The organism is Modestobacter sp. DSM 44400 (assembly GCF_900107175.1).
Taxonomy (GTDB): Bacteria; Actinomycetota; Actinomycetes; order Mycobacteriales; family Geodermatophilaceae; genus Modestobacter.
This window is the reverse complement of sequence record NZ_FNOZ01000011.1, coordinates 57,672-111,007: the sequence shown is the minus strand read 5'-3', so window position 1 is coordinate 111,007 and position 53,336 is coordinate 57,672. Positions and strand designations below refer to the sequence as shown.

54 protein-coding genes and 1 pseudogene (1 of these 55 only partly in view) are annotated in these 53,336 nt (G+C 71.0%); 29 read left to right on the top strand and 26 right to left on the bottom strand.

Annotated elements, in window-relative coordinates:
- Positions 1-90: 90 nt before the first annotated feature.
- The 18 genes from BLW04_RS26630 to BLW04_RS09745 all read right to left on the bottom strand — a co-directional run bounded on the left by BLW04_RS26630 (position 91) and on the right by BLW04_RS09745 (position 23,864).
- A complete protein-coding gene (locus BLW04_RS26630; RefSeq protein ID WP_175483976.1) occupies positions 91-264 on the bottom strand; it encodes a hypothetical protein in 174 nt (57 codons plus the stop codon).
- A gap of 25 nt (positions 265-289) precedes the next feature.
- The gene (locus BLW04_RS09825) at positions 290-1,561 is read right to left on the bottom strand and encodes a 3-deoxy-7-phosphoheptulonate synthase (RefSeq protein WP_091539413.1); all 1,272 of its coding nucleotides are present in this window, start codon (positions 1,559-1,561) and stop codon (positions 290-292) included.
- A gap of 518 nt (positions 1,562-2,079) precedes the next feature.
- On the bottom strand, positions 2,080-2,868 hold the full coding sequence (locus BLW04_RS09820) for an alpha/beta fold hydrolase (protein ID WP_254781227.1): 789 nt from the start codon (positions 2,866-2,868) through the stop codon (positions 2,080-2,082).
- 108 nt (positions 2,869-2,976) lie between these two features.
- The gene (locus BLW04_RS09815; protein ID WP_091539409.1) at positions 2,977-4,935 is read right to left on the bottom strand and encodes a 3-oxoacyl-ACP synthase III family protein; all 1,959 of its coding nucleotides are present in this window, start codon (positions 4,933-4,935) and stop codon (positions 2,977-2,979) included.
- Positions 4,932-10,484, bottom strand: a complete 5,553-nt coding sequence (locus BLW04_RS09810) for an ATP-binding protein (protein ID WP_091539484.1) — start codon at positions 10,482-10,484, stop codon at positions 4,932-4,934. The genes BLW04_RS09815 and BLW04_RS09810 overlap by 4 nt, the downstream gene beginning before the upstream one ends.
- Positions 10,485-10,557: 73 nt before the next feature.
- Positions 10,558-11,373 (bottom strand): 3-oxoacyl-ACP reductase family protein, encoded by an 816-nt coding sequence (locus BLW04_RS09805; RefSeq protein ID WP_091539406.1) that lies wholly within the window; start codon positions 11,371-11,373, stop codon positions 10,558-10,560.
- A gap of 281 nt (positions 11,374-11,654) precedes the next feature.
- On the bottom strand, positions 11,655-12,530 hold the full coding sequence (locus BLW04_RS09800) for an Rv3169 family protein (RefSeq protein WP_217630959.1): 876 nt from the start codon (positions 12,528-12,530) through the stop codon (positions 11,655-11,657).
- Between the two features lie 295 nt (positions 12,531-12,825).
- The gene (locus BLW04_RS09795; RefSeq protein ID WP_091539399.1) at positions 12,826-13,266 is read right to left on the bottom strand and encodes a hypothetical protein; all 441 of its coding nucleotides are present in this window, start codon (positions 13,264-13,266) and stop codon (positions 12,826-12,828) included.
- A 1-nt stretch (position 13,267) separates the two neighbouring features.
- Complete coding sequence (locus tag BLW04_RS09790) at positions 13,268-14,260, bottom strand: phosphotransferase family protein (protein WP_091539395.1); 993 nt, start codon at positions 14,258-14,260, stop codon at positions 13,268-13,270.
- Positions 14,250-15,485 carry an acetyl-CoA hydrolase/transferase family protein gene (locus BLW04_RS09785; protein WP_091539480.1) on the bottom strand — a complete coding sequence of 412 codons (1,236 nt, stop codon included), beginning with the start codon at positions 15,483-15,485 and terminating at the stop codon, positions 14,250-14,252. Before BLW04_RS09785 ends, BLW04_RS09790 begins: the two co-directional genes overlap by 11 nt.
- Positions 15,486-15,544: 59 nt before the next feature.
- Complete coding sequence (locus BLW04_RS09780) at positions 15,545-16,423, bottom strand: cyclase family protein (RefSeq protein ID WP_091539391.1); 879 nt, start codon at positions 16,421-16,423, stop codon at positions 15,545-15,547.
- Positions 16,424-16,434: 11 nt separating this feature from the next.
- Positions 16,435-18,036, bottom strand: a complete 1,602-nt coding sequence (locus tag BLW04_RS09775) for a class I adenylate-forming enzyme family protein (protein ID WP_091539386.1) — start codon at positions 18,034-18,036, stop codon at positions 16,435-16,437.
- A complete protein-coding gene (locus tag BLW04_RS09770; RefSeq protein ID WP_217630958.1) occupies positions 18,033-19,049 on the bottom strand; it encodes an alcohol dehydrogenase catalytic domain-containing protein in 1,017 nt (338 codons plus the stop codon). Before BLW04_RS09770 ends, BLW04_RS09775 begins: the two co-directional genes overlap by 4 nt.
- Positions 19,050-19,247: 198 nt before the next feature.
- On the bottom strand, positions 19,248-19,961 hold the full coding sequence (locus tag BLW04_RS09765) for an ABC transporter ATP-binding protein (RefSeq protein ID WP_091539383.1): 714 nt from the start codon (positions 19,959-19,961) through the stop codon (positions 19,248-19,250).
- Positions 19,948-20,691 (bottom strand): ABC transporter ATP-binding protein, encoded by a 744-nt coding sequence (locus BLW04_RS09760; RefSeq protein ID WP_217630963.1) that lies wholly within the window; start codon positions 20,689-20,691, stop codon positions 19,948-19,950. Before BLW04_RS09760 ends, BLW04_RS09765 begins: the two co-directional genes overlap by 14 nt.
- Positions 20,688-21,719, bottom strand: a complete 1,032-nt coding sequence (locus BLW04_RS09755; RefSeq protein ID WP_091539381.1) for a branched-chain amino acid ABC transporter permease — start codon at positions 21,717-21,719, stop codon at positions 20,688-20,690. Before BLW04_RS09755 ends, BLW04_RS09760 begins: the two co-directional genes overlap by 4 nt.
- Positions 21,716-22,588: a branched-chain amino acid ABC transporter permease gene (locus BLW04_RS09750; RefSeq protein ID WP_091539378.1), complete on the bottom strand. Its 873-nt coding sequence runs from the start codon at positions 22,586-22,588 to the stop codon at positions 21,716-21,718. The genes BLW04_RS09755 and BLW04_RS09750 overlap by 4 nt, the downstream gene beginning before the upstream one ends.
- A 22-nt stretch (positions 22,589-22,610) precedes the next feature.
- On the bottom strand, positions 22,611-23,864 hold the full coding sequence (locus BLW04_RS09745; RefSeq protein WP_091539374.1) for an ABC transporter substrate-binding protein: 1,254 nt from the start codon (positions 23,862-23,864) through the stop codon (positions 22,611-22,613).
- A gap of 607 nt (positions 23,865-24,471) precedes the next feature.
- Here BLW04_RS09745 and BLW04_RS29590 point away from each other — a divergent pair.
- Positions 24,472-24,666, top strand: a complete 195-nt coding sequence (locus tag BLW04_RS29590) for a hypothetical protein (protein ID WP_371327784.1) — start codon at positions 24,472-24,474, stop codon at positions 24,664-24,666.
- An 88-nt stretch (positions 24,667-24,754) separates the two neighbouring features.
- Here BLW04_RS29590 and BLW04_RS09740 read toward each other — a convergent pair whose 3' ends face one another.
- On the bottom strand, positions 24,755-25,432 hold the full coding sequence (locus tag BLW04_RS09740) for a TetR/AcrR family transcriptional regulator (RefSeq protein WP_091539370.1): 678 nt from the start codon (positions 25,430-25,432) through the stop codon (positions 24,755-24,757).
- Between the two features lie 293 nt (positions 25,433-25,725).
- Between BLW04_RS09740 and BLW04_RS09735 the strand changes: the two genes are divergently transcribed.
- The 4 genes from BLW04_RS09735 to BLW04_RS26625 all read left to right on the top strand — a co-directional run bounded on the left by BLW04_RS09735 (position 25,726) and on the right by BLW04_RS26625 (position 28,890).
- A complete protein-coding gene (locus BLW04_RS09735) occupies positions 25,726-26,877 on the top strand; it encodes a CaiB/BaiF CoA transferase family protein (RefSeq protein WP_091539366.1) in 1,152 nt (383 codons plus the stop codon).
- Between the two features lie 10 nt (positions 26,878-26,887).
- The gene (locus BLW04_RS28300) at positions 26,888-27,430 is read left to right on the top strand and encodes a PaaI family thioesterase (protein WP_254781223.1); all 543 of its coding nucleotides are present in this window, start codon (positions 26,888-26,890) and stop codon (positions 27,428-27,430) included.
- 678 nt (positions 27,431-28,108) lie between these two features.
- Positions 28,109-28,234, top strand: coding sequence for a hypothetical protein (locus tag BLW04_RS29150; RefSeq protein WP_256375475.1), 126 nt, complete (start codon positions 28,109-28,111; stop codon positions 28,232-28,234).
- A gap of 101 nt (positions 28,235-28,335) precedes the next feature.
- Positions 28,336-28,890: a DUF6158 family protein gene (locus BLW04_RS26625; protein WP_175483979.1), complete on the top strand. Its 555-nt coding sequence runs from the start codon at positions 28,336-28,338 to the stop codon at positions 28,888-28,890.
- Position 28,891: 1 nt separating this feature from the next.
- On the opposite strand, the gene BLW04_RS09715 is transcribed toward BLW04_RS26625, so the two are convergent.
- Positions 28,892-29,746, bottom strand: a complete 855-nt coding sequence (locus BLW04_RS09715; RefSeq protein WP_175483978.1) for a PaaX family transcriptional regulator — start codon at positions 29,744-29,746, stop codon at positions 28,892-28,894.
- A gap of 188 nt (positions 29,747-29,934) precedes the next feature.
- Between BLW04_RS09715 and BLW04_RS09710 the strand changes: the two genes are divergently transcribed.
- The 5 genes from BLW04_RS09710 to BLW04_RS09690 all read left to right on the top strand — a co-directional run bounded on the left by BLW04_RS09710 (position 29,935) and on the right by BLW04_RS09690 (position 34,666).
- On the top strand, positions 29,935-31,146 hold the full coding sequence (locus tag BLW04_RS09710) for an ABC transporter substrate-binding protein (RefSeq protein ID WP_091539358.1): 1,212 nt from the start codon (positions 29,935-29,937) through the stop codon (positions 31,144-31,146).
- A gap of 75 nt (positions 31,147-31,221) precedes the next feature.
- Positions 31,222-32,112 (top strand): branched-chain amino acid ABC transporter permease, encoded by an 891-nt coding sequence (locus BLW04_RS09705; RefSeq protein WP_091539355.1) that lies wholly within the window; start codon positions 31,222-31,224, stop codon positions 32,110-32,112.
- Complete coding sequence (locus BLW04_RS09700; RefSeq protein ID WP_091539351.1) at positions 32,109-33,152, top strand: branched-chain amino acid ABC transporter permease; 1,044 nt, start codon at positions 32,109-32,111, stop codon at positions 33,150-33,152. The genes BLW04_RS09705 and BLW04_RS09700 overlap by 4 nt, the downstream gene beginning before the upstream one ends.
- The gene (locus tag BLW04_RS09695; protein WP_091539348.1) at positions 33,149-33,964 is read left to right on the top strand and encodes an ABC transporter ATP-binding protein; all 816 of its coding nucleotides are present in this window, start codon (positions 33,149-33,151) and stop codon (positions 33,962-33,964) included. Before BLW04_RS09700 ends, BLW04_RS09695 begins: the two co-directional genes overlap by 4 nt.
- Positions 33,965-34,666, top strand: coding sequence for an ABC transporter ATP-binding protein (locus BLW04_RS09690; RefSeq protein WP_091539344.1), 702 nt, complete (start codon positions 33,965-33,967; stop codon positions 34,664-34,666).
- Between the two features lie 94 nt (positions 34,667-34,760).
- Here BLW04_RS09690 and BLW04_RS09685 read toward each other — a convergent pair whose 3' ends face one another.
- Complete coding sequence (locus BLW04_RS09685) at positions 34,761-35,411, bottom strand: GNAT family N-acetyltransferase (RefSeq protein WP_091539340.1); 651 nt, start codon at positions 35,409-35,411, stop codon at positions 34,761-34,763.
- Between the two features lie 183 nt (positions 35,412-35,594).
- Here BLW04_RS09685 and boxC point away from each other — a divergent pair, with 183 nt between their 5' ends.
- The 6 genes from boxC to BLW04_RS09655 all read left to right on the top strand — a co-directional run bounded on the left by boxC (position 35,595) and on the right by BLW04_RS09655 (position 42,594).
- On the top strand, positions 35,595-37,322 hold the full coding sequence (gene boxC, locus BLW04_RS09680; protein ID WP_091539336.1) for a 2,3-epoxybenzoyl-CoA dihydrolase: 1,728 nt from the start codon (positions 35,595-35,597) through the stop codon (positions 37,320-37,322).
- A gap of 3 nt (positions 37,323-37,325) precedes the next feature.
- Positions 37,326-38,807: a benzoyl-CoA 2,3-epoxidase subunit BoxB gene (gene boxB, locus BLW04_RS09675; RefSeq protein ID WP_217630957.1), complete on the top strand. Its 1,482-nt coding sequence runs from the start codon at positions 37,326-37,328 to the stop codon at positions 38,805-38,807.
- Between the two features lie 162 nt (positions 38,808-38,969).
- Complete coding sequence (locus BLW04_RS09670; protein ID WP_254781221.1) at positions 38,970-40,655, top strand: benzoate-CoA ligase family protein; 1,686 nt, start codon at positions 38,970-38,972, stop codon at positions 40,653-40,655.
- Positions 40,652-41,719, top strand: coding sequence for an NAD(P)/FAD-dependent oxidoreductase (locus tag BLW04_RS09665; protein ID WP_091539332.1), 1,068 nt, complete (start codon positions 40,652-40,654; stop codon positions 41,717-41,719). Before BLW04_RS09670 ends, BLW04_RS09665 begins: the two co-directional genes overlap by 4 nt.
- Positions 41,720-41,746: 27 nt before the next feature.
- Positions 41,747-42,076, top strand: coding sequence for a ferredoxin (gene fdxA, locus BLW04_RS09660; RefSeq protein WP_091539328.1), 330 nt, complete (start codon positions 41,747-41,749; stop codon positions 42,074-42,076).
- Positions 42,076-42,594, top strand: a complete 519-nt coding sequence (locus BLW04_RS09655) for a gamma carbonic anhydrase family protein (protein ID WP_091539325.1) — start codon at positions 42,076-42,078, stop codon at positions 42,592-42,594. Before fdxA ends, BLW04_RS09655 begins: the two co-directional genes overlap by 1 nt.
- 12 nt (positions 42,595-42,606) lie before the next feature.
- On the opposite strand, the gene BLW04_RS09650 is transcribed toward BLW04_RS09655, so the two are convergent.
- Positions 42,607-43,323 carry an SDR family NAD(P)-dependent oxidoreductase gene (locus tag BLW04_RS09650; protein WP_091539322.1) on the bottom strand — a complete coding sequence of 239 codons (717 nt, stop codon included), beginning with the start codon at positions 43,321-43,323 and terminating at the stop codon, positions 42,607-42,609.
- Between the two features lie 71 nt (positions 43,324-43,394).
- The gene (locus BLW04_RS09645) at positions 43,395-44,255 is read right to left on the bottom strand and encodes an amidohydrolase family protein (RefSeq protein ID WP_091539461.1); all 861 of its coding nucleotides are present in this window, start codon (positions 44,253-44,255) and stop codon (positions 43,395-43,397) included.
- Between the two features lie 265 nt (positions 44,256-44,520).
- On the opposite strand from BLW04_RS09645, the gene BLW04_RS29310 reads away from it, so the two are divergent.
- Both BLW04_RS29310 and BLW04_RS28290 read left to right on the top strand, forming a co-directional pair.
- Positions 44,521-44,874, top strand: coding sequence for a 3-hydroxyacyl-CoA dehydrogenase NAD-binding domain-containing protein (locus BLW04_RS29310; RefSeq protein ID WP_305777657.1), 354 nt, complete (start codon positions 44,521-44,523; stop codon positions 44,872-44,874).
- Between the two features lie 21 nt (positions 44,875-44,895).
- Complete coding sequence (locus BLW04_RS28290; protein WP_305777656.1) at positions 44,896-45,129, top strand: 3-hydroxyacyl-CoA dehydrogenase NAD-binding domain-containing protein; 234 nt, start codon at positions 44,896-44,898, stop codon at positions 45,127-45,129.
- Positions 45,130-45,143: 14 nt separating this feature from the next.
- Here BLW04_RS28290 and BLW04_RS28285 read toward each other — a convergent pair.
- Positions 45,144-45,221, bottom strand: a pseudogene (locus BLW04_RS28285) (hypothetical protein); the annotation flags it as partial.
- Between BLW04_RS28285 and BLW04_RS09635 the strand changes: the two are divergent.
- Positions 45,222-45,749 carry a hypothetical protein gene (locus tag BLW04_RS09635; protein WP_091539318.1) on the top strand — a complete coding sequence of 176 codons (528 nt, stop codon included), beginning with the start codon at positions 45,222-45,224 and terminating at the stop codon, positions 45,747-45,749.
- Here BLW04_RS09635 and BLW04_RS26620 read toward each other — a convergent pair.
- A complete protein-coding gene (locus BLW04_RS26620; protein WP_175483975.1) occupies positions 45,671-45,949 on the bottom strand; it encodes a hypothetical protein in 279 nt (92 codons plus the stop codon). The two genes, BLW04_RS09635 and BLW04_RS26620, sit on opposite strands and share 79 nt — an antisense overlap.
- Before the next feature lie 262 nt (positions 45,950-46,211).
- Between BLW04_RS26620 and BLW04_RS09630 the strand changes: the two genes are divergently transcribed.
- The 10 genes from BLW04_RS09630 (at position 46,212) to BLW04_RS09595 (ending at position 52,911) form a co-directional block, all read left to right on the top strand.
- Complete coding sequence (locus BLW04_RS09630) at positions 46,212-48,074, top strand: glycoside hydrolase family 15 protein (RefSeq protein ID WP_091539314.1); 1,863 nt, start codon at positions 46,212-46,214, stop codon at positions 48,072-48,074.
- Positions 48,075-48,150: 76 nt separating this feature from the next.
- Positions 48,151-48,693, top strand: a complete 543-nt coding sequence (locus BLW04_RS09625; RefSeq protein WP_091539310.1) for a carboxymuconolactone decarboxylase family protein — start codon at positions 48,151-48,153, stop codon at positions 48,691-48,693.
- 587 nt (positions 48,694-49,280) lie between these two features.
- On the top strand, positions 49,281-49,403 hold the full coding sequence (locus BLW04_RS29145; RefSeq protein ID WP_256375474.1) for a hypothetical protein: 123 nt from the start codon (positions 49,281-49,283) through the stop codon (positions 49,401-49,403).
- Between the two features lie 105 nt (positions 49,404-49,508).
- The gene (locus tag BLW04_RS29585) at positions 49,509-49,874 is read left to right on the top strand and encodes an alpha/beta fold hydrolase (protein ID WP_217630962.1); all 366 of its coding nucleotides are present in this window, start codon (positions 49,509-49,511) and stop codon (positions 49,872-49,874) included.
- The gene (locus tag BLW04_RS27500; RefSeq protein WP_217630956.1) at positions 49,781-50,269 is read left to right on the top strand and encodes an alpha/beta fold hydrolase; all 489 of its coding nucleotides are present in this window, start codon (positions 49,781-49,783) and stop codon (positions 50,267-50,269) included. Before BLW04_RS29585 ends, BLW04_RS27500 begins: the two co-directional genes overlap by 94 nt.
- Entirely contained in the window at positions 50,266-50,952 is a 687-nt protein-coding gene (locus BLW04_RS09615; protein WP_091539307.1) for a haloacid dehalogenase type II, read from the top strand. The genes BLW04_RS27500 and BLW04_RS09615 overlap by 4 nt, the downstream gene beginning before the upstream one ends.
- Positions 50,952-51,629 carry a glycine/sarcosine/betaine reductase selenoprotein B family protein gene (locus BLW04_RS09610; RefSeq protein ID WP_091539301.1) on the top strand — a complete coding sequence of 226 codons (678 nt, stop codon included), beginning with the start codon at positions 50,952-50,954 and terminating at the stop codon, positions 51,627-51,629. The genes BLW04_RS09615 and BLW04_RS09610 overlap by 1 nt, the downstream gene beginning before the upstream one ends.
- A gap of 69 nt (positions 51,630-51,698) precedes the next feature.
- Positions 51,699-51,884 carry a hypothetical protein gene (locus BLW04_RS09605; RefSeq protein ID WP_091539299.1) on the top strand — a complete coding sequence of 62 codons (186 nt, stop codon included), beginning with the start codon at positions 51,699-51,701 and terminating at the stop codon, positions 51,882-51,884.
- Between the two features lie 67 nt (positions 51,885-51,951).
- Complete coding sequence (locus BLW04_RS09600) at positions 51,952-52,584, top strand: hypothetical protein (protein ID WP_091539297.1); 633 nt, start codon at positions 51,952-51,954, stop codon at positions 52,582-52,584.
- Between the two features lie 27 nt (positions 52,585-52,611).
- Entirely contained in the window at positions 52,612-52,911 is a 300-nt protein-coding gene (locus BLW04_RS09595; protein ID WP_139306793.1) for a hypothetical protein, read from the top strand.
- A gap of 74 nt (positions 52,912-52,985) precedes the next feature.
- Here BLW04_RS09595 and BLW04_RS09590 read toward each other — a convergent pair whose 3' ends face one another.
- Positions 52,986-53,336, bottom strand: partial view of an SRPBCC family protein gene (locus BLW04_RS09590; protein WP_254781231.1) — the 3' portion only. Its footprint extends 42 nt past the window's final position; only the last 351 of its 393 coding nucleotides appear in the window; its start codon lies off the right edge, out of view; it ends in the stop codon at positions 52,986-52,988.

Genomic DNA, 53,336 nt, shown 5'->3' with positions numbered 1-53,336 from the left:
ATCAACTCCCACAACTCGTCCGGGATCTCGTCGGTACGCAACATTCGTCCAGCGTCGCCCACCAACCCGCCAATCTTTGGCAGACACGCTCTAGCCCCGGGGCCAGTTGCCCATGGTGCACCCGTTGATCCCCAGGTCGCGGGCGACCTCGGCGATGGGCTTACCGGCCTCGAGCACCATCTGCACGGCTTCGGCCCCTGCGGGCTGGACCTTCACCGCTGCTCTGGCGTGAAAAAATCCTCTCAGCAGCGAGTCACTGTCCAAGATCGTTTGGTACACCCCACTGCTCTCAGCCGGCGTGCAGAGCGACGGCTTCGTCCGCCACGGCCGCGCCGCGCCGTGCTCGGGCAGCGTCCGCCAGCTCGTCCAGCATCGCCGCGGTCATGTCGAGATCGACGCAGGCGTCGGTGACGCTCTTGCCGTACTCCAGCGCGCCGGGGTGCTGCTGATCCAGGTCCTGCCGCCCGGCGACGAGATTGCTCTCCAGCATCACGCCGCGGATCGCCGACTCGCCTCCAGCAATCTGGCCGGCCAGGTCGTGCACGACGTCGACCTGGCGCAGGTGATCTTTCTGACTGTTGCCGTGCGAGGCGTCAACCACGACGACTCCCGGCAGGCCGCGCTTTCGGAGTTCGGCCTTGGTGTCGGCGATATGGGCTGCGGAGTAGTTCGGGCCGCGCTTGTCGCCACGCAGGATCACGTGGCCGGTCTCGTTGCCGGTCGTCGACAGCTGGGCTGTCATCCCGTGGCGGTCGACGCCCAGGAAATGGTGCCCTGCCCGGGCAGCGATGACGGCCTGGATGGCTGCCTCGATGCTGCCTTCCGGTGAGTTCTTGAAGCCGATGACGGACGAGAAGCCGGACACCCGCTCGCGGGCGGTCTGGTCGGTGACATTGCGCGCACCGACGCCGTTGTAGGTCACCAGGCCATCGACGTACTGAGGCGTCAGGGCGTTCAGCGGCTCGGCCGCCACCGGTACGCCCATCGCCGTGATCCCGCACATGAGCATCCGGCTTGCGATCAGGCCGACGCTGATGTGGTTCGAACCATCGAGGTACGGGTCGTAGGCGAATCCTTTCCAGTCGACCTCGGTCCTCGGCTTCTCCGTGTACGTGCGCATGACGATTTCCAGATCGTCGCCGTGCCTGTCCCGCATGCGACGGATGAAGCCGGCGTACTCCAGCGTGGCGACCGGATCATGGATCGAGCACGGGCCGGCGATGACGGCCAGCCGACCCTCGGCACCCATGACGATGTCGGTCATGGCGCGGCGCCCGGCCCGCGTCGTGGTGGCGGACGCAGCCGAGAGCGGCAGGAGGGTCGCGACCGCTTCCGGGGTGACGACGCTGCTGAGGCCGGCAATCCTGGTGTTCACCAGGCCGGACAGGTCAACTGCTTCCGCGTGCTGATAGCCGAGTTGCCGCCGGACCTCCGGCAGCAGCTCTGACTGCGTGGCATCCATCTGCCTGTTGACCCGACGCTGCACGTCCAACAAGTGATCAGCGATGCGCCTCGACACACCCAGTATTCGGTCGGCTGACATGTCCTCGAGCTGTGCCATCGTGCGTACTCCTCACGAGCCTCGGCGAAGCCGCGATCCCGCTCCAGCAGCTCGCGGAGGAGGGGCGACCATCGTCTGATGTCGAGGTTGCAGGGCCGGTGAGCCGTCGGCCACCATCGGTCGTCACCCGTGGTCGACGGCGACTTTTTCCTAGCCTAATTCGCTCCCTCAGCCGTCCACACCCGGCCAACGGCTGAGGGCGGTGCCGCTACGGCCACGATCGGCGGGGCCACTGGCTCCGTCATTGTCGGCGAGGAAGTGCTCACCCTGCTCGCCGAGGCGCCCGACCCCGAGTCGCTGGCAAGGGTCCAGCATGTGCTCGGTAGCCCGACCGACCGAACGGGGAGTGCGCAGGCAGCAGGGACTCGCAGCCTCGGTCGAGCGGGCAGGGAGGTGCCGACGAGCGGAGGCGCTGCGACACCAAAGCCCGGCCCCCCGAGGCTCTCGGCACCGCCATCCACCCGCCCGACGAGCCGGGGCCCGGCTCCTGCTTCCGTCACCGTACCGGCAGCTGGAGCTCAGCCGCCGCGCGGCGAACGGCCGGAGAGCCGCCGCAGCTCCTCGGCCATCACCTCGGGGTACTGCAGCGGTAGGAAGTGGGTACCCGCCATCTCGCGGAGCCGGGCATCGGGCACCGACCGGGCCGCCGCCCGGACGTCGGCGACGTCGACCAGGGAGTCATGACGGCCCGCCACGAAGGTGACCGGGCAGCGCACCGGGGAGACGTCGAGGGGGGCGTGCTGGGCGACGGCGTCCGCGAGGTACCGGAACCAGGTCCAGTCGTTCCGGGAGAACTCGTGCAGCACCGTGTGCAGCAGGCCCGGGTGGGCCGCCTCCTGCGCGGGTCCGCGCATCGCCGCCGGGGACAACAGGTCCTGCCAGGGCGGCAGGCCGGCCGCCACCAGCGGCAGCAGCGGACCCACGACCGGCAGCAGCCGGCTGCCGAGCCGGCCCATCGGCGCCCGCAGCCGTCGGGGCACGCGGTAGGTGCCGAACAGCGCGGAGTAGCTGCCCCCGGGGACACCGGCGACGGCGAGCACGGCGCTCACCCGGGCCGGGTCCTCCAGCGCCAGCTCGAACGCCACGTTGACCCCCAGCGACCAGCCCACGACCATCGCCGACCGCATCCCGTAGGCGTCGAGCACGGCACGTGCGTCGTCGGCGTGGTCCTCGACCCGCACCCGGCTCCGGTCGGCCGGGCGCTCGGAGCCGCCGAGACCGCGCTGGTACCAGGTGGCCACCCGGTAGCCGCTGTCCGGGGCGATGAGCCGCGGCCAGGCGTAGGCGGGGCGCCCAGGCCGTTGCACAACAGCACCGGGATGCCCGTGCCGTCGTTGCACCAGGCGCGGAGGGCGGTCCCGTCCGCGCCGCGCACCTCGCGAGTACTCATGGAGGCGTACTCCCGGCGATGAGCATCAGCCGAAGGCCACCCGCATCTCTTCCGACGCCGGCGAGGGTCCGTCCGACGCGGGGAGGGCCGGCTCCGGCGAGCTGAGGTCCGGGACGGCCCCCTGTTGCACGGCGACGACCGCGGGGTCCAGCGTCAGGACGGTGTAGCCGGCCACGGCTCCCGCGCCGAAGCCGGGCGCGAAGATGCGCACCGGCGTGGTGATGACGCCGTCCCGCACCGCGTCGTGGATGGCCAGCGGGATGCTCGCGGACGAGGTGTTGCCGACCTCCTCGATGTTGAAGTACAGCTGCTCGGGACTGAGCCCGGCCTGCTTGGCCAACTGCAGGACCATGGTCTTGTTGGCCTGGTGCGGAACGATGAGGTCGATGCTGTCCAGCAGGGAGCCCACCTTGCCGTCGGGGTCGGGCAGGGCCGTGATCTCCTCGATCATCTGCGCGAGGTAGCGGCCCGCCAGCGCCTTCACGTGCGGGCCGAAGACGGTGATGTTGTTGTCGAAGACCGGGTTGGGCCAGATGATGGAGTTCACCTCGCTGGCCGGGCCGCTGGCGTAGGTCTGCAGGTAGTGGAAGTCGGGCGCTGCGCCATCCGGCGCCGGCCCCACGACCATCGCCGCCGCGCCGTCCCCGAAGATCATCCGGGAGGTGCGGACGTTGCCGATCTTGTCGGAGAACTTCTCGACGCACACCACGAGGACCGGCCGGTCCACCTCCTGCAGCAGCCGGGTGGCCTCGGCCAGTCCGTAGGGCATGCCCGCGCAGGCGGCGACGATGTCGTAGGCGGCGTGGGTCTGGTAGATCCCGAGCTGACCGCAGATGTAGGTGGCCAGCGACGGGATCAGCCGCGAGCTGGTGCAGGTGCAGACCAGGACACCGCCGATCTCCTCCGGCTCCCGCTGCGCCTTCGCCAGCGCGGCCAGCGCGGCCTGCAGGCCGAGTTCCTCCAGGCTCAGCGAGCTGTACCGGCGCCGTTCGATGCCGGTCTTGGCGCTGATCTCGGCCGCACCCATCGGCGACCAGTTGTAGGCGGAGTTGCGGATCAGGTCGTCGTTGCTGCACACCTGGTCGCCGTGCACGGCGGCCAGCGACTCCAGCCGGGGCAGGACGGCGAACTGTCGGCGCACGTCGATCTCCGGGAACGGCCGCACCGGGAGCCGGGTCTCCCGGGCGGCCGCCGCGGGCCGGCTCCGGACGCCGCCGGCCAGGCGCCGCAGGAAGGCCCGTACCTCCGCGTCGCGGGGATGGAAGGTGACCACGTAGTCGTCGTCGGCCAGCTGGCCGGCCTCGACCAGCTCCACCTGCGACCGGTCCCACGGGTACTGGTTGTGCAGCACCATCGCCCACCGGAGCAGCGCCTCGAGCTCGGGCACCTCCTCGTCGCAGTCGAGGATGTCGGGATAGTCGTAGACCGGGTAGTCGGGGTCGTAGTTCGGCAGCCGGAAGGTGAGGTTGCCCGGCGTCTCCAGGAACTGGGCGACCGTCGGCTTGATGGCCGGGAGCGTGGTCGCGTGGTTCCTGCGGTTGCCGAAGACGTCGAAGAGGATCCCGAAGATCCGGTCCTCGACGGCCCTGTCCCACTGGGCCGGCAGCGTCGGGTAGGCCGCCTGGACGGCGGCAATCTTCGTGTCGCCGTCCTCCCAGGGCTCCAGCACGGGCAGGAACACGTCGGTCCGGGTCCGGGGCACGTCGGCCCATCGCGTCGGGCGCTTGTCGTACATGGTCATCGCGAAGCGGTTGGCCCAGAACAGGTTCAGGGCGAGGTCGCGCATCAGGGTGTACCGGCTCTCGTAGCCGCCGATCCGGACCTTGTCCAGGATGTCGGTGCCGCTGGGGGCCTTGGTCTCGAAGTCCCGGCGGATGACGCTGTCGAGCTGTTCCAGGGACTCCATGGTGGAGAAGTCCAGCTGCGGGAAGATGTTCGAGGGCAGCACCAGGCGACCGTGCCGGTTGAGGACGAACGCGTTCATGTCGGTCCCTTCTGAAGAGCGTGCGGCTGGCTCTGGGTGGCGCGCTGCATCCCCCGCTCCACGGCGCCGATGAGGCGGGGGCGCAGCTCGGCGGCGGGGATGATGGCGTGCACCGAACCCACCTCGCGGGCCCGCTCGATGTTGTGCACCGCCTCGAACTCAGCGGCGACCTCACCCAGCTTCTCGGAGCGGACGGCGCTGCGCAGCGCGGCGAGCTCCACCCGGAGCCGGGCCTGCTCCACCCCGTCGGCCGCAGCCAGCGCTGCCTCCAGGTCGCGCACCCGGGGATCGGCGGCGGTGCGCTTGTCGACCTCGCCGGTGAAGACCACGGCGGCAGCAGGCGCCCCGCCGAGGACCGAGGCGTAGGAGCCTTCGACGGCCAGCACCTCCATGTTGTCGTTCAGGACGCCGGAGAACACCACGAAGGCACCGCCGTGGTACCGGGAGATGACGCAGAAGACGATCGGGCCGTCGAAGTTGACGATCGCCCGGCCGATCTCGGCTCCGATCTCCAGCTGCACGTTGCGCAGCGACTCCGGTGATCCGTCGAAGCCCGACAGGTTGGCCAGCACCACCAGCGGCCGATTGCCGCTGCACGCGTTGATCGCCCGCGCGGCCTTCTTCGACGACTTCGGGAACAGCGTCCCGGCGGTCCACTGGTCGGGCCCGTCCGCCGGAAAGCTGCCGCGTCGGGGGATGGGCCGGGACTCGATGCCCAGGATCGTGACGGGATGGCCCCCCAGGTGGGCGTCGTGGACGACGGTGGTGTCGGCGTCCGCCATGCCCGCCCAGCGCTCGAGCACCGGATGGTCCTGGTCGCTGACGGCCCGCATGACCGTCCGGATGTCGAAGGCCTTCTTCCGGTCGGGGTTGGCGTCGGCCGAGAAGATGTCGCCGACGGTGGTGAACTCACTCGACGGGTGCTGGTGCGGAAACGAGCGCACGTCGCGGTCCGCCGGGTCGTCGGTGTCGGCCGGCCGGGCCCAGCGTTCGCCGGGTGCGACGTAGGCGTGCTCGTAGTGCTCGAACAGCAGGTCGACCGCGGCGGTCAGGTTCGGCGCCCAGTACTGCGCCTGCCCGTTGGGCCCCATGACCCGGTCGTAGCCGCCGATCCCGAAGTTGTCCTCGGCCGACACGCCGCCGGAGTAGTCCAGGGAGTGCTTTCCGGTGAGCACCATCGCGCTGTCCGGGGTCATGACGAGGATGCCCTTGGTGTGCATCAGCATCGTGGCCTCGGCGTTCCAGTACGGCTGCGCGCCGACGTTGATGCCGGCGACGACGACGTTGACCTCGCCGCCCGCCTGGGTGAACGTGATCAGCCGGCGCAGCGCGCGGGCGACCCAGTCCATGTTCTCGGTGCCGCTGTCCATCGAGATGCGGGCACCGGAGGACAGCGCGAACCACTCGAGCGGGATGCCGCGCTCCTCGGCCAGGTCGAGCGCTGCCACGACGCGCGCACACTCGGGCTCGGCCACAGTGCCGAGCGCCTTCGTCGGGTCGCCGAACAGGACCACCCTCGACATGCCCTCGGGGTACCGCTTCGTGGGCGTGTCCACCACCCCGACGACCAGGCCGGCCCCATTGCGGCCGGGTGGGCGCTCGACCGGCACCAGCCGGCCGGCGTCGTCCAGGTCGTGCTCGACGAACGTACCGCCCTGACCGGCCAGCAGCGGCGCGAGCTCGTAGGGGTACACCGTGCCCCGGGCGCGCGAGCGCAGCACCTTCTGGGTGTAGTCGTCCAGCGGCCGCATCGGCTCGGTCGGCCGGTCGGTCACCCGCATGCTGACGCCGGTGCCGGGGGCGTAGGCGAAGCGCAGCGCCACCTCCCGGGGCGTCTCGGAGCCCTCCTCCTGCAACCGGGCCAGCAGGATGATCTCCTCCAGGCCCGCTCCGGCCGTCAGCGGCGCCGACGCCCGCGCGAGGCTCGCCAGTTCCGACAGCGGGACCTCGATGGACGGCCAGGCGTAGAGGAAGACCCGGTTGTGGTCCAGGGGGCGGCGGGACCTCCGCTGGGACTGCGCCCGGCGCAGGCCGTCGAGACAGGCCGTCAGCTGCCGCTCGACCGTCGGGTACGCCACGACCTCGCCCGCGTCGTCCCGGACGGGGGTCAGGTCGCGGACCTCCGCCATCGCGATGAACCGTTCGTCGTTCGGGTTCTCCTTCGCGACGATGGAGAACAGGTAGGTGTCCTCCGCCGACGGCAGGCGCACACCGTCGAAGTTCTTCAGGCGCCACAGGTTGAGCCGCTGAGCGGTCAGCGGGTGCAGACCGCGGATGATCCGGTCCTCGACGAGCCCACCCGCGTCCCTGTCGTCTGCTCCCCTGCCGTCCGGCGCCGGCCGGAAGGTCACGGCCTCGACGTCGCCCTCGGGAGTGGAGACCGTCACCGTCACCCGGCGGGCCGTCCGCAGCGGCGCGACCGCGTCCAGCAGGTCGCGCAGTTCCGCCGCCATCGTGTCGGCGTCCGTCGGGCGGTCCGGCCAGGACAGGTAGAGGTCGACCAGCAGGTGCGGCGGGTCGGCGACGTCCTCGGCCGCCCCCGCGAGCGCGGAGAGGGCGGCGGGCAGGGCGTTCCGCTCCGCCATCAGGGCGACCAGGTGCAGCCGGGTCCCGTTCAGCTCGTAGTCCGCCGAGACGCACGAGTGACCGCCGAGCAGGGAGGACCGCACGTGCTGCAGGTCGCGGCTGCGGTAGTAGCGGCGGGTGAGGACCTCCAGGACGGGGTCGGGCTCCGTCGTCGGCCGCCCGGCACGCTGACCCAGCAGCCGGATCAACGGCTCGGGGCTCGCGACCAGCGTCTCGATCCTCGCCATGCTCGCGCCGGTGTCGCCGCGCGCGCCGGCCTCGTCGAGCTCGGTCAGCAGCCGGTCGGCCTCGTCCAGCACCTCCTGGCGGGCCCGCTGCAGCACCGGCTCCTCGAACCAGCGGAAGCGGACGGCGCGGGCCAGGTCGCCCACCGTCGGGTAGCGCAACTGGGTCGCGGTGACCAGCCGGTCGAGCACCTCCCCCACCTCCGACCGGGGCGGCCCGGGAGGAGGGCTGCCGGCGCCGAGCCAGTGGTCCAGCAGCGCGAGGACCGCCGGCAGCTGATCGGGAACGCGTTGCTGGGCCAGGAAGATGCGGTACACGGCCTCCTCGAGGGCCGGGCCGGGTTCGAGCTCGCCGACGTCGTAGTGCAGCAGGGCCCGGCAGAGCCGCCCGCGGAAGCTCTCCGGCAGTGCCTCCCGCTCCACGTCGAGGGAGTGCAGATAGGCGTGGAAGTACTCCCGCGGGCTGTGCACCTGCTGGTCGGCCTCCTCCTCCTCGCTGGCCGGACGGTTGCGCGCCAGCTCGCAGAGATCGGCGAAGGTGGTGAGGACGGTGAGCTCGCTGTGCAGCAGCTCCGGATCGTCCACCGGCAGCTCGCCGCGGGCCGTGCCGTACGCCGCCACCAGCGCCCGCGCGTGGCCGGCGTCGAGGTCGTAACCGGTGATCAGCGCCTGCAGCTCCGCCAGCAGCAGCAGCGCCGCGTCGCGCGGGTCGGGCTGCTGCGCGTCAGCGACGCTCGGGAACGCGATCCGCTCGCCCGAAGCCTCCTCGACGTCCCCACCGGTCCGCTCCAGGTCCAGCAGCGCGGCGCCGGCATCGACCTGGGCGTTCGCCGCGACCAGCACCTCGCGGACCCGGCCGGCGAACGGCGCCCGGACCGCGGTCTCCATCTTCATGCTCTCCAGCACGGCGACCGCCTGGCCGGCCTCAACCTCCTGCCCGGCCTGCACGCGCAGGGCGACGACGACCGACGGGGCGGGCGCGCGCACCAGGCCGCCCGCGTCGCGCGTGACCCGGTGGGACGCGCCGTCGACCTCGACCAGGTGCGAGCCGGCGGCCGTCACGGCGACGACGGGGAACCGTCGACCGTCGACGGTGAGCCAGCTCTCCAGGGGGCTGAGCCGGTCGACGTCCACGTCGACGGACCGGCCGTCCAGCACCACGCGGTACCGGTTGCGGCTGACCTTCGCGGCGGTCAGGCGGTAGACCTGTCCGCGGTGGCCGAGCTCCACCGTGCGTCCCACCTCGTGCGGGGCGCGCGGTCGTCCGCCCCGCGCGGACGCCAGGAAAGCCGCGCGCTCCCGGGCCTCCTCGGCGTCGGAGACGCCGATGGCCACCTGGAGGAGGGCCACGAAGCCGTTGGGCGCGGACTCCGCCTCCCCGCTGCCCGTGCGATCCAGCCAGCCGGTGTCCGCCGTGCCCGCCACGACCTCCGGCCGGTCGAGCAGGCCGAGCAGGAAGGACTTCGTGGTGGTGCCCCCGTGCAGTACCACGGTGGTCTCGCGCAGCGCACAGCGCAGGCGTGCGAGGGATTCGGGACGGTCCCGCCCCCAGGCGATGACCTTGGCCACCATCGAGTCGTAGGCCGGGGGGATGACATCGCCGACGGTCATGCCGGTGTCCACGCGGACACCCGGCCCGCTCGGCAGGCGCATGAGCGCGACCCGCCCGGGCGCGGGGGCGAACCCCTGCTCGGCGTCCTCGGCGTTGAGCCGTGCCTCCACGGCGTGGCCGTATTCCGGAGGCGGGTCCCCGACGAGCCGGCCGCCGTCGGCGATGTGCAACTGCAACTTGACGATGTCGAGCCCGGTCGTCGCCTCGGTCACCGGGTGCTCCACCTGGAGCCGGGTGTTCACCTCCAGGAAGGTGAACAGCTGCTCGGTGGGCTGGTACAGGAACTCCACCGTGCCGGCACCGACGTAGCCCGCGGCCCGGACCAGCGCGATCGACGACTCGCGCAACACGGTGTCCTGCTCGCGGCTCAGGACCGGCGAGCTGGACTCCTCCAGCACCTTCTGGTTGCGCCGCTGCACCGAGCAGTCCCGCACCCCCGGTGCCCACACCGCCCCGTGCTGGTCGGCGATCACCTGCACCTCGACGTGCCGGCCGCCCTCGACCAGGCGCTCCATGAACACGATGGGGTCTCCGAAGGTCCGCGCCGCCTCGGCCTGCGTGCGGGTGAGAGCCTCCTCCAGCTCCTCCTCGGTGCGGACCACCCGGATGCCCCGGCCGCCGCCTCCGCTCCTGGCCTTGACCATGAGCGGGTAGCCGATGACGGCCGCGTGCCGGCGGCCGTCATCGAGAGTCTCGACCGGTCCGCCGCTCCACGGCGCTACGGGCACGCCGGTCTGCTCGGCGAGGACCTTGGCCTCGATCTTGGCGCCCAGGAGCCGCATGGCCTCCGGTGGCGGCCCGATGAAGGTCACGCCGAGGTCGGCGCAGAGCTCGGCGAACGCGGGGTCCTCCGCGACGAACCCCCAGCCGACCCAGGCTGCGTCGGCGCGGCTCGTCCGCAGCGCCCGGCCCAGTTCGGCGTGATCCAGGTACGGGCTGGCCGCACCGGTCTCCTGGAGCACGACGGCCTCGTCGGCAGCGCGCACGAACGATGCCCGGCGCTCGGCCTCGGTGTGCAGCGCGATGACGCGGGTCCCGGTGCCGTGCTCGGCGTTGAGCTCGCGCACGGCTCGGATGAGCCGCATGGCGGGTTCGCCCCGGTTGACCACTGCGATGCGGTTGAACACCCGCACCCCTCCCCCCGTCGATGGATCGGTCAGGTCGTCGGCGCGGGACCGAGCGCGCACCGCCGAGGCGGCCTCACATGTCGAGGCCGCCGTTGACGCCCCACACCTGCCCGGTGATGTAGGACGAGGCGTCGGCGGCCAGGAAGTGCACGACGCGGGCGACCTCCTCCGGCTGCCCCAGCCGGCCGAGCGGGATCTTCGCCCGGAGGCCGTCGAGGACCTTCTCCGGAACGGCGTCGAGCATCTCGGTGGCGGTGTAGCCCGGCGTCACGGCGTTGACGGTGATGCCGATGCCGTTGGTGTTGCCCGAGCGCTGCAGCTGCATAGCCGCCTCCCGGGCGAGGGTCTTGGTGAGCCCGAACAGCCCTGACTTGGCCGAGGCGTAGTTGACCTGCCCGATCCCACCCGTCTCGCCGATCACCGAGGAGATCATCACGATCCGCCCACTGCCCCGTTCGAGCATGTGCTTCAGCGCGGCCTGGGACAGGTAGAACGCGCCGGACAGGTTGACGTCGATCACCCGGCTCCAGTCGGCGTCGACCATCTTGGCCACGGTCCGGTCGACGGTGATGCCGGCGTTGTTGACCAGGACGTCCAGCCGGCCGTGCTGCTCGACCACCTCGGCGACGCACCGACGGCAGTCCTCCGCTGAGCCGATGTCACCGCGGTGCACCGTCACGTCGCGGTCCGGAAAGGTGGCGGTGAAGTCCTGGGCGAACTTCTCGGCCGCCTGCTGGTTGCCGCTGTAGCCGGCGGCGACGTCGGCGCCCTGCGACGCCAGACTCCGAGAGATCGCGGCGCCGATGCCGCGGGTCCCGCCGGTCACGAAGGCCACCTTGCCCAGGAGCTTGTCGCCGGTCCTGGTCCCGCTCTCCTGCGTCGCTGTCATCGCGTCCCCTCTCGGTCGCGGCGCGCCCACCGCTCCCCGGAGCTGGAGCCCCATGGCTCCACGTGCGCAGCTCCGGGCACCGGCGCAGCATGGCGCTAGCTCTGCGGCGCGTCAAAGCGAGACGGACCCAAGTCGAGGATCGGTGCACGCTGATCACGCCGGCACCGAGGTCGCTGAGCAGCAGCATGGCGCAGAGCGACGTCGGGCCGACTCCCGCGAGCTCGATGATCTTCACGCCCGAAGCGGTCCCACGATCTGTACGAACCTCCGCTAGCGTCGGGTCACGTCAGGAAGTCCCAACCCGGCCGGCCGGACACGCAGGACTCGTAGGCGACCGGATCGATCGTCTGGTACACCCCGATCGACGTGGTCCCGTCGTCCGCCGTCACGCGGCAGAGGTGCTCATCGAGTCCGCGGATCCCGATGCGCGTCTCCGGCCTGGAGAGGTCGTAGGTCTCGCCCTCGGTGAGGTCCGGCCCGTCGTACCCGCCCTGATGGATTCCGCTCTCCGGCGTGCCTCCGTACATCGCGCAGCGCAGGTACGCCGTCTGCTGGTCGATCCGCTCGTAGTGCAACTGCTGCTTCTCGCCCGTGTCGAACGCGTAGTCGACGATCCCCTCGACGAAGATGTCGGTGTCGGGTTCGAAGCGCAGCCGCCGCGTCGGCTTCGCCACGCGCGTCGCTCCGCGCCTGCTGTGGCCGAAGGGGTAGTACACCCGGTCACCCCACAGGCTCCATTCCGGGTACGCGACGAACGCGTTGCCGTTGACACCGACGTGCAGCCGCCCGCCCAGGGACATCGAAGGCCCACCGACGCCACGGCCGGTACCCCAGTGGCGGTCGCGCGTGCCGGACGACCCGGGCGGCATGTCGACGCGCACGCCGTCACTCTCGAACCAGCCCGACACGCTGCCGAATCCCTCGAACCCGGTGGTGACGTCGTTGCGCCTGCCCGCCGGCGTGCCGTGCGCCGAGTCGGACAGGGGCTCGCGGAAGACTTGACGGGTCGAGTCGACGAACGTCAGGTCGTAGCTGATGCCCCACTCGTTGGGTTCGAGCACGAAGCGCCACTCGCGCAGCCCGCGGACGATCACGGGCGCGATCGGGCCGACGCGCAGGTCGGCGCGGTCGACCCCGAGTCGCCGGAAGCTGCGCACGGAGGTGTGCTTCCCGCGGTGGTTGACGATCGCGTAGGCCTCGGCGCGGTCGAGGTTCGGATAGAAGCTCCCACCGGTCGCGATGATCACCTCCCCCGCAGGGTCATGGCAGATCACCCAGTACCGCTCGTAGGCACGTGGATCGCCGGTCCACATCACCCGGACGGGGTCCGGCGTCTGGTGGATCATGAAGTCGTCCAGGGGCGACAGCGGGAACTGCTCGGCGAAATGCTCGTCACTCACTGTCGGGGCTGGTGGAAGATCGTTCATGGCGTCGCCTCTCGTGTGGGACCGGCTATGTCGGGTCGATGTCGACGCGCCGCGTCAGGTACGCCCCGATCTCGGTACGTGCGCTGAGACCGGCAGGAGATCGGGGCAGCTCGTGGATCGCGCGGGCCAGCAGTGCCCGCAGCTCGGCGTTGCGTGCGGACACGGCCGCGACGTCGAGGTCCGACCGCTCCAGGTCGGCACCCTCCGCGGCATGACCGACTGCGGCATCGATGTCGGCCGACAGCTGCGGCACCACCGCGGACAGGCCGGTGAGCAGTGTCGTCATCTTCGCGTTGTCCTCGACGAGGAACGGCAGCATCGGCGCCCACGATCCGCGGACGTGTTTCACGAGGCGCCCGGCGTTGCGCAGTAGCTCCCTCGACGCGGCGGAGAGCCCATCGTCGCTCCCGACGCCGTCGAGAAGTCGCCGCACGCCGTCGAGCTGCTCGTCGATCGTCGGTCGCATGTCAGCTGCTCCCATCGGTGATCGCCGCCAGCAGGGTGCGCAGCACCCTGCGGGTCGGGCGGTAGGGCTCGTCACTGCGGGCCTCCAGGAACGACCGGAGCCCGCTCACCTGCATCACGACGGTCTTGAACGTCGAGAAGGCCACCCACCAGGCGAGGCTCGTCGGGTCGACCCCGGACCCCGTGGTGTGCGCGTAGTGCTCCAGCAGATCGGCAGGCTCCCACGTCCCGGCGATCGTGTGCTCGACGGCGCGCAGCGGCTGGGTCACCCACCCCAGATCCTCGAGCGGATCTCCGAGGTGCGCCAGTTCCCAGTCGAGCAGCGCGACGACGCGGTCATCGACGAGCAGGACGTTGCCCGGCTTGAAGTCCGCATGCACCAGCACCGTCCGTGCCGAACGGGGTGCGGACTCGCGGAGCCGATCGATCGCCAGCTCCAGTTCCGGATACGCCTCGAGCTGGTCGGCGCGCAGGATCTGCACCCACCGATCCAGCTCGTGCAGCGCCGCACGTTCCCCGGGGTCGGGCATCAGGTCGCCGATGCCCAGGCCGCGCCAGTCCGTCTCATGGACCTGCGCGAGCAGGTCGCAGAACTGTCGCGCCAGGTCCTGGCGAACGGCGAGCGGGCGATCGCTGTTGAGGACCCGGTAGTCGGTGACGCCGGGAGCGCGCTGCATGATCATGGACGGGCTTCCCAGCCACGTCCCGTCGGCGTCGAGCCAGCGCGCGCGGGGGGTGGGCAGCGGGCTGGCCTCCAACGCTCGGAGCAGGGCGAACTCCGCGCCGCGGTCGGTGTCGACGAGCCCCCCGTCCGGGTCGCTGCGGAGGATGAGCGGGTCGCGCTCTCCCCCGTCGGTCATCAGGTCGAACACCCAGTTCTCTCGCGACCGGCCCACCCCGATGCGGGCCAGGTCGACGATGCGTGGGTTTCCGTCGTCGAACTGCGCCGACATGTACTTCTGCAACCGGTCGCTGACCGTCGAGCTACCGTCCATCGTCCACTTCCCTTCGATCTCCTCGTTCCGTAACCGCCAGCAGAGCGTCTCGGTGGTGTGGTGCAGCCACGGCAATCAGAGCCTCCGGGCGTTCGTCGAGACTCGTGCCGCGCAGGTCCGCGACCCCGAACTCGGTCACGACGAAGTCGACGCCGGAGCGCAGTGTGGTGACCGTGCCCTGGTGCAATCGCCGGACGATGCGTGACTGCCGGCCGCGCGCTGCCGTCGCCGGGAGCATCACGATGGACCGGCCGCCGACCGAGCGCTGCGCCGCGCGCAGGAACTCCGGCTGGCCGCCGATGCCCCCGACGTATCCGGACTCGATCTCCTCTGCGTTGACCTGGCCGGAGAGATCGACCTGGAGTGCGGAGTTCATGGCGACGAAGCCCTCGAGCCTGCCCAGCACGTCGGGACTGTTCAGCTCGCGGACCGGCCGGACGAGTACGGCGGATCGGGTGACGTACTCGTACAGGGCGGCCGAGCCGGCCGCCTCGCTGATCCGCACGGACCCGGGCTCGGTGGACAGGGCCCCGGCCTCGGCGAGGCCGAGCAGCCAGTCGCCGACGAGCGTCGAGTGCACCCGCAGGTCCCGCCGCCGCGTCAGGGCGGCCCCGACGACCGACGGGACGGCGCCGATCCCCAGCTGGATCGTCGCTCCGTCGGGAACGAGCTTGACCACGTGCGCCGCGATCTGCCGGTGCACCTCGCTCACATTCGCTGGCGGTATCACCGGCAGTGGGCGCGACGTGCGGACCGTCGCGGCGAAGGCCGACGCGTGGAGGCATGGAGCCGAGGTCACGGGCAGCTGCTCGTTCACCTCGGCGATGACCGCCCGGGCCTGCCCGACGAGCTCGTAGGTGTAGTCGACCGCCATGCCCAGGCTGTGGAAGCCGTCGTCGTTGGGGGGCGAGACCTGCATCAGGACGACGAGGCGCCCCGGTGCCCGCAGCGCCAGCAGGCGGGGCACGTCGGCGAAGTGGCACGGGATGATCGACACCGTGTTCGTGGCGGCGAGCCGGGCGAGCGGGCCCATGCCGCCGAACGACACCAGCGAGAGCGATCGCGCGGCGTCCTCGGTGAGCGCGGCACTGTGACTGAGCCCGACGAACACCTCGGTGTCGCGCAGCGACCCGCCGGCCCGCACGAGCTGTTCGAGCAGCGGGGTCGGCTCGCCCACTCCCTGGGCGACCACGACGAGATCGCCCGGCCGGAGCACGTCGGTCATCCACGCCGCACCGGGCACGGGCGCGCCGGCGTCCGTTCCGTGCGCCGCGGCCGGGTTTCTCACAGCACCGCCACGGGGTTGACCGGGCTGCCGGTCGAGCCCGCCAGCGGCAGAGGTGCCACGACCAGCAGGAACGTGGTGCGCCCGGTCGCTGCGAGCTCGCGCAGTTCGAGGTTCTCGAGGAGCGGCACGCCGTGCCGGTGCAGCAGCGTGAGATGCACCGGGAACGTCGACCCCGGAGCCGAGGGCTGCACCTCGACTGCGTAGTTGTCGGCACCGACGATCGCGACGTCGCGGGCGGCGAGCCACGCGGCGGCGTCGTCGTCGAGGCCGGGCTCGTTGTCGAAGTAGTCGACCGCCCCCAGGTGCTGCTCCCACCAGCCGGTCCGCAGGAGCACGGCATCGCCGGCGTGTGGCTCGACCCCCGCCCGCGAACAGGCGCCCGAGAGCATGGCCGCATTGACCGGGGTGCGGGCGGGCAGCGGGCCGCCGTGCCCGGCGACGAGGTCGACAAGGACCCCGCGGGTCACCGCGGGTCGCAGCTTCTCCGCGCCGCACCGCTGGGCCCCTCGGGTGGAGCGCACGGCCGAGGCGGGGTGTCCGTTGTAGAGCGTGTCGCCGCTCCATGCGTGGGCGAGGGCGTCGAGGTGGGTCCCGCTGTGGGTGCTCAGCTGCACGGTGTCCTCCGCGAACCGGAAGCCGTCCGGCGCGCGGGCGCCGGCGGCGTAGTCGCCCGCGTCGCGATCCATGAACCGCTGCGGCGCGCGGCGATGGGGTGGGACCGGCACTTGCGGCCCGAGTGGCTGCGCGAGCGATACCACGCGGCCCTCGCGGACGAGGTCGGTGGCGGCCAGCACGGCGGCCGGGTCGACGAGGTTGAGCGCGCCCGCCTCGTCGTCGGCCCCCCAGCGCCCCCAGTTGCCGAACCCACTCGGCATGGGTCCGTTCGTCACGACTTCGCCGTCCGCATCCGCTCGGTGGCCTGCTCGACCAGCGTCCGGCGGATGAGCTTGCCGGTGGCCGTGGCGGGCAGCTCCGGCACCACGAAGACGTCCCAGGGGACCTTGTAGCCGGCCATGCCGTCGCGGCAGTACTGCCGCAGCTCCTCACCGTCGACCTCGGCGGTCGTGGTGACGAAGGCGATGACCACCTCCCCGCGCGCGGGGTGCGGCGCGCCGACGACGGCCACGTCGGCCACCGCAGGATGCGCGGACAGGAAACTCTCCACCTCGGCCGGAGCGACGTTGATCCCGGAGGTCTTGATCATGTCGGTGAGACGGGCGCCGAACTCCACCGCCCCGTCGGGCCGGATCCGCATCTGGTCGCCGGTGCGGTACCAGCCGTCGTCGGTGATCGCCTTGGCGTTGGCCTCATCGTCGCCGAGGTAGCCGGGCATGACGCGGCCGCGCACCTGCAGCTCACCCAGCTCGCCGGCGTCCAGGACCCGGCCCGTGGAGTCGACCACCCGCAGCTCGACGCCAGGCAACGGCGGGCCCTGCGTGGTCAGCCGCAGCTCGAGCGGGGCGTTGTGGTGGGTGACGCAGCAGTTGCCGTAGGTCTCCGTGGACCCGTAGACGTTGCAGATGTCGGGGATGTCGAGCTCCTCGACCGCTCGGCGGACCTCGTCGGGGCGGCCGATGGTTGCCCCGGTGCGCAGGCTCGGCACCGCGCGGACGCGGTCGGCGACCCCGCACAACGCGTCGGTGATGCTGGGTAGCAGGTAGGCCGCGGTGCACTGCTCCTCGGCGAGCAGCTCTGCCGCCTTCTCGGGTGTGAACTGCTCCTGCATCACCAGGCAGGCGCCGTGGGTGAAGGTCGCCGGCATCGCGTTCGCCCCGCCGAAGCTCCAGAACAGCGGCGACCCCAGCCACACGCGGTCGGCCGCCGTCAGACCCATCCGCTCGCCGATGTGGAAGGCGTTGAGGATCATGTCGCGGTGCAGGAGCGGTACCGCCTTGGGGTAGCGGGTCGACCCCGAGGTGTAGAGCACGAAGGCGGGTTCCTCCGGGCGCGCGTCGATCGCCTCCCGATCCGCCGGCTGAGCCGCCCGGTACAGGTCCTGCCAGCTGAGCGCACCGCGGGGGACGTCCTCGCCGAGGACCACGACGTGGCGCAGCGCCGGGAAGCGCTCGCTGCGCCACTCACCCGGTTCGCCCGACCACAGCTCGGGCACCAGCTCGCGCAGCTCGGCGAGCACGTCGGTCGACCGGACGCGGGACTCCGTGACGAGCACCCGGCACCGTGACGTCCCGAGCAGGTGGTCCAGGTCCCACGCCTTCGCCCAGGTGTTGAACGCGTCGACCCGGGCGCCGGTCCGCATCGCTCCCAGGGCGATGGCGGGCCACGTCGCGGTGTTGGTCGCGAGCAGGCCGAGGTTTTCGCCGCTGCGCACCCCGAGGCCCGCGAGCACGGCCGCGGCGCAGCGGACCGCCACGTCCAATTCGCTGTAGGTCCACCGGACCTCGCCGGCCACCAGCGCCGGGGCGTCCGGTGTCGCGGTCGCGTTGTCCCGAACCAGGGCAGGCAGGGTCGGGCTATCCGGGAGGTTCACGGGACGAGCACCGCCCGCCCGGTGACGGTGCGTGCGTCGAGAGCCGAATGTGCACTCGAGGCCTCCGCCAGTGACCAGCGGTGGGCGGGCACCGGCGTGACCGCGCCGGCGAGTACGAGATCGATCACCTCGGCGAGGTCGCCGCGATCGGCATGAGCGGAACCGTGCATGCGAAGCTCCTTGAGGATCATGAGGCCCGGCTCCACCGGGAGGGGGGCGGGCTCGGTGTTGCCGACGAGCACCAGGCGCCCGCGGGGTGCCAGAGCGCGCACTGAGGTGGCGAACGTGGGACCGCCGGTGATTTCGATGACCGCGTCGGCACCGCGCCTGCCACCGACCTCACCGACCGCTGCGCGCAGGGCGCGTGCGTCGGGCCGCACGGCAACGCGGTCCGCGCCGAGCCGCTCCAGCTCATCGGCCTTGTCGGGGCTTCCGGTCACCGCGACGACCCTGCATCCGAAGTGGTGCGCCAGCTGCACCGTGTGCACACCCACCCCGCCGCCCGCCCCTGTGACGACGACGATGTCGCCCGTGCCGACGCCGGCGCTGCGCAGCGCGCGCAGCCCGGTGCCCACCGCGCACGACAGGATCGCCCCGGTGGCCTCGTCGATCCCCTCCGGCAGGGGAACGGCGTTGAGCGGGCTGGCCACGACGTACTCGGCGTAGCCGCCGGGCAGGTCCTCTCCGTAGAAACCCGGGCCCTGCCGGCACAGCGTGGTCAACCCGTCCGAACAGTCCGCGCAGACACCGCATGGGATGCGTTGCACCAGAGCGACGCGGCGGCCCAGCCACCCGTCCTCCACCCCGAACCCGGTGGCGACGACCCGGCCGGCGATCTCGTGGCCGAGCACCGCCCCGGCGCGGGCAGCCAGGGCCCCTCGGCGAGCGAGCGCGTCGTGCCCGCACACCCCGCAGCCGCCGACCCGGACCAGCAGCTGCCCGGGCGCGGGGCGCGGTACCGGCCAGGTGGCCGGCACCAGGACCTCCGGGCCCCCGGTACCGGCCAGTTCCACGACACGCATCGTCGCCGGCAGATCCGCCGCCATGATTGCTGTTCCCCCCTCGCGCCGGATGCGTTCTCGTGCCGGATGCGTTCTCGTGCCGGATGCGTTCTCGTGCCGGATGCGTTCTCGTGCCGGGCGGTCTCGTGCCGGGCGGTCTCAGACCCTGACGACGATCGCTGGACCTGCGGGTCATCCCCAGGACAGGCCCTAGTCGCTCGTGACACCCAGGTAGGCGTCCCGGACGGCAGGGGACCCACGCAGCTCGTGCTGGTCTCCGGAGAAGACGACGCGTCCCTGCTCCAGCACGTATCCGCGTGCGGCACTGGTGAGGGCCTGGGACGCGTTCTGCTCGACCAGCAGCATGGTGACCCCGGTGTCACCGATCTGCCGGATGGTCTCGAACACCAGCGCAGTCACCAGCGGAGCCAGTCCCAGCGACGGCTCGTCGAGGAGGATGAGCCGGGGCTGCAGCATGAGGGCCCGACCAATCGCCACCATCTGCTGTTCGCCGCCGGACAGGGTGCCAGCGTCCTGAAGACGTCGTTCCTGCAGTCGCGGGAACAGTGCGTAGACCTCATCAAGCTGCCGGCGGCGCTGGCTCCTGGCGCGCTTCGCGGAACCGCCCACCAGGAGGTTGTCCTGGACACTGAGACTCGAGAACACGCGCCGTCCCTCGGGAACGAGTGCGATCCCCCGCTCCGCGACGTCGTACGGTGCCAGTCGGTGGATCGGCTCGTCGTCGAGGTAGATGGCCCCCCCGCTCGGCCTCAGATGACCGGCGATGGACTTCAGCAAGGTGGACTTGCCGGCACCGTTGGGGCCCAGGATGCCCGTGATCTCGCCCGCTTGCACGGTCATCGAGACGTCGTGCAGCGCAATGGCATCGCCATAGGCGGCCCGGAGGTTCTCAATCCGCAGCATGACCGTGTCCCTCCGCTGATCCGATGTACGCCTCGACGACAGCGGGGTCCCGCTGGACGTCCTGGGGGCTTCCGTCTGCGATGACCTGGCCCTGGTTCAGCACGATCACCCGCTGGCTGATCCGCATGACGACCTTGAGCAGGTGCTCCACCAGCAGGACCGTCACGCCCTCCCCCGTCAGTTGCTGGATGAGTCCGACGGCGTCCTCCACCTCGTGCGGAGTGAGGCCGGTCATCACCTCGTCCAAGAGCAAGAGGGACGGGTTCGACGCCAGCGCCCTCGCCATCTCGAGGCGTTTCCGGTCGATCAAGGTCAGTTCGGAAGGGCTCTGGTCCGCCCGGTCGAGCAGGCCGACCCGGTCCAGCGCCCGACGTCCTTCCTGCTTGGACTCCGAGACGCTGCGGTGCTTGACCAGTCCACCGACCACCACGTTGTCCAGCACCGTCATCGACGGGAAGAGCCGCACCTTCTGAAACGTCCGGGCGATGCCCACGGCGGCGATGTTGTGGCTGCGGGCACGGGTCATGTCGCGCCCGTGGATGATCCTGCGGCCCTCGTCGAGCGGTTGAACACCGGTGATGAGATCGAACAGGGTGCTCTTTCCTGCCCCGTTGGGGCCGACCAGGGCCACGATCCCGCCCTCGGCGAGCTCCAGGTCGACCTCCCGGACGGCTCGCAGCCCACCGAAGGACTTGGACACCTTCCTCATCCCCACGAAGACATCGCTCATCGCAGTTCGTGCTCCTTCTCCGTGGAGCTGGCCATCGAGGCTTCCGGCGGGGTGGGCGCATGCCGTCGCCGACCCAGCAGCCCGAGTCGTCGGGGCAGGGAGGCCAGGCCGCCCGGGAGCCACAGCGCCACGGCGACCAACGCGATCCCGTAGACGATCGTGTCGGCGCCGGCGAAGACGTCCTGCAGAACGTTGTTGAGGCCATCGGACATCGCCACGAGAGCGATGCCGCCGACGACCGGTCCCCAAACCGTTCCGATGCCGCCGAAGATGGCACCGAGGGCGATTTCGACGGACCGGGTGACCCCGAATGCGCTGCCCGGATCGATGAAGAGGTCCTGCTGGGCGGCGAGGGTGCCAGCGAACGCTGCCATCCCTGCGCTGAGCATGAAGCCCTGGAGCTTCACCTTGGTCGTGGGCACACCCAACGCTTCCGCGACCTCTTCGTCGTCCCGGATGGCCCGGAGGCGGTAGCCGAAGGACGACGCCGACACGACCGCAGCGATCACGACGTAGACGGCCAGCACCGCGAGCGCGAGGTAGTAGTAGGCGAGCTGCCCGCGGAACTGCATCATTCCCAGCGACGGCTCGGTCAGAGGCAGGCTGAGCCCGACGTCTCCGCCAGTCAGGCCGCTGAAGTATCGCGCGAGAGTCAGCAGGATGAGGGTGAAGACGAAGGTGACGAGGGTGAAGAAAATGCCACGTAGCCGCAGGGTCGGCAGACCGACGAGCAGGGCAACGACGGCGGCGACCAGCATCCCCACGACCCCGCCGATCCACGGGGAGATCCCGTGGTCGACGAGGAGCAGTGAACTCGTGTAGGCCCCGATGCCGAAGAAGGCCGCGTGCCCGAACGACAGGCGGCCTCCGAAACCGCCGATGATGTTCCATGAGACGGCGAGGACCGCCACGATGAGCGCCCGGACGCCGATGCCGCGTAGGTAGTCGTTCTGGAGCAGCCAGAGCGGGACGGTCGCCGCGAAGACGAAGAAGAGCGGGCCGGCCAGCTTGCCTATCGTCCGTATCACGCTGCCTGCTTCCTGCTGAACAACCCGTTGGGACGGAGGACGAGAACGGCGATGAACAGCGCGAACAGGCCCACGTCCTGCAGTTCCACCGAGATGAAGGAGGCCGTGAACTGCTGCATGAGGCCCGCCATCAGGCCGCCGAGAAAAGCTCCGACGACGTTGCCGAGGCCCGCGAGGACGACTGCGACGAAGGCGATCACGAGGAACGTCTGCCCTGCGTTCGGGGACGCGGGGTAGTACGTGATGAGCACTGCGCCGGCGATGCACGCGATGCACACACCGATGGCCATTCCTACGACGTAGATCCGATTGGTACGAACTCCCGAGGACTCCGCCATCTCAGCGTCATCGACAGTCGCCCGCATGGCCCGGCCGAGGTCGGTCCGGGTGAGCAGCAGAGCCAAGGCGCCGGTGACCACGACGGCGATGACGAAGCCCACGACGTGGGCGGGTCTGACGTAGATCGGCCCGAGCCGGACGAGTTCCGAGCCCCAGGCGAACCCAGGCAGCGACCGTTGGCTCGGCGAGAAGATGATCAGTGCCAGGCTCTGGATGATCAGCGACAGCCCGAGCGTGAGCAGGAGCTGACGCAAATCAGTCGTGCGGGTGACCCGACTGATGAGCACCTGCTGCAGGGCGGCGCCGAGAAGCAGCGCCCCCGGCACGATGATGAGGAGTGCGACGAACGGGTTGAGATGAAGCCCGGTGTAGAGGGCCAGGGTCCCGTACATCCCGATGAGGACGAACTCGCCGTGTGCGAAGTTCACGACTCGCATGACACCGAACACGAGGCTCAGTCCCATCGCGACCAGACCGTAGACACCGCCCAGCAGCAACCCTGTGATGGCCGCTTGCGCGAAGGTTGTCACCGATGCTCCGCTTCGCCGCGCGCTACTGGCTGGCAGCGATCGGCGGGACGGCCTGGACGTCCATGGGCCAGACGCCCTTCGGTACGCCGTCCTGCCATTGGATGAGCATCGGGAATGTGTCGGGGTTCAATCCACTCTCGCTGAAACTCACCTTCTGGCCCGGCATGAACGACCCCGGGCCGGTGGTCATGGACAGCATCTGCAAAGCGGTCGCGATGTCCTTGGGTTCGCTGCTGCCGGCGTCCTCCATGGACTGGGCGAGATCCCAGACGGCCACGTACGACTCGCCGGCTTCCTGCGGCATGAACGGCTGGTCGAAGCGGTCCATGTAGCGCTTGTTGACGTCGACCATCCCGTCGAAGGGCATGTCCCAGTTCCACGCGGCCATGCTGAGCACGCCATTGACGTTGTCTCCCAGCGCGTCGCCGAAGCCCTTGTCCAGGATTCCGCCGCCGCCAAGGCCCACGACGGGTCCGGTGTACCCGAGGCTGCGCAAGGTCTGAACGACCAGGATCGAGGCTGCCGTGGGGCCACCGAGGAACACGATGTCGGGACGGGTGCCGATCACCTGCTGGGACATCACGGACGCGTCCGTGATGTCGATCGGGTAGAACTCCGTGGAGACGACCTCCAGGCCCTTGGACTGCGCGACACTGGCCGTGCCCTCCGCCTGCGCCTTGAGTGCCGCATCGTTCGAGGACACCACCGCTACTCGCTGGAGGGGGATGTTCGCGGTGGCGAAGGCGTCCTGGACGTAGGGGACCGTCTGTGCGCCGATGGCCGAGGACGGCGGCGGAAGCTGGAAGAGGAAGTGGTAGCCGCGCTTCGTCAGCTCGTCCGTGTACGCCTGGGTCAACATGGGAACACCCGCCTTCTCGGCTTCGGTGCTCGCCGTCAGGCTCAGCGCCGAGACGTAGGCGCCGATCAGTGCGCTGACCCCGTCCTGCTGGACGAGTCGGCGGGTAACGGAGGCCGCCTGCCCGGGATCATCGGAACTGGTGTCAGCAGGGACACCGCTCAGCTTGGCGCCCTTGAGGGACTTGATACCTCCGGCGGCGTTCACGTCGTCGATGGCCAGCAGCGCGCCGTTCAGCGCGTTCTGGCCCCCCTCCGCCCATACCCCGGTCAAGGGGTGCGGGAGTCCGATCTTGACCGTGCCCCCGGCGGCACCTGTGCCTCCCACGTCGCCACCACCGCATGCCGCGAGCGCGAGGGCGACGGCAACCGCGCCGATGACGCCCCGCGACGCGTGAAACCGCAACAGTCGACTACTCATGGTCGCTCCCTCTCCACTTAACGAGCGTGCAGTAAGGAGTCTGGTGACCTGCCTCTCAGTTGTCAATGCCGTATGCCGGGGGACCACCGGCCTGTCGATGCTCTTCAGTGGCTGACCGCAGCGCTCAGCGGCAAGCGCTCGATCCCAGGTCGGTGTCGTACGTCGTCAGTTACCGGCGAACGGGCGCGATGTGGTGGGGGGCAGATGACCCGGCGAGGATCGCCGGCTGCGCCCTGGCCGCCCGGCCCGCTCTGCTCCTGCAGGCCGAGTGAGCCCCTGGAAGTAGTTCGCCCGGCGCAGTCCCCGGTTCTCTGCCCGCAGCCGGCGCAGCTCGGCGCAGATCGGCACAGTCCTCGCTGATCACCCCGGGCTGTTCCCCGGTATCGACCTCGGCACGGCGCACCCACGTAGGCACCGTCTCGGTCGAGCCGGTGCCCAACGGGTAGTCCGATCTGCCACGACTCCGTCTCGAGGGCTGGAGTCTCCGGACTCGCCGGGGCGGTTCACCTGGCTTTCGCCGCCTGCGGCTGGCCTGTGGACGCGCCCTACTGCAAGAAACCGGGTCGAGCGCGGAGTCGTCTGCCAGACCGTCGTCATCGCCACCGGCTTGGCTGCCGACGGGCACCGAGAAGTGCTCGGCTACACCGTCGGCGACTCGGAGGACGGCGCCTTCTGCGCTGCATCCTGCGCTCGCCAGAGCCCTGCAGCGGGCAACTCCTCGCGCATCGCGACCGCCCACGTCTCCAGCAGGTCAGCGAATCACCGAGCTCGGATAGCTCCGCGGTCACAGCAAGGACAGTGAGGGACACAGCAGCGACTCCTCAAACGAGCTGCCACCATCCCCCTACAACATCCGTGAAGGTCAACGCTGCGCCACGCTACCGAGCGGCTCAGTCGCCGAGGCCGCCTTCGGCGGGTAGGGGACGCCGGGCTGGAGGCGCACTCAACATGCGCTCGGTGACCAGGTCGGCGAAGGTAGCGAGGATCTCGTCAGCACTGAGTCGGCCGCCGGGTTCGTACCACTCCACGATCCAGTTGATCATGCCGAGAATGGCCAGCCGGACGAGATGGGGATCGCCGGCTGGCACCTCTTCAGAAGCCATTCCATCTTCGATTATGCCAGCGAACAGTGCGTCGTAGCGGTCGACACGGTGCTCGTATTCTTCCTTGTAGGGAGACTCGAGAAAGCGGCGCTCGCGCAGGAACACGGTCACGGCGTCCTTGTGGTGCAGCACGAAGGACAGGTGGTTCTCGACGGCCTGCCGCAGCTTCGACCGATGATCGATGTCCTGTGCTGCAATGCTTTCGAGGCGGTCGAGAAATTCCGCCATGCCGGTGTCCAGGACACGCAGAAGGAGTTCTTGCTTACCCGAAACGTGGTAGTAGAGGCTCGCCGTGGTCAAGCCCAGCCGCGCGGCAAGGTCCGATATCGACGTTCCGTTGTATCCCCGCTCGGCAAACAACTCGGTAGCAGCACTGATGAACGCACTTTCGGTCTCGGCCGCCGGCCGACGGCTATTGCTGCGGGGTCCACCCTTGGGCTGAGCCCTGCCTGGTTGCTGTGCCATGCCTGCTCCCCGGGACCATGCCGAGGTTTACCTCAGCCGCGGCTTGACGCTGATGTTCGAGCCACCTAGTGTGGCTAATGATCGTACAGTAAGGGCGGTCGGTCGGTTGCCGTCTCCAGCCAGCGGGAGGATACGGACGCTACCCGGAGATGGCTTGCAGGTCGTCTTGCCGTGCGCCGAGTCATCGGCACAGCGGACCGCCATGCAGATGCGTTCGGCCGTGTGGAACGAACGGCCACCGTCGGCGGGGCACCCCGATCGCGGACCTGCGACCAACGAGAGCGGGCTGGGCGATGGGGCCTCTTGACGGTGTGACGGTGATCGAGCTGGCTGCGGCCGGCCCGGCACCGTTCTGCGCCATGCTTCTCAGTGACCTTGGTGCCGACGTCATCTCCGTCCACCGGCCGTCCACGGTCGGGACGGCGCCGGACAACCCCATCGCTGCCATGACCCAGGGCACGTTGGGACGGGGACGTCGTTCGGTGGCCATCGACCTCAAGTCGCCCGATGGTCTGGAAACGGCGTTCCAACTGCTCGACCGGGCCGATGTCCTCATCGAGGGCTTCCGTCCTGGAGTGACCGAGCGATTGGGGCTGGGCCCCGACGACTGCCTCGCGCGAAATCCCTCCCTCGTATACGGCCGGATGACCGGCTGGGGACAGGAAGGGCCCAATGCGCGAGCCGCCGGCCACGACATCAACTACGTTGCACTGTCCGGTGTCCTTGCGCACGTCGGGCGGCGAGAGCAGCGTCCGGTCCCGCCCTTGAACCTCGTCGGGGATTTCGGTGGCGGCGGCATGCTCCTGGCGCTGGGCATCGTTGCGGCGCTCTTTGAGGGGCGTTCGTCGGGCCGGGGCCAAGTGGTGGACAGCGCGATGGTGGACGGTTCCGCGCTGCTCATGACGATGATGTACGAACTGCTCGGCCGGGGTGCCTGGGACGAGCGCAGGGAGGCCAACCTCAACGACGGAGGCGCTCCCTTCTACGAGGTCTACGAAACCTCCGACGGCAAGTTCGTCGCCGTCGGAGCAATGGAGCCGAAGTTCTACGCCGAACTCATGAACGGGCTGGGCATCGACGCCTCCCAACTGCCCGACCAGTGGGACCGCACAGAGTGGCCGCGGACGAAGGAGCGGCTTGCCACTGCGTTCCGGCGGCGAACCAGAGACGAGTGGTGCGCTCTCCTTGAGGGCAGCGACGCGTGTGTCACGCCGGTGCTGACTATGAGCGAGGCCCTGCACCATCCGCACAATGTTGCCCGGGCCACCTTCACTGAGGTCGGTGGCGTTCAACAACCCGCACCCGCCCCGCGCTTCAGTCGCACCCCGACCCAGGTCCGGTGGCCGCCGGTGCCCGCCGGCGAGCACACCGACGCGGTGCTTGCCGGGCTGGGATTCGACGACGAGCAGATCGCGACGCTCCGCGAGCGTGGCGTGGTGGCGTGAGCATGTGACTGTGCTCGCCCTCGAGACGTCCGTCGACGGGGACAAGTTCCGGTCCGGTGGCCGCGGTTGCGATCAATCACCGGGTGCCGGTCCGACAGCTGAAGGAGCTGGGCACCCACGCTCCGCCGCACGGCTGAGCACGCAGGCAGGTCTGAACTGCCCTGACTACGCTGCGCGCGTCACCGCACCGGCCTGGTTCCCCACCGACCTCGCGAGCGCGCTCGACCAAAAGTTGGGCATCGAGATCGTCGACCGGGACCCGCAGCACGTCGTCGCCCGGATGCCCGTAGATGGCAATACCCAGCCTCATCGAGACCGCGGGCTCGTATGCCGCCGCACTCGGTGCCGGACCGGTGCACGCGTCGTGGGCATCGAATTGAATGCGAGCTACCACCTGTCGGTCACGTCGGGGCACGTGACGGCGGTCTTCACACCGGCCGGCGCGGAGCTGCCTCTCGCCACCTACCTGATCGAGGTGTCCTCGGACGACGGGCGGCTCGCCTACAGCGGTCGCTTGACCTGCCTGGTCGAGCCGCCGGCCGCAAGTTCGTGAGGCCGCACGAGGTGCTGGCAGTGGCGAGCGGCCCTCAGGCCACGGTGAGGCCCGAGTAGACCCGTAGGGCGTTCTGACCTGGCATCTGGGGACGTCCTCCCGGAGCCGGAGCGATGGCGATGGCGCGGGCGTTGACGGCCTGCCCGGACACGCCGGGCCAGTGTCGGTGCGGGTCGACGTTGGCCACTGGGCGGAGCCTGCGCGGGTGCGGCTCGACGAAGAGCAGGAGCGTCGAATGGGCTGGTAGCCGGTCGCCTGGGGGCTGTACTTGCAGAAGAGCAGCACACCGACCACACCCTCGCCGGCCCGGAGCCAGTCCCCGGCTGCGGGGTCGGGCGTCCCGTCCGACCGTCAGGACGACGGGAACCGGCACCGTCGCCGACGCGGGCCAGCAGTGCCGGGGACGCCTGCACGGCAGTCCGCTGTATGTACCGCACGACACCCCGCATGCCGCCAACTCCTCGCCGTTTCCCGCCCGACCCGGGCCGCCGTGCACCAGCATCGGCATGGGGATGCCGTGCCCGGTGCTCTCCTCCGCGTCGTCGCGGTCGAGGACGAGGATCCGGCCGTGCGCGTGCGCCGCGCCGCGCACGAACTCGCGGGCAACGTGGGCGATCGGCGGTGTGCCCCCGTGCAGCCAGCGCGACGGCGTGGCCGGTCCCGTCGTAGGACAGCACGGTGCTGCGCCGGATGCGGATCTTCGCCGTCACCGAGACGGACGCGCACCTACGACTGCTGGCAGCCCGGCGACTGGTGGTCGGCAGCCCCGGCGACGTGCACCGGTGGACCGCCGTCGCCCGCTGACCGCACCTGCGCCGTCCGGGCCCCGCGTGACACCGGCCGTCGGACCCAGCACGATGAAGCGCCGGTCACATCGCGGCCGGCCATCGAGCGAGGGAGCGGCCATGACCGACCGACCGGGCATCCCGGCCCGCGAGTTGTCCGACGAGGAGCTGGAGCGTCAGGGCGTGCACGCGCACGCCATGCGGCACTGGGTCTTCCTGCACGGCACCGCCGAGCAGTTCCGCACGCACACCGAACGGATGCTCGAACTGGAACAGGAGTACCTCCGCCGGCACCCGCAGCGCACGTGGCAGGGATCAGGCGGTGAGTCCGCCGCCGGCTCCCGCGACGACCGGATCCGGGACCTGGTGCAGACCTTTTCTCGGGCGATCACCGCCCTCCTGGACGAGGAACCGCCCGCGACGTCGGGGGCCGGGACCCCGCGACCGGACGCTGCGACGGCCCAGGCCGCCCTTCTGCAGCGCTTCGCCGAGGCCCCGGGCGGCCAACTGCACAAGCTCGAGGCGCACCACCTCGCCCGCGAGCTGACCTCGGACAGCCACCTCGTCGCCCGCCTCTACCGGCAGGAACCGTCCTTGCTGCATGCCGAGCGGGACATGCGGGTCATCACCGACGCCGGGCGGGCCTGGCTGGCGCAGCATGCCGTACCCGCCTGAGTCAGTCCTGCCGCGCCACGGAGTCCCACGCCAGCTGGGCTCGCGGAGCCCAGCTGGCGTGCCGCTCTCGGAAGACCTCCGCAGCCCGGTTGCCGCTCCACCGGGGCGGCAGGAGCTCGCGGGGCAACCCGGGGTCCAACAGCGGGAACCGGCGCCACTCCTGGATCAGCCGGACCTGCGCGACCAGCGCCTGCCGGTCGGTCCGCGGCCGACGCCGGCTCACCAGGTCGAGGAACTCCTCGTAGCGGCGCTCTATGACGTCGAGGTCCCAGGCACTGCGGGCCAGCGACCGCTCGTCACCGATCTTCCCTGCCGCGGCCACGAAGGACCAACTGCCGGACAGCAATCCGAGGTCGTCGAGCACGCCCAGCGCCTCGGGCTCCCGGTCCGTCCACGGGGTGACCCACGTACTGGCATTCACCGATCCCAAGCCGGCCCACCCGAGTTGGGTTCGCAGCCGCTGGCGCAGTGCCCGCTCGTTCTCGGGGACCCCGACCGTCATCACCAGCCACTGACCGTCCCAGGCCCGCGCATTCGACGCGAAGCCGTAGATCCGGTCGGTCCCCTCTCGCAGCAGGCGGGTGCCCGCATCGGTGAGCTGCCAGCGGGTCTCCCTGCCGACCCGATTGCCCTGGATCCACCCGCTGTCCGCGGTCCGCATGATGGCCTGGCGAGCGGCCTTCTCGGCGACCTCCAGATCAGCGAGCAGCTCGATCAGCGTGGCCGTCCACACCGGTCGTCCACTGGGCAGCACGAACTCGCCCAGCACGGTCAGCAGCAGACTCCGCGCGCTGGCCGTTCCCAGCTCCTGACGCCGCGTGACGAACGGACCCTCGACGGCCTCCACACCGGGCATCCTGACACTCCTCGTCTTCGAGTCCGAACAGCGCGCCCGACCTCCCGAGGGTCCGCTTCGGGAGGGCACCTACCTGTAACCATTTCTCGCTCGGGGACGCGATACTTGACACAGCACTGCGCCTTCTACACCCTTCGTTGACGATCGACGTGCATCTGTAGCACGTCCCTGCCACTCCGGAGACCCTCATGGACTTCCCAGATCTGTCCCGCCGGTCCTTCCTCGGCGTCCTGGGTGCTGGGGCCGGGACCCTCGCGCTCTCCGCCTGCGGTGGCGGCAGCCTCGGCGGCGGCAGCGGCGCAGGCAGCTCGGGCGGCGGTGCCGTCAAGGTGGGTCTGGTCATCCCCCAGGCCGGGGTCTACACGCCGCTGGGCGTCGACATGCAGAACGGCTGGCAGCTCTGGCTGGACCAGAACGGCGGGAAGATGGGCGACTACACCGTCACGACCGTGACCGCCGACGAGGGCGAGGGCCCCGACACCGGCGTGCCCGCCATCCAGGGCCTGCTGCAGAACGAGCAGGTCGACGTGGTCGTCGGCATCGTGAACTCGGCGACGGCGCTGGGTGCCGCCGCCCAGTTCGCCGAGGCCAAGAAGTTGCTGCTGATCTCCAACGCCGGCGCAGTGGCGATCACCGGCGCGGCCCGCACCCCCTACGTGTGGCGGGCCTCGTTCACCAACGCGCAGAACTCGGCGGCCATGGGTGAGCACCTCGCCAAGGAGGGCGTCGGCCCCGTCTACATCATGGCGCCGGACTACGCCGCCGGTCAGGAGAACGTCGTGGCGTTCACCAAGGCCTACGAGGGCGGCGGCGGCACGCTCGCCGGCCAGGCACTGACCCCGTTCGGCACGACTCAGGACTACCAGCCCTTCCTCTCCGGCGTGCAGGAATCCGGGGCCAAGGCGGTGTTCTGTTTCTACTCCGGTGGCGAGGCGGTCACCTTCGTCAAGCAGTACGACCAGTTCGGTCTCAAGGCCACGACCCCGTTGTACGGGTCGGGCTTCCTCACCGAGGGCAGCGTGCTGAAGGGCCAGGGCGCCTCGGCGGTCGGGGTGCAGACCGCACTGCACTACTCGACCGAGATCGACAACGAGGCGAACACCGCCTTCGTGGCGGCCTACCAGAAGGCCTACGACGCCCTTCCCACGTGTTTCGCGATGGCCACCTTCGATGCGGCGAACGTGCTCAACCGGGCACTGGCCGAGGCGGGGGACGTCACCGGCGACGCCCTGTCCGGCGCGCTCGATGGCCTGGGCGTGATCGACGACAGCCCCCGCGGGCCGTGGACGTTCAGCGGTCAGAACCCCAAGCAGACGGTCTACCTGCGGGAGGTCACGATGCAGGGCAGCAGCCCGATCAACGCGGTGGTGAGCGAGCTGGGCGTCTACGACCAGCCGTGATCCTCCCGCCGCCGGTCCGCGGCTGGGGCGGACGCCCCGGCCCGGACCGTTGCCCACACCCATAGGAGCCTGCCCATGGCCGGCTGGTTCGACGCGAACCTGGTCAGCATCCTGAACGGTTTCGCCATCGGCTCGCTGCTGTTCATCCTCGCGGTGGGACTGTCCATCGTATTCGGGATGATGGACGTGCTGAACCTCGCGCACGGGGCGTTGTACCTGGTCGGGTCGTACCTGGCGGTGACCTTCGCCGCAGGCGAGCCGTCCTGGGGGGGTTTCCTCACCGCGCTGGGCATCGCCGCGCTGGCCGGCCTGATCGCCGGGGGCGCACTCTCGGGCATGACCGAGCCGCTGGCCCGCAGGCCGATCCTCGACCAGGCCTTGCTGACCCTGGGTGTCTCGCTGGTCGTCGCCGAGGTGCTGTCGATCATCTACGGCAACGACGTCTTCTCCATCTCCCCGCCCCCCGGGCTCGACGGCAGCGTCGCGGTGGCCGGCAACGCCTATCCGACCTATCGGCTCGCCCTCATCGGGGTCGGTCTCGTGCTGGCCGTCATCGTCTTCGTCGTGGTCGAGCGGACGTCGGTGGGCGCCCTGGTGCGCGCGAGCGTCGCCGACCGCGACATGGTGTCGGCGATGGGCATCGACAACCGCAAGGTCAAGGTGGCCGTGCTCGCCATCGGGTCCATGCTGGCCACCGTCGCCGGCGTCCTCGGCGGCCCGGTGTACGGGGCCCGCCCCGGCCTGGACGACACCATCCTGATCCTCGCGCTCGTCGTGGTCGTCATCGGCGGCCTCGGCTCGGTCAAGGGAGCCCTCATCGGCGCGCTCGTCATCGGTCAGGTCGAGTCGCTGGGCCGCGCCCTGCTGCCCGACCTCGCCTCCTTCATCCTCTTCGGCACCCTCGCGCTCGTCCTGGTGCTACGGCCGCGCGGTCTCTTCGGCCCCCGGAAGCTGGCAGGCACATGAGCGACGTGGCCATCGTCCCGGCGGCCGAGTCCGCTCCTCCCCCGGCATCCCCCGGCCGCCCGCCCGGCCGAGGCCCCCGCCGGGTGGTGCCGGCCGTGCTGGCGTTGCTGATCCTGCTGGTCCTCGCCGCGGTGCCGCTGTTCGTCGACCCCTTCGGCACCAGCACCTTGTCCCGCGTCCTGGTCTTCGCCCTGTTCGCCGTCAGCCTGGACCTCCTGGTGGGGGTCACCGGACTCCCCTCGCTCGGTCACGCCGCCTACTTCGGCGTCGGCGCGTACACCGCCGGTCTGATCTCGCTGCACGTGACCAGCGAGGGCGTGGTCCCGGTGCTCGCAGCCGCGGGAGCCGGCGCGGTCGCGGCGGCGACCACCGGGTGGCTCGCAGTCCGTAGCAGCGGCGTCTTCTTCCTCATGCTCACCCTGGCCATCGGCGAGCTCGTCTTCCAGCTGGCACAGAGCCTGTCGTCGGTGACCGGCGGCTCCAACGGGCTTTTCGGCATCCCGGCAGTGCGCGTCGGCGGCGCGGCACTGACGCTGCCCGGGTACGTCTACTGGTTCGTGCTCGTCGTCGCCGTCCTGGGCTTCGGCATGATGTGGCTGATCTCCCGCTCCCCCTTCGGCGCGGTGCTGCGGGGCATCCGGGACAACGAGCCGCGGATGCGGTCGCTGGGGTACTCCCCGTTTCGCTACAAGCTGGCCGCGTTCGTGCTGGCCGGTGGCTTCGCGGGCCTGGCGGGCGGACTGTTCGCCGCCCAGGTCCGACTCGTGACGCCGTCCGAGGCCGGGACCGCGGCCAGCTCACTGGTCCTGCTGGCCGTCATCCTCGGCGGCGCCGGCACGCTGTGGGGGCCGGTGCTCGGCGCGGCCGTCGTCGTCTGGGTCCGGGACGCGCTCGGTCCGAACCTGGATGGGCACGGCCCACTGGTGCTCGGGCTGGTGTTCGTCATCGCCGTCTACGTGCTGCCCCGTGGGTTCGCCGGCCTCGCCGGGCTCCGCGCCCGCCGCACCGGCCCCACCGGCCCCACCGGAGGCACCGCATGACCTCGCCGCTGCTGTCGCTGTCCGGAGTGAGCCGGCACTTCGGTGCACTCAAGGCGGTCGACGACGTCTCCCTCGACGTCCCGGCCGGTGCCCGACATGCCCTGATCGGACCCAATGGCGCGGGCAAGAGCACCCTGTTCAAGCTGATCACCGGGAGCATGCCGGTCACCGCCGGAACTCTCACCCTGGCCGGCCAGGACCTCACCGGCCGGTCGGAGCCGCAGCGGGCCCGGCGCGGGATCAGCCAGACGCTGCAGCACTCCAGCCTGTTCCTCAGCCAAACGGTCGAGGACAACGTGCTGCTCGCCGCACAGCGCCGGCACGGCTCCCGGCACTCCCTGCTCCCCCGTCGGCAGGCTGCGGCACGGGACCGGGTCGGCGGCCTGCTCGTGGACGTGGGGCTGGAGGACCGGGCGGGCACTCCGGTGGCCTCGCTCTCGCACGGCGAACGGCGGCAGCTGGAGGTCGCGGTCGCGCTGGCCTGCGAACCCCAACTGTTGCTGCTCGACGAACCGGCCGCGGGCATGTCCCCGGCAGAGAGCGGGCGGCTGGTCCGGCTGCTCCGCTCGCTGCCGGCCAGCGTCACGCTCGTCATCGTCGAGCACGACCTGGACGTGGTCTTCGCCCTCGCCGACGCGGTGACGGTGCTGCACCTGGGCCGGGTTCTGCTCACCGGTACGCCGGACGAGGTGCGCGCCAGCCCGGCCGTTCAGGAGGCCTACCTGGGTACCGGCCGCGAGAATCTCTTCCTCGACGGGCCGTCGTCGACGGCCGGCACGCCAGGGACATCGGTCCGTACGGAGGTGGTCTGAGTGTTGGAGGTCCGCGGACTGGAGGCCGGCTACCGGCGCAGCACGGTCTTGCAGGGCCTCGACCTGGACCTCGAGTCCGGGCGTGTGCTCGGCCTGCTGGGCCGCAACGGAGTCGGCAAGAGCACCCTGGTCAACACGCTCATGGGGTTGGTACACGCCTCGGCGGGCACGGTCAGGGTAGACGGCCGGGACGTCACCGGACGACGCCCGGACGTCGTCGCCCGCGCCGGCGTGGCGTTGGTGCCCCAGGGACGCCGGGTCTGGGCACCGCTGTCAGTGACCGAACACCTGGATCTGGCGGCCCGCAGGGGCCGCGGCCAGGGCCCGTGGACCATCGAGCGCGTCCTGGAGCTGCTGCCCCGGCTGGGCGAGCGGCGCCGACACGGCGCTGGGCAGCTGTCCGGCGGTGAGCAGCAAATGCTGGCGATCGCCCGGGCGCTGCTGACCAACCCCCGGTTGGTGCTCATGGACGAGCCCTCCGACGGGCTGGCCCCCGCAGTCGTCGACCTGATCGGCGAGGCGCTCAGCGGGATGAAGGCCGAGGGGGTGACCCTGCTGGTGGTCGAGCAGGATCTCCACCTGGCCTTCGCCATCGCCGACGAAATCGCCGTCATGGACAAGGGCCGGGTCGTGCACCGGTCGCCGACCCCGCAGTTCCGTCGCGACAGCTCGGTCGCACACGCCCTCCTCGGGGTGGCCTGACCGCTCGACCGCCGCGGCATGCGGAGCATCCCGCGCCGGTCGAGCGGAACATGGGAGGCGCTCGGCGCAGCCGGGGCGTAGCCCTCCCGGTCCTTCAGAAGCGGTGCTGCTCCTGGTCGACGTAGCCGCCCTGCTCCTCCGCGCCAGGTCCGAGCGGTTCGCCGTCCGCGTCAGGGGCGTCCGACCGCGGCCGGCCGACGGCGCGGTCCCGCTCGGCCACGTACCGGGCGCGCCGCGCCTCGTCGGGCTCCGCAGCCCGACCTGTGCCGGGCCGACCACGCTGGTGCTGCCCGATGTCGCGTCCCCGGTCGCTCACCTGCTTGCGCAGCCGGCCGTCCTCGGTGCCGGCAAACCCCCGGGCCTGGAACCACGCGACCACCGCGTCTCGTTCCGGATGCGTGTCACGCACCACATTGAGCACGTAGTTGAGGCCGCGTGCGGCGGCCTCCTCCTCCAGCCGGGCGAGCGCGAAGGCCCCCGCCCCGGTGCCGCGGGCGTCGGCCTCGATGGCCAGCAGGATCTCCGCGTCCCCCCACACGTCGTCCAGCCAGCCGTACCCAATGACCCCGTCGGGACTTTCGACCCGCCACCAGTCACCGGACAGCCGGTCGCCGGGGCGCCGCTCCTCGGCGCGGAAGACACCCTCCGGAACGGTGCCGAAGACCCGTTCCCGGTCGGCGTCCCAGCGTGGGTCCTCCTCCTTCGCCCAGCGCAGTCGAGCTGTTCCCGCGTCCACCGTCACCATGTCGACTCCTCCCGGTCGGCCCGTCCTGGACCGGCCCCAGCCTCGCAGATGGCCGCCGGATCGAGGAAGAGTCAAGAATCCGCATGTCTACACTCGACTGACGGGTTGCACTATTCCGTGTAGCACGTCAGGATTGACCCGGAAGCCCGCGAGACTCCCTCGCATGTGAGCCCTGGAGGCAGCGTGACCACTCTCGAAGACGCCCGTCAGGCCGATGCCGAAGGGGCCGCTGCCGCCGTCCCCCAGCCGGTCTCGACCGTCTCCTTCGACACCTCGCCGGAGGCCTACCAGCACTGGTCGCTGTCGGTCGACGGCGAGATCGCCACCCTCCTCCTCAACGTGGCCGAGGACGGCGGGATCGTCCCGGGCTACGAGCTGAAGATGAACAGCTACGACCTGGGTGTGGACATCGAGCTCCACGACGCGGTGCAGCGCATCCGCTTCGAACACCCCGAGGTCAAGGCCGTCGTGGTCACCAGCGGCAAGGACCGGATGTTCTGCGCCGGGGCCAACATCAGGATGCTCGCGGCTTCCTCGCACAGCTGGAAGGTGAACTTCTGCAAGTTCACGAACGAGACCCGCAACGGCATCGAGGACGCGACCGCCCATTCCGGGCTGCCCTTCATCGCCGCGGTGAACGGGACAGCGGCCGGCGGCGGCTACGAGCTGGCGCTGTCGTGTGAGCAGATCGTCCTCGTCGACGACAACTCCTCGGCCGTCTCACTTCCCGAGGTACCCCTGTTGGGCGTGCTGCCGGGCACCGGCGGTCTGACCCGGGTGGTCGACAAGCGCGGGGTCCGGCGCGACCTCGCCGACGTCTTCTCCACCACCGCCGAGGGCATCGGCGGTGAGCGAGCCGTCCAGTGGCGTCTCGTCGACGCCGTGGCCAAGGCCAGCGACTTCCCGGCGGAAATCGCGAGCCGGGCATCGGCGGCTGCTGCGACGTCGTCGCGACCGGGCGCCGGCGCCCGGGGTGTGGCCCTCACCCCACTGGGGCGCGAAGAGGACGGCGACACCACCCGCTACAAGCACGTCCGCGTGGTGCTCGACCGGGCCGCGGGCACCGCCACGATCACCGTGCTCGGACCCACCTCGGTCCCCTCGTCTGTCGAGGAGCTGCACGAGCAGGGCGCCCAGGGCTGGCTGCTGGCCGCCACCCGGGAGCTCGACGACGCGATCCTCCGACTCCGCACGAACGAGCTGAGTGTCGGCACCTGGCTCCTGCGGACCGAAGGCGACGTCGAGACCGCCACCGCCATGGACCAGTTCCTCCTCGCCCACCGCGAGGACTGGCTGGTGAACGAGCTCATCGGCTTCTACAAGCGCACCGTGAAGCGACTGGACACCACGTCGCGAAGCCTGTTCGCGCTGATCGAGCCGGGCAGCTGCTTCGTCGGTGCGCTGGCCGAGATCGCATTCGCTGCCGACCGCTCGTTCATGCTCGAGGGGCAGTTCGAGGACGACGACGAGCCGGCCCCCCCGGCGGTTCTCCGGCTCGACGAGTTCAACACCGGCCCGCTGCCGATGAGCAACGACCTCACCCGCCTGCAGGTGCGGTTTTTGGGGAGTGCCGAGGAACTGGCTGCCGCGGAGGCCGCGGTCGACCGGGACCTGCTCGCCGCTGACGCCCTCGGGCTGGGCCTGGTGACCACCGCGCCCGACGACATCGACTGGGAGGACGAGGTCCGCCTGCTGATCCAGGAGCGGGCCAGCTTCTCACCCGACGCGCTCACCGGCATGGAGGCCAACCTGCGCTTCGCCGGTCAGGAGACCCCGGAGACCAAGGTCTTCGGCCGACTCACCGCATGGCAGAACTGGATCTTCCAGCGGCCCAACGCCGCTGGCCCCGAAGGAGCGCTGCGCCGGTACGGGACCGGTCAGCGGGCTGACTACGACAGGAAGCGGGTCTGACCCATGACCACGACTGAGAGCACCCCCTCGACCGGGACGGTCACGGGCGAAGCCCCCACCCCCACCGGTCCGGTGTCGAAGATCGACTACAGCGAGAAGATCCCGAACAACGTCAACCTGAAGAACGACCGGAAGCTACAGCGCGCCCTGGAGAGCTGGCAGCCGAAGTTCCTGGACTGGTGGAAGAACCTCGGCCCGTCCATCCCGACGCACGACGTCTACCTGCGCACCGCCGTCGCGGTCGGCCGGGACGGCTGGGCGCACTTCGATCGGGTACCGATGGAGGATTACCGATGGGGCATCTTCCTCGCCGAACAGGACCCCGACCGGAAGATCAGCTTCGGCCAGCACAAGGGCGAACCTGCCTGGCAGGAGATACCGGGCGAGTACCGCTCCGACCTCCGGCGACTGATCACCGTCCAGGGCGACACCGAGCCCGCCTCGGTCGAGCAGCAGCGGCACCTGGGCATGACCGCGCCCTCGCTCTACGACATGCGCAACCTCTTCCAGGTGAACGTGGAGGAGGGCCGGCACCTGTGGGCGATGGTGTACCTGCTGCAGGCCTACTTCGGGAAGGACGGGCGCGAAGAGGCCGAGCAGCTGCTCAAGCGCAACTCCGGCGACTTTGACAGCCCTCGCATCCTCGGGGCCTTCAACGAGGAGACCACCGACTGGCTGCAGTTCTTCATGTTCACCTATTTCACCGACCGGGACGGCAAGTACCAGCTCGGCACGCTGAAGGAGAGCGCCTTCGATCCGCTGGCCCGCACCTGCGAGTTCATGCTCAAGGAAGAGGCGCACCACATGTTCGTCGGGACCACCGGCGTGCAGCGCACCGTCCAGCGGACCGCCGAGCTGATGAAGCAGCACGGCACGGACGACATCTGGGAGTACGGCGGCATCCCACTGTCGGTCATCCAGAAGTACTTGAACTTCCAGTACTCGGTGTCGATGGACCTCTTCGGCTCCGAGACGTCGTCCAACGTGGCCGGGTACTACACCTCCGGGCTCAAGGGCCGCTGGATGGAGACCCGTCGCAAGGACGACCACGTGCTGCACGACCTCACGATGGACGTTCCGCTCATCGAGGACGGGAAGATGAGCACCCGTACCGTGCCGATGCTCACCGCGCTCAACCTCGACCTCCGCAACGAGTACGCGGCCGACTGCGAGAACGGCGTCAAGCGGTGGAACCAGGAGCTGGAGGAGGCCGGGCTCGACGAGCGGCTGACCGTCCCCCACCAGGGGTTCAACCGCAAGGTCGGGGTGTTCGCCAGCCACAACGTCACACCAGCGGGCGAGATCGTGGACGACGCCACGTGGGAGCGGACGGTCGGCGGGTACCTGCCCAGCCCCGAGGACCGGGCCCAGGTTGCCGAGCTGATGGTGCCGCACTACGAGACGGGTGAGTTCGCCGGCTGGATCTCGCCGCCGTCGGTCGGCATCAACTCCCTGCCGGTCGAGTACGACTACGTCCGCTTCTGAGTTCATCGCCGGTCGGGTGCGCGTGTGAACGGCGCACCCGAAGGTCGCGGCCGGGCCCTCTCCATGGCCCGGCCGCGGCCATGACGCCCGGCACTCCATCGGCAGCACCGCCGGTACCGGACCCAGCCGGAGCGGCTCCTCGGCACTGAAGGGACTCCCAGCGTGGCCATCCTCGACACCGCACCGCCCGCGCACCCCGGCCTGCCGGCCGACACCGCGACCTCCTCACGACACGAGAGCTTCAACGCCGCTGAGTGGCTGGTGACCCGGCACGCCCTCGCGACGCCCGACCGGCGGGCGATCACCGCCGTCGACCTTGACGGCAGTGTCCGCACGCTCAGCTACGGTCAGCTCGAAGCGGAGGTGCACCGGTTCGCCGCCGCGCTGCTCGCCTCCGGCGTCCGCCCCGAGGAGCGCCTGCTGCTCTGCCTGGGTGACAGCCCGGAGTTGCTCACCGCCTTCCTGGCCGGCATGCGGATCGGTGCGGTGCCCGTGCCGGTCAGCACGATGCTCAAGCCCAAGGACATCGGCCTGATCGCCCGGGACAGCCGGGCGCGGATGCTGGTCGTGAGCTCGGAGTTCGCTGCACTGGCGCCCGCGGTCGGCGGCCTGCCGGACCTCGCCGACGTCGTGGTCCTGACCAACGACCCGCTGCCCGACGTCGCCGGAACGCGGGTCCGCGACTGGGACACGTTCGTGTCTGCCGGCGCCGACCTGCTGGACCGGGTCGCCGTGCCGTACCCCACGGTGCCCGACTCCCCGGCCTTCTGGCTCTACACCTCCGGCACCACCGGCACCCCCAAGGGGGCGATGCACCGGCACGGGTCGCTGCGCGACACCGCGGAGACCTACGCCCAGGACGTGCTCGCCATCGGCCCGGACGACGTCACCTTCTCCGTCGCGAAGTTCTTCTTCGCCTACGGCCTCGGCAACACCCTCACCTTCCCATTCTCGGTCGGCGCGAGCACCGTGCTGGACCGGTCGCGACCCAGCCCGGCCGGCACCCTCCGGGTCCTGCAGGAACACCGCCCGACGTTGTTCTTCGGCGGCCCCACGTACTATGCCGCGCTGCTGTCCGCCGGGCTGCCCCTCGACTCCTTCGCCGGGGTCCGGGCGTGCGTCTCGGCCGGCGAGGCCTTCCCGGCGCCCCTGTTCGAGCGATTCACCAGCACCTTCGGCGTGGAGATGCTCGACGGCATCGGCTCCACCGAGATGCTGCACATCTTCATCTCCGGCCGCCCCGGGCGTACCCGCGCGGGGGCCACCGGCGAGATCGTGGCCGGCTACGAGGCGAAGATCGTCGACGACGACGGACAGCCCGTCCCGGACGGCACGCCGGGCAACCTGTACGTGCAGGGCGACTCGGCGGCCACCGGCTACTGGTGCCGCACCGCGACGACCCGCGGGGTCTTCGAGGGAGCCTGGGTACGCACCGGCGACACATACGTGCGCAGCGCCGACGGCTACTACACGTCGCTGGGCCGCACCGACGACATCATCAAGGCCGGCGGGATCTGGGTCTCCCCGACCGAGGTGGAGGAACGGCTGCGCACGCACTCCGAGGTCCTGCAGGTCGTCGTGGTGTCGGTTCCCGACGTTGACGGGCTCGACAAGCCGGTGGCGTGCGTAGTCCTGACCCCCGGTTCTGCCACGACCACCGCCGACCTGGTCAGCCACTGCCGCGAGGGCCTGGCCGCCTTCAAGCGACCCCGGCACGTCCTCGTCTTCGACGAACTGCCGCAGACGGCGACCGGCAAGCTCCAGCGCTTCCGCGTCCGCGAGATGGCCCTCGCCCGCATCGACGGTGCGACCATTCCCGCCCCTCTCCACCCGGGAGCCCCCGCATGACCGCCACGGACACGCTGACCCCGACCGACGCAGCAGGCACGGGCCGCAAGGTCGAGGTCGACCTGCTCGTCGTCGGGGCCGGCCCGGCCGGCCTGTACGCCGCCTACTACGCCGGGTTCCGCGGACTGCGCACGGCGATCGTCGACAGCCTGACCGAGCCCGGCGGCCAGGTGATGGCGCTGTACCCGGAGAAGAACATCTACGACGTGGCTGCGCTCCCGGCGATCAAGGGCCGCGACCTGGTGGCCGGGTTGGTGCAACAGGCCGCCCGGTTCGACCCGGTGTACGTTCTCGGCGAGCGCGCCGACAGCCTCACCAACGACGCGGGTCAGCGGCCCCGGCCCGGCGACCGCCTGCTGGTGACCACCGACCGCGGCACCCGCATCCGCTGCGGCGCCGTCGTGGTCACCGGCGGGATCGGCACCTTCACCCCTCGACCGTTGCCCGGCGGGGCGGAGTGGGAGGGCCGCGGGCTGACCTACGTGGTCAAGGAACTCGCGGCCCACGCTGGGCAGGACGTCGTCATCGTCGGCGGCGGGGACAGCGCGGTGGACTGGGCCCTGGCACTAGCCGACATCGCCGCCTCCGTCACGCTGGTGCACCGGCGCAAGAACTTCCGCGCCCACGCCGCCAGCGTCGGCGACATGGAGGCGGGCCCGACCATCGTCGTCACCGATGCCCAGGTGAGTTCCGTGGAGGGCGCGGACCGGGTGCACACCGTCCACGTGCGGCACAAGGACGGCACGGTCACCCCGTACAAGGCGCAGTCCGTGATCGCCGCCCTCGGCTTCACCGCGGACATCGGCCCGCTGGAGACCTGGGGCATCGACATCATCGACCGCAAGATCCTGGTCGACACCGCGATGCGCACGACGCTGTCCGGGGTCTACTCCGCCGGCGACATCACCGAGTACCCCGGCAAGGTCCGGCTGATCTCGGTAGGTTTCGGCGAAGCAGCCACGGCCGTGAACAACGCCGCCACCTATCTCGACCCCGACCAGCCGCTCTTCCCAGGCCACAGCAGCGACGACCCCGCCGGCATCGGCGCCGGCGCCCCCGCCTGAGCCCGACCGCACCCGAGGAGACATCCCGTGCCCTACGTCATCGGCGCCGAGTGCATCAACACCACCGACATGTCCTGCGTCGAGGAGTGCCCGGTCGACTGCATCTACGAGGGCGACCGCAAGCTCTACATCAACCCCAAGGAGTGCATCGACTGCGGCGCCTGTGAGCCGGTCTGCCCGGTCGAGGCGATCTCGCAGGACCGTCGGGTGAGCCCGGAGAACGAGCCGCACATCGCCGACAACCGACGTTTCTTCATCGAGCCGCTGCCGGGCCGCGACGCCCCACTGGGCAGTCCCGGTGGCGCCACCAAGGTGGGGAGGATCGGCATCGACACCGAACTGGTCGCCGAGGTCTGATGGCTCTCTGGGCGCTCGACGGCGTCGCCCCCGAGGTCCATCCCACCGCGTGGGTGCACCCGGAGGCCACCGTGATCGGCCGGGTGTGGATCGGGCCTGAGGCCAGCGTCTGGCCTCAGGCCGTGCTGCGCGGTGACTACGGGGAGATCCGCGTGGGCTCCCGGACGTCGATCCAGGACGGCACGGTGCTGCACACGACCGAGCAGTGGCCAACGGTGATCGGGAACGACTGCGTCGTCGGCCACCTGGCTCACCTCGAGGGTTGCACGGTCGGCAACCGCTGCCTCATCGGCTCGAACTCGGTTGTCCTCAACCGCGTCGTGATCGGCGACGGATCGCTGGTCGGTGCCGGCGCACTCGTCCCGGAGGACACCGAGATCCCGCCCGGCCACCGGGCGCTGGGCGTACCGGCGCGCGTACGGCCGGGGGCGGACATCGCGCGCGCCGTCGACTACGGCGTCGCTGTGTACGTGGAGAACGCCCGCCGTTACCGAGATGGGCTCACCCGGGTCGGTTGACCTCGAGCGCGGTCAGCGCAGTCCGCCGGTGGCCTCCACGACGGTGCCGGTGACCCAGCGGGCGTCCGGCCCGAGCAGGAAGGCGATCACGCCGGCAAGGTCGTCGGGGGTGCCCAGCCGGCGCAGCGCGGGCGCCCCGGCCATCGCCTCGATCGCCTTCTCACTGGTGCCCGAGCGCAGCTGCGGGGTGTCGGTGGCGCCGGGCCGCACCACCACCACCCGGATCCCCTGCCTGCCCAGTTCCTTCGCCGCGACCCGCGCGGCCGCCTCGGCCGCAGCCTTGGTCATGGCGTAGCTGGCCTGCCGGGCCGGCGCGAGCTCGGCGGCCACCGACGAGACGACCACGACGGCCCCGCCCTCAGGCAGCAATCGGCCGGCGTGCTGCAGGGTGAGCACCACCGACCGGCCGTTCAGGGTCCAGGCGTCGTCGAGTTCGTCGACGGTCAGCTCGGCGAGCCGGGTGTAGGTCCAGGCGCCGGCGCAGTGGACGACGCCGGCCAGCCCCTCCCCTGCAGCCATGAAGGCGGCGGCCAGCGAGCCGGGATCGCGGACGTCGCAGTGCGTGGTGCGGACCCCGGCGCCCAGCTCGGCGCACAGCTGCTGCGCCCGCTCGGCGCCGGCGCGGTGCGTGAAGAGCACCGGCACCCCGTCGGCCGCCAGGCGCCGGACTGTCGCCTCGCCGATCCCGCTGCTACCCCCGAGGACGAGCACCGTGCCTCTCTCCGTCATCCACTCACCCTACGGGTCGAACACCGTGCCGCGATGTCCATGTAGCACATCGACCGGCCGGACCCCGCGCGTCAGGCGGGGTCGAGCCCCGAGTACACCCGGAGCGCGTTGCCGCCGAGCACCAATGGGACGACGTCCTCGGACAACCCGAGCGCGGCGACGGCGCGGGCGTTGGCGGCCTGCCCGGGGACGCCGGGCCAGTCCGTGCCGTAGATCCACTTGCGCGACAGCCGGCCGAGGTCGAACCGGCTGTAGTACTCCGGCAGTCGCTTCGGGGGCAGGCCGGACAGCTCGATCCAGACGTTGTCGCGGGAGACCGCGAGGAAGGCGGCCGCGTCGTACCACCAGCCGCGCCCCCCGTGGGCGAGCACCACCTGCAGGTCGGGGAAGTCTCGCAGCACCGCGTCGAGGTGCACCGGGTCGGCGTAGGCGTTGGTCGACCCCGGGAAGGTGCTCGTCCCGCAGTGCACGACGAGCGGCACCCGCCGCTCGACCAGCACCGCGTAGGCGGGGTACAGCGCCGCGTCGTCGGCGCGGAAGCCGCCGTGCACGGGGTGCAACTTGAGCGCGGCCGCGCCCAGGTCGAGCTGCCGTTCGAGTTCGCGGGCGATCGGGAAGTGCAGGTGCGGGTTCACGTTGGCCACCGGCCGGAAGCGGCGGGGGTTCTGCTCGACGATGGGCAGCAGGTCGTCGAACAGCTGGTAGCCGGTGGCCTTGGGGCTGTACTCGCAGAACAACAGTGCGACGTCGACGCCCTCGTCGGCGAACAACCGGTCCAGCTCCGCCGGCTTCGGCGTGCCGTCGGCCGCCCAGACCTCCTCGAGAATGCCCGGCCGGCCGAACGTGCGGGCCCGGTCGACCCAGGCGGGCGCCAGCGTGGACAGCTGCGGCACGTGGACGTGCGCGTCGACGAGCACATGACCGTCAAGCACTGCGGGCTCTCCGTTCTCCGTGGCGGGCCGGACCCTGCGGCTCACTGTCCCATCGTCGGTCGCGAGCACGACCAGCGAGCTACACATCATCAACTTGTGGCATGGTGTCGCGTAGCACGTTCTCGGCGCCGGGGAGATCCGTGCCCGGGTCCAAAACCCTCAGGAACCGGGCTCGGTGGGTTGACACGCGCCGGGGCCGCGACCGGCCGGGGGTGTCGGCGTGACGGGCGTCCCAGCCCGGGTGGGCGTGATCGGCGGCGGCCGGATGGGGGCTGGGATTGCCCAGGTGTTCCTGGCCGTCGGCGCGCAGGTGGAGGTCGTGGAGGCCGACGACGAGGCCGACGAGGCGGCCCGCGGCCGGGTCGCCGACGGCCAGGAGGAGGCCGCCCGCCGCGGCACGTTGACCGGAGACGTCAACGCCGTTCTGGGCCACGCTCTCGCTCGTCGACTCGGCGGCGGAGCTCTCCCCCGGCACCGGCCTGGTCGTCGAGGCGGTCCCCGAGCGGGCCGACCTCACGATCGCCGTCCTCACCGCGGCGGAGACGGCGCTGGGGCCGACGTCGTGCTGGCGACCAACACGTCCTCGCTGTCGATCACCGAGCTCGCCGCGGCGCTGTAGCGGCCGGCACGCTTCCTCGGCATGCACTTCTTCAACCCGGTGCCGGCCTCCGAGCTGGTCGAGGTCGTCGTCGCCCCGGAGACCGCTCCGGAGGTCGGGGAGTCGACCCGCGGCTGGGTGCGCACACTGGGCAGACCGACGTCGTCGTCAACGACTCCCCCGGGCTGCAAGGTGGCCGCCAGCTCGGTGAGGAAGTCCGCGCCGGACGGGCGCAACGGATCGGTGCCCAGACACGCCAGGCCAAGCCGGTGCTGACCGAGGGGCGCATCGAGAGCGGCGCGGTCGACGCGTAGCGCGGCAACGGCAGCACCGTCGTCCCGGCCCGGCGGCGGCCCGGACAGCTCCACCTGTCCGCCAGGTTCCAGGTCACCCGACTGCCGCCCGGCAGTGCGGGCAGCGCGTCGACGACGGCCCGCACCCGCGGCCAGGGCACCCGCACGGCCGGGGCGTCCAGGTCGACGAGGTGGGCCTCCAGCTCCAGCCCGACCGGGCCCACGGCTGCCGGTGTCAAACGCGCGGCCCGTCTCGTGCTCGGCCGGCTGGTCGGCGCCACCCTCGTCGGCCCCCGCGCCGGGGAGATCCTCAGCGATCTGACCCTCGCCGTCCGGCACGGCTTGACCACCCGCGACCTCGCCGGCACCACCCACCCCTACCCCACCTACAACGACGCTGCGTGGAACGCAGCGGTCGCCGACGTCCGCTCTCGACTGGTCCGCCCGCCGGTCGGGCCAGCGCTGCGCGTCGCGGCCCGGCTCCGACGCGCGTGGCTGGATCACACGGCCCCAGACCCCTCCCCTCACTCCATCGGAAAGGCGGCCGGCCGCGGAGTCCTCAGCGGTGCCGCCGTGGGCGGCGGTGTGGCAGGGGCCCCGTAGACCACGCTGGTCGCGGCGGCGTACACGGTGTGGTGAAGCAGGCCGAGCACGATGTCACTCCCACCGCATTCCACGCCGGGCCCGACGCGCCGGTGGCCGGCCGAACCGTCTCTTGCGGCCGCGCTGGAGAGCTCGACGCCGAGCACAGCGCTGGCCGCGGTCGCCGCGGCGGCGTCGGGCAGGGTGCTCCGTAGGTTCATCGCTGTGCTCCTCCACGAGTGGGTCGGTCGAAACCTGCGGACGGGCACCTAACAGGCGGACACACGCTTTCCCCGGCCGGATCCGACGGGCTCGGTTGGCGGCACGGGAAGCGCCGGAGGCCCGGGCCGGGTTTCTCCCGCCGACGAGAGGAAACGCAATGGCAGCAGCAGAAGCGCCGTTCCGGGGCGCCCACCCACCGGGTCGGGCCGGCGGAAGCCAGAGAGCAGCCCACGTCCGCCGCGTCCCAGTTGAGGGCCGACCGTGAGCGACCTGCCGATCGGCGAGTACGGCTTCCTGTCCGACTGCCACAGCGCGGCGCTGGTGTCCCGGGCGGGCTCGGTGGACTGGCTGTGCTTTCCGCGATTCGACTCCCCGTCGGTGTTTGCCCGGCTGCTGGACGACGCGGCCGGGCACTGGAGCATCACCGCCGCCGCCGCGACCGGCATCCAGCGCGCCTACCTCCCGGACAGCCTCGTGCTGCGCACGGAGTTCACCACGGCGACCGGCATTCTGACGCTGACCGATGCGCTGGCCCTGGGCGCGGACAACCGCGGGCACGAGATCGGCGCCGGAGCCCCGCACCTGTTACTGCGGGTGGCCGAGTGTGTGGCCGGCGAGGTGGACGTCGACGTCGAGTACGTGCCCCGCCCGGAGTACGGCGTCGGCCGCCCGCTGCTGGAACGCGACATCAACGGCGAGGGCACCACTCTCACCACCCGCGGCGGACCGGACCGGCTGGTGCTCACCAGCACCCATCCGCTCGACGTGGACGGCGCGTCGGCGTCCGGGCGGGTGCGGCTGCGCGCCGGGCAGTCGCTGGCCGGCGCGCTGAGCTGGAGCAGGTCCTGGCAACCGCCCCCCGCGCCGTGCGCAGCGGAAGAGATCCGCGGCCGGCTGCAGGACACCCTCACCGGTTGGCGGTCCTGGTCGGCGGAACATCAGCGGTTCGACGGGCCGTGGGCCGAAGAGGTACGGCTGGCCGGCATCGTGCTGCAGGGGCTGACGTTCCAGCCCACCGGCGCCATCGTCGCCGCCCCCACCACCTCCCTGCCCGAGGCTCCGGGCGCCGGGCGGAACTGGGACTACCGCTACGGCTGGATCCGCGATGCCAGCCTCACCCTGCGGGCGCTGTGGGTCGCCGCCTGCCCGGACGAAGCGAGCACGTTCCTCGACTGGCTGGTCGGTGCGGCCTTCACTGATCTTCAGGCCGGCCGGCCGCTGCAGATCATGTACGGGGTCGCCGGCGAGCACGATCTGACCGAACGGGAGCTGCCGTACCTGTCCGGCTGGCACGGGAACCGGCCGGTCCGCATCGGCAACGACGCGTGGAGTCAGCACCAACTCGACGTCTACGGCGAGCTGCTCGACGCCGTGCACACCCTGGCCGACCAGATCGGCGAACTCGACAAGGTCCAGCGGCGGTTCCTCATCGGCGTCGCCGACGCTGCGGCTGCTGCCTGGCTGCAGCCCGACCAGGGCATCTGGGAGCTGCGCGGTGCCCCCCAGCACCACCTGTACTCCAAGCTCATGTGTTGGGTGGCAATGGACCGGGCGATCGACCTCGCCGGGCTGCTGCAGGCCCGGGACCGGGTCGAGGACTGGACGGCGACCCGAGAGGCGATCGCCGCCACGATCCTCACCGACGGGTTCCACGAGGAGGTCGGCGCGTTCACCCAGGCCTTCGGGTCGACGGTGATCGACGCCAGCGCCCTCATGGTGCCCATCGTCGGGTTGCTCCCCGGCGACGACCCGCGTGTGCTGGGCACCATCAAGGCGGTCAAGGACCGGCTGTGCGACGAGCGCGGGTTCGTTCGCCGGTACGAGGACGGCAGCGACGGCTTCGCCGGCACCGAGGGCGCGTTCGTCCTGTGCACTTTCTGGCTCGCCCACGCCCTCGCCCTGACCGGACAGGTCGACGAGGCCAAAGAGGTCTTCGCCACGGCACTGACCGCGGGCAACGACCTCGGGCTGATGGCCGAGGAGGTCGATCCCCGCACCGGGCACATGCTGGGCAACTTCCCGCAGGCCTTCAGCCACGTCGGCCTGGTGACCGCTGCATACGCGATCGCCGAGCTCGCGGACGGATCTGCCGGCGTCCACCGCCGGCCGCCGTCGACACGCTGACGATCGGCACCGGGAAGGCCCCTGTGCTCTCGCCGGGTTACCGCAGGGTCAGCCCATCGAGATCATGGAGGAACGAATGCCGCGCATCCCCGTGCACACCGTCGCCGACGCCCCTGAGAACAGCCGCGACGAGCTGAAGGCGCTGGAGGTGCAGTTCGGCAAGGTGCTCAACATCCACGGCGAGATGGCCCATGCGCCGGTGGTGCTGGCGGGCTACGTCGCGCTGCAGCAGGTCATCGGCGACTACGGCACGTTCGGCGCCGCCACCCGCGAGGCGATCGCGCTCGTGGTGGGCAACGTCGACCGCTGCTCCTACTGCCAGTCGGCGCACACCCTCGGCGCCAAGCGCGCCGGGCTCACCGAGGAGCAGACCGTCGCCATCCGCGAGGGCCGGGTCGACTTCGACCCCAAGCTCGCCGCGCTGCTGACCCTCGTCCGCGCCTCCTCCTCGAACCTGGGACACGTGTCCGACGAGGTGTGGCAGGCGGCGCTGGACGCCGGCTGGAGCGACACCGAACTCACCGAGGTGTCGCTGCACATCGCGCTGAACCTGTTCACCAACCACTTCAACCACCTGGTGGAGACCGACCTCGATCTCCCGCCCGCTCCCGGCCTGTGAGGTCCGGGCGTTCCGCGGCCGGCCCCGGCCGCGGAACGCCCGCCAGGCAGCGGGCATACCCTGCCTCGCTACCGGGCAGAACACTCGGGAACGGCCACCGACGGCAGGAGGAGTGGACATGAGAGCGACCACCAGGCGGCGGCCGGCCGGCCCACCGGCCGAGTCGGTGCGCCCCGGCTCGGGTGGCATCGGCCGGTCGTCCTCGGCGGCGGCCGAGCGGGTCAGCGACGACCTGCGCCGCGGCTCCGGAGACTTCCTCGAGCAGCGCCGGTGGATCGCCGGGCTCGGTTCGCTGGCCGGCACCGCTCTCGGAGTGGTGGGCCCGTACCAGTTCGGCGTGCTACATCGGGTTCCCGAGCCGCCGCTGCGGTTCCTGAACGCCGACGCCGTCGACGCCTCCGGCGAGGCCTACCAGGCGTTCAAGACCCCCGACGCCGCACTCGGTTTGGTCAGCGCGGGCGCCACCCTGGTGACTCGCCGGGATGGGCGCCCGCGACCGGGCCCGCGCGGCGCCATGAACACCGCTGGCGCTGGCGGCGGAGACCGCCGCGGACGCCGCCGGCGGCGGTTATCTGCTCGCCGAGCAAGTGACCAAGCACCGGGCCGTCTGTTCCTGGTGCACGCTCGCCGCGCTGGCCCAGATCGCGACGCTGCCGCTGGCGCTGCCCGAGGCGCGGGCTGCCTGGCGCGCCTCGCGGGGCCGGCGATGAGCCCCGCAGAGCTGCAGGAGGCCGTCGTCGACGGAGCGCCCGTGCGGTGGCTGGAGGCCGGGGAAGGCCACCCGGTCGTCCTGGTCCACGGCTTCTACCTCGCCGCTGCTGTGGCGCCACGTCCTTCCGCGGCTCCGCGGCCGGTGCCTGGCGATCGAGATGACCGGCTACGGCACCTCGATCCCCGACGGCGTCGGACGGGACCTGAGCCTGGCCGCACAGGCCGACCGGCTCCCCCGCTGGGTCGACGTGCTCGGGCTAGAGGCACCGGTGCCCGTCGGCCACGACCTCGGCGGCGGCGTCGCGCAGATCGCCGCCGTACGACGCCCGGAGGCCTGCGGCGGCCTCGTGCTCACCAACGCCGTCTGCTACGACTCGTGGCCGACCCCAGCGTGGCCGCGATGCAGCACGCCACACCGCTGCTGCGCCACCTGCCCCAGACCTCGCTCTATTCGGCCATCGTCCAGCTGATCCACCGCGGGCACGACGACCGAGCCCGGGCGCTGGAGTCCATCGGCGTCCACTGGCAGCCCTACGTCACCCACGGCGCCGCGGCCGCCCTGATGCGCCAAGTCAGTGCGCTGCACACTCGCGACACCCTCGCCGTGGCCGACCAGCTGCCCTCCCTCGGCCTGCCCGCCCGGGTGGTCTGGGGCGGTGTCGACCGGTTCCAGAAGGTCTCCTACGGCCGGCGGCTCGCCGCCGACCTCGGCACCACCCTGCTGCCCATCCCCCGCGGCCGGCACTTCACGCCCGAAGACCACCCCGAGATCCTCGCCGCCGCCATCAACGACCTCCTCCCGCCGGCCGGCGCGCAGGACGCGCAGGACGCGCAGCTGCCGAGCACACCTTTGGAGACCCGATGAGCCCCGCCCCGTCCGTGATCGTCTTCGACGTCAACGAGACCCTGTCCGACATGAGCCCGATGGCGCAGCGCTTCATCGACATCGGGGCACCGGAGCACCTGGCCAAGCTGTGGTTCGCCACCCTGCTGCGCGACGGGTTCGCGCTCACCGCCGCCGGCGGCCAGCGGCCCTTCGCCCAGCTGGGCGTCGACGCCCTGCACACGGTGCTGCACGACGTGAACCTCGACCGCAGCCTGGACGCGGCCATCGACCACGTCATAAGCGGCTTCAGCGATCTGGGCGTCCATCCGGACGTGCCCGACGGCGTCCGCGCGCTGCGCCGCTCCGGACGCCGGCTGGTCACCCTCTCCAACGGGTCCGCCCAGGTCGCCGAGCGGCTGTTCGGCGACGCCGGCATCCGTGAGGAGTTCGAGGCGCTGCTGTCGGTGGAGGACGCCGGCGCCTGGAAGCCGGCCCGCGCCGCCTACGAGTACGCCGCCCGCACCTGCGGCATCGACCTGGGCGACATGCTGCTGGTCGCCGTCCACCCGTGGGACATCGACGGCGCGGCCCGCGCCGGCATGGCCACCGCCTGGATCAACCGCGAGGGCAGCGGCTACCCCGACGTCTTCACAGCCCCCGCGCTGACCGCGACCAGCCTCGCCGAGCTCGCCGACGTGCTCGACGGAGAAGGAGCTCAGTGATGGGCGAGGAGCCGATGAGCTTCGAGGCGTTCCGCAGGAGCTTCTCCTACGGCGACCGCTCCGACATGCAGTTCAAGTTCCTCGCCGGGATGGGCGACGAGGCGGCGGCGGACACTGTCGCAGAGGTGCTGGCTCGGGTCGGTGAGGCTCTGGACACCGGCGCCCTGACCGGCGTCCGCGACGCGGTCTACGCCGCCCAGGTCGCCGCCTACCAGGCCGACGACACGCCCGTCGTCGACGACGCGCCGTTCACCCCGCTGCCCGCCCCGCTGGCCGATCTGCGCCTCGCCCTGGTCTCCGCCGGTGGCGTGTTCCGCGCCGACGACGACCCGATGGGCCCCGACGGCCCCACCCAGGCGGAGTCTCTGGGCTTGATCAAGGACTTCCTGCGCGGCGCGCCCACCCTCTCGGTGATCCCGAAGAACACCCCGGACAGTGCTCTGACCGCACGTCATCCCGGCTACGACGCGCTCACCGCGCAGCGCGATCCCGGAACCGTCTTCCCGCTCGCCGTCCTCCGAGAGCTCGAGTCCGAGGGCAGCGTGCAGCTGGCCGACATTCACTACGCCTTCACCGGGGCCACCTCCCAGGTCCGGTTACGTACCCAGGTGGCGCCGGAATGGGCGGACCGACTGGTCGCCGACGGCGTGGACGCCTGCCTACTGGTCGCCACCTAGCCGGCTTGCCACGAGTCGGTCGGACTCGTCGCGCGCGCCCTCGAGGCGGCAGGAATCCCCACCGTCGCGGTGTTCATCCGCGCCTTCGCGCACGTCGCCGGACGGATGCGGCTGCCCCGGGTGCTGGTCACCCCGCACCTGATGGGCCGCACCATTGGCCCGGCCGGCGACCGGGCCCGGCAACGCCAGGTGGTGGAGGCCGCGTTGGGACTCCTGACCCAGGCCGACGGCCCGGAGACGCGACTCGACCTCTGAGCCAGCGCGGACGGGAGTCCACCGGGTCGAGCGGCTCTCGATCCGCCCGGACCGATAGGGGAGAGACATGAGCTTCGAACTGGCGGATGCCGTCCTGCCGGTGCCCGACCGCGTCGGGGAGGAGCTGCGCCGTGAATGGCAGCGCCTCGCCGCGCCGGGAACATGGCTGACCGGGCGGCAGCGGCTCGCGGTGGCCGCAGAGGCGCGGACCGCTCGGACGTTCGCCGACGCGCACAGCGAACTGCCCGAGCCGCTGATCGAGGCGGCACAGTCCGTGTCGGCCGCGGCGCATCTCATCACCCGCGAATGGGTGGTCGACCTGGTCGCCCGCGGCGTCACGATCGAGCAGTACGTCGAGGTCGTGGGCGTCGTCAGCAGGCTCGCCGCGGTGGACTCCTACCTACGGGGCATCGGAGCCCAAGAAGAGCCCTTGCCCGAGCCGACGCCGGGGCGGCCCACCGGCGAACACGAGAACCGGGTCCGGTGGCGGCAGGCGTTCGTCCCCACCGCACCCGAGGACGGCGCCCGCTTCGCCCTCTCTGCGGTACCCGTCGAGGAGCACGCGCGCGACCAGCTGCATGCCGTCCTGTACCTCAGCACCGAGCAGATGGCCGACTTCACCTACCGGGGGGTGCTGTCCCGGGCCCAGATGGAGCTGCTGGCCGCGCGCGTGTCGCTCCTCAACGACTGCTTCTACTAGCTGCTCGCCCATGCCAACATGCTCCGGGTGAGCGTGCAGAAGACGACCGGGACGACCGTCGACCTCCGAGCGGTGGTCGACGACCGCATCGATCCGGAACTCCCGGCGGGCCTCGAGCTGCGCAGCCTGGCGACCGCCATGGTCACCGGTCAGCGACTCGAGGAGACCCGCGCCGCCCTGTCCCGTGCGGCGGGTCCGCAGATGGCCGCCGCCGCGATCGGCGTATGCGCCAACTTCGAGATGATGAACCGCATCCTCGATGCGACCGGCTGCCCCGCCCCGGAGCGGCTCCGTTTCGTGGCAGAGCTCCTCGGAATCCCCCGCTGACCCCGACCGCCGCGGGGGCGACGCCGCGTCCGCACCCCGTGGACACGCGCCGCTCCGCCGCCGTCGGAAGGAAATCACCCGCGGCGTTCGCAGTGCTCCTTCAGTCCCTTGACCCCGTCGTCTATCGCCGGCCCGAGGGCACCGGCCAACTCATCCGGCGTGACCTCCGTGCTGCAGACGACAAGGCTGCGGCCGGAGTCGAGGGCAAGAACGTCGACGGTGCCCAATTGGGACTCGACGGGAACCCCGCCGCCGGTGATGCGGTACTGGAAGCGCCGCAAGGAGGAGTCGTTGGTGACGACCCCCTCGGTCAACGGCACCCCGCCCTCGAGCTCACAGCTGCGCTCGTCACTGTTCGCCGACGGCGTCACGATGGACGGAAACCACTCCGAGATCCGGCCGGCGTCACTGACGACCGCCCACAC

Coding starts and splice junctions, on each gene's coding strand:
- BLW04_RS09780 (WP_091539391.1), bottom strand. CDS start 16,423: ATGCCGAGTGGGTTCGGCAACTGGGGGCGCTGGGGGGCCGACGACGAG.
- BLW04_RS09700 (WP_091539351.1), top strand. CDS start 32,109: ATGAGCGACGTGGCCATCGTCCCGGCGGCCGAGTCCGCTCCTCCCCCG.
- BLW04_RS09665 (WP_091539332.1), top strand. CDS start 40,652: ATGACCGCCACGGACACGCTGACCCCGACCGACGCAGCAGGCACGGGC.
- boxB (WP_217630957.1), top strand. CDS start 37,326: ATGACCACGACTGAGAGCACCCCCTCGACCGGGACGGTCACGGGCGAA.
- BLW04_RS09600 (WP_091539297.1), top strand. CDS start 51,952: ATGAGCTTCGAACTGGCGGATGCCGTCCTGCCGGTGCCCGACCGCGTC.
- BLW04_RS09615 (WP_091539307.1), top strand. CDS start 50,266: ATGAGCCCCGCCCCGTCCGTGATCGTCTTCGACGTCAACGAGACCCTG.
- BLW04_RS09785 (WP_091539480.1), bottom strand. CDS start 15,485: ATGACCGACGTGCTCCGGCCGGGCGATCTCGTCGTGGTCGCCCAGGGA.
- BLW04_RS09610 (WP_091539301.1), top strand. CDS start 50,952: ATGGGCGAGGAGCCGATGAGCTTCGAGGCGTTCCGCAGGAGCTTCTCC.
- BLW04_RS28290 (WP_305777656.1), top strand. CDS start 44,896: ATGCACTTCTTCAACCCGGTGCCGGCCTCCGAGCTGGTCGAGGTCGTC.
- BLW04_RS09765 (WP_091539383.1), bottom strand. CDS start 19,961: ATGCTGCGGATTGAGAACCTCCGGGCCGCCTATGGCGATGCCATTGCG.
- BLW04_RS09715 (WP_175483978.1), bottom strand. CDS start 29,746: ATGCCCGGTGTGGAGGCCGTCGAGGGTCCGTTCGTCACGCGGCGTCAG.
- BLW04_RS09705 (WP_091539355.1), top strand. CDS start 31,222: ATGGCCGGCTGGTTCGACGCGAACCTGGTCAGCATCCTGAACGGTTTC.
- BLW04_RS09790 (WP_091539395.1), bottom strand. CDS start 14,260: ATGGACGGTAGCTCGACGGTCAGCGACCGGTTGCAGAAGTACATGTCG.
- BLW04_RS09795 (WP_091539399.1), bottom strand. CDS start 13,266: ATGCGACCGACGATCGACGAGCAGCTCGACGGCGTGCGGCGACTTCTC.
- BLW04_RS09695 (WP_091539348.1), top strand. CDS start 33,149: ATGACCTCGCCGCTGCTGTCGCTGTCCGGAGTGAGCCGGCACTTCGGT.
- BLW04_RS09805 (WP_091539406.1), bottom strand. CDS start 11,373: ATGACAGCGACGCAGGAGAGCGGGACCAGGACCGGCGACAAGCTCCTG.
- BLW04_RS09735 (WP_091539366.1), top strand. CDS start 25,726: ATGGGGCCTCTTGACGGTGTGACGGTGATCGAGCTGGCTGCGGCCGGC.
- BLW04_RS29310 (WP_305777657.1), top strand. CDS start 44,521: ATGGGGGCTGGGATTGCCCAGGTGTTCCTGGCCGTCGGCGCGCAGGTG.
- BLW04_RS09740 (WP_091539370.1), bottom strand. CDS start 25,432: ATGGCACAGCAACCAGGCAGGGCTCAGCCCAAGGGTGGACCCCGCAGC.
- BLW04_RS09655 (WP_091539325.1), top strand. CDS start 42,076: ATGGCTCTCTGGGCGCTCGACGGCGTCGCCCCCGAGGTCCATCCCACC.
- BLW04_RS09650 (WP_091539322.1), bottom strand. CDS start 43,323: ATGACGGAGAGAGGCACGGTGCTCGTCCTCGGGGGTAGCAGCGGGATC.
- BLW04_RS09760 (WP_217630963.1), bottom strand. CDS start 20,691: ATGAGCGATGTCTTCGTGGGGATGAGGAAGGTGTCCAAGTCCTTCGGT.
- BLW04_RS09685 (WP_091539340.1), bottom strand. CDS start 35,411: ATGGTGACGGTGGACGCGGGAACAGCTCGACTGCGCTGGGCGAAGGAG.
- BLW04_RS09625 (WP_091539310.1), top strand. CDS start 48,151: ATGCCGCGCATCCCCGTGCACACCGTCGCCGACGCCCCTGAGAACAGC.
- BLW04_RS09815 (WP_091539409.1), bottom strand. CDS start 4,935: ATGAACGCGTTCGTCCTCAACCGGCACGGTCGCCTGGTGCTGCCCTCG.
- BLW04_RS09745 (WP_091539374.1), bottom strand. CDS start 23,864: ATGAGTAGTCGACTGTTGCGGTTTCACGCGTCGCGGGGCGTCATCGGC.
- BLW04_RS09710 (WP_091539358.1), top strand. CDS start 29,935: ATGGACTTCCCAGATCTGTCCCGCCGGTCCTTCCTCGGCGTCCTGGGT.
- BLW04_RS26625 (WP_175483979.1), top strand. CDS start 28,336: ATGACCGACCGACCGGGCATCCCGGCCCGCGAGTTGTCCGACGAGGAG.
- BLW04_RS26620 (WP_175483975.1), bottom strand. CDS start 45,949: ATGAACCTACGGAGCACCCTGCCCGACGCCGCCGCGGCGACCGCGGCC.
- BLW04_RS09825 (WP_091539413.1), bottom strand. CDS start 1,561: ATGGCACAGCTCGAGGACATGTCAGCCGACCGAATACTGGGTGTGTCG.